The 56,278-nt window shown below is 72.0% G+C and carries 49 protein-coding genes, 2 tRNA genes and 1 pseudogene (2 of these 52 running past the window's edge); 12 read left to right on the top strand and 40 right to left on the bottom strand.

Annotated features, from left to right (window positions below; all coding sequences use genetic code 11):
* The 4 genes and pseudogenes from era to ACIQRW_RS18525 all read right to left on the bottom strand — a co-directional run.
* Positions 1-99: the 5' end (the start) of a GTPase Era gene (era, locus tag ACIQRW_RS18510; protein WP_397652449.1), read on the bottom strand. It extends 876 nt beyond the left edge of the window; the window shows 99 of its 975 coding nt (coding positions 1-99); the start codon lies at positions 97-99; its stop codon lies off the left edge, out of view.
* A gap of 165 nt (positions 100-264) precedes the next feature.
* Positions 265-609, bottom strand: a pseudogene (locus ACIQRW_RS18515) (beta-xylosidase); the annotation flags it as partial.
* Between the two features lie 231 nt (positions 610-840).
* Entirely contained in the window at positions 841-1,194 is a 354-nt protein-coding gene (locus ACIQRW_RS18520; RefSeq protein ID WP_361322160.1) for a cytidine deaminase, read from the bottom strand.
* 76 nt (positions 1,195-1,270) lie between these two features.
* Positions 1,271-2,164, bottom strand: a complete 894-nt coding sequence (locus tag ACIQRW_RS18525) for a helix-turn-helix transcriptional regulator (RefSeq protein ID WP_403761219.1) — start codon at positions 2,162-2,164, stop codon at positions 1,271-1,273.
* 101 nt (positions 2,165-2,265) lie between these two features.
* On the opposite strand from ACIQRW_RS18525, the gene ACIQRW_RS18530 reads away from it, so the two are divergent.
* Positions 2,266-3,702 (top strand): MFS transporter, encoded by a 1,437-nt coding sequence (locus ACIQRW_RS18530; protein WP_403761222.1) that lies wholly within the window; start codon positions 2,266-2,268, stop codon positions 3,700-3,702.
* A gap of 63 nt (positions 3,703-3,765) precedes the next feature.
* On the opposite strand, the gene ACIQRW_RS18535 is transcribed toward ACIQRW_RS18530, so the two are convergent.
* The 5 genes from ACIQRW_RS18535 to ACIQRW_RS18555 form a co-directional block, all read right to left on the bottom strand.
* The gene (locus tag ACIQRW_RS18535; RefSeq protein ID WP_403761225.1) at positions 3,766-4,119 is read right to left on the bottom strand and encodes an MmcQ/YjbR family DNA-binding protein; all 354 of its coding nucleotides are present in this window, start codon (positions 4,117-4,119) and stop codon (positions 3,766-3,768) included.
* Positions 4,116-5,414: a hemolysin family protein gene (locus ACIQRW_RS18540; RefSeq protein ID WP_403761228.1), complete on the bottom strand. Its 1,299-nt coding sequence runs from the start codon at positions 5,412-5,414 to the stop codon at positions 4,116-4,118. Before ACIQRW_RS18540 ends, ACIQRW_RS18535 begins: the two co-directional genes overlap by 4 nt.
* Positions 5,411-5,908, bottom strand: coding sequence for an rRNA maturation RNase YbeY (gene ybeY, locus ACIQRW_RS18545; protein ID WP_265601704.1), 498 nt, complete (start codon positions 5,906-5,908; stop codon positions 5,411-5,413). The genes ACIQRW_RS18540 and ybeY overlap by 4 nt, the downstream gene beginning before the upstream one ends.
* 12 nt (positions 5,909-5,920) lie before the next feature.
* A complete protein-coding gene (locus ACIQRW_RS18550) occupies positions 5,921-6,985 on the bottom strand; it encodes a PhoH family protein (RefSeq protein WP_403761231.1) in 1,065 nt (354 codons plus the stop codon).
* A 142-nt stretch (positions 6,986-7,127) separates the two neighbouring features.
* Positions 7,128-8,351, bottom strand: coding sequence for a carbohydrate kinase family protein (locus ACIQRW_RS18555; protein ID WP_403761234.1), 1,224 nt, complete (start codon positions 8,349-8,351; stop codon positions 7,128-7,130).
* Between the two features lie 413 nt (positions 8,352-8,764).
* Between ACIQRW_RS18555 and ACIQRW_RS18560 the strand changes: the two genes are divergently transcribed.
* A complete protein-coding gene (locus ACIQRW_RS18560; RefSeq protein WP_403761237.1) occupies positions 8,765-10,126 on the top strand; it encodes an MFS transporter in 1,362 nt (453 codons plus the stop codon).
* Here ACIQRW_RS18560 and ACIQRW_RS18565 read toward each other — a convergent pair.
* The 7 genes from ACIQRW_RS18565 to hrcA all read right to left on the bottom strand — a co-directional run bounded on the left by ACIQRW_RS18565 (position 10,090) and on the right by hrcA (position 16,580).
* Positions 10,090-11,082 (bottom strand): adenosine deaminase, encoded by a 993-nt coding sequence (locus ACIQRW_RS18565; RefSeq protein ID WP_403761240.1) that lies wholly within the window; start codon positions 11,080-11,082, stop codon positions 10,090-10,092. The two genes, ACIQRW_RS18560 and ACIQRW_RS18565, sit on opposite strands and share 37 nt — an antisense overlap.
* Before the next feature lie 30 nt (positions 11,083-11,112).
* Positions 11,113-12,027, bottom strand: a complete 915-nt coding sequence (locus ACIQRW_RS18570; protein WP_403761243.1) for a ribonuclease Z — start codon at positions 12,025-12,027, stop codon at positions 11,113-11,115.
* A gap of 15 nt (positions 12,028-12,042) precedes the next feature.
* On the bottom strand, positions 12,043-12,402 hold the full coding sequence (locus ACIQRW_RS18575; RefSeq protein WP_403761245.1) for a histidine triad nucleotide-binding protein: 360 nt from the start codon (positions 12,400-12,402) through the stop codon (positions 12,043-12,045).
* A gap of 68 nt (positions 12,403-12,470) precedes the next feature.
* Entirely contained in the window at positions 12,471-13,217 is a 747-nt protein-coding gene (locus ACIQRW_RS18580) for a 16S rRNA (uracil(1498)-N(3))-methyltransferase (protein ID WP_403761247.1), read from the bottom strand.
* Positions 13,214-14,287 carry a nitronate monooxygenase gene (locus tag ACIQRW_RS18585; protein ID WP_403761250.1) on the bottom strand — a complete coding sequence of 358 codons (1,074 nt, stop codon included), beginning with the start codon at positions 14,285-14,287 and terminating at the stop codon, positions 13,214-13,216. The genes ACIQRW_RS18580 and ACIQRW_RS18585 overlap by 4 nt, the downstream gene beginning before the upstream one ends.
* Before the next feature lie 133 nt (positions 14,288-14,420).
* The gene (dnaJ, locus tag ACIQRW_RS18590) at positions 14,421-15,563 is read right to left on the bottom strand and encodes a molecular chaperone DnaJ (RefSeq protein ID WP_403761253.1); all 1,143 of its coding nucleotides are present in this window, start codon (positions 15,561-15,563) and stop codon (positions 14,421-14,423) included.
* Entirely contained in the window at positions 15,564-16,580 is a 1,017-nt protein-coding gene (gene hrcA / locus ACIQRW_RS18595) for a heat-inducible transcriptional repressor HrcA (RefSeq protein WP_018961217.1), read from the bottom strand. It abuts the gene before it with no gap.
* 164 nt (positions 16,581-16,744) lie between these two features.
* On the opposite strand from hrcA, the gene ACIQRW_RS18600 reads away from it, so the two are divergent.
* From ACIQRW_RS18600 to ACIQRW_RS18610, 3 genes are all read left to right on the top strand, one after another.
* Entirely contained in the window at positions 16,745-17,488 is a 744-nt protein-coding gene (locus tag ACIQRW_RS18600) for an MBL fold metallo-hydrolase (RefSeq protein ID WP_403761255.1), read from the top strand.
* 119 nt (positions 17,489-17,607) lie between these two features.
* The gene (locus ACIQRW_RS18605) at positions 17,608-18,426 is read left to right on the top strand and encodes a DUF3097 domain-containing protein (protein WP_403761258.1); all 819 of its coding nucleotides are present in this window, start codon (positions 17,608-17,610) and stop codon (positions 18,424-18,426) included.
* Positions 18,427-18,597: 171 nt separating this feature from the next.
* A complete protein-coding gene (locus tag ACIQRW_RS18610) occupies positions 18,598-21,474 on the top strand; it encodes an ABC transporter substrate-binding protein (RefSeq protein ID WP_403761260.1) in 2,877 nt (958 codons plus the stop codon).
* A 15-nt stretch (positions 21,475-21,489) separates the two neighbouring features.
* Here ACIQRW_RS18610 and hemW read toward each other — a convergent pair whose 3' ends face one another.
* The 3 genes from hemW to ACIQRW_RS18625 form a co-directional block, all read right to left on the bottom strand.
* Positions 21,490-22,731, bottom strand: coding sequence for a radical SAM family heme chaperone HemW (gene hemW / locus ACIQRW_RS18615; protein WP_403761263.1), 1,242 nt, complete (start codon positions 22,729-22,731; stop codon positions 21,490-21,492).
* Between the two features lie 152 nt (positions 22,732-22,883).
* Positions 22,884-24,941, bottom strand: a complete 2,058-nt coding sequence (locus ACIQRW_RS18620) for a SpoIIE family protein phosphatase (RefSeq protein ID WP_403761265.1) — start codon at positions 24,939-24,941, stop codon at positions 22,884-22,886.
* A 178-nt stretch (positions 24,942-25,119) separates the two neighbouring features.
* Positions 25,120-25,620 carry a DedA family protein gene (locus ACIQRW_RS18625; RefSeq protein WP_403761268.1) on the bottom strand — a complete coding sequence of 167 codons (501 nt, stop codon included), beginning with the start codon at positions 25,618-25,620 and terminating at the stop codon, positions 25,120-25,122.
* 335 nt (positions 25,621-25,955) lie between these two features.
* On the opposite strand from ACIQRW_RS18625, the gene ACIQRW_RS18630 reads away from it, so the two are divergent.
* The gene (locus ACIQRW_RS18630; protein ID WP_403761271.1) at positions 25,956-27,152 is read left to right on the top strand and encodes an MFS transporter; all 1,197 of its coding nucleotides are present in this window, start codon (positions 25,956-25,958) and stop codon (positions 27,150-27,152) included.
* 276 nt (positions 27,153-27,428) lie between these two features.
* On the opposite strand, the gene ACIQRW_RS18635 is transcribed toward ACIQRW_RS18630, so the two are convergent.
* Together ACIQRW_RS18635 and lepA are read right to left on the bottom strand one after the other, a co-directional pair.
* Positions 27,429-29,318 (bottom strand): AMP-dependent synthetase/ligase, encoded by a 1,890-nt coding sequence (locus ACIQRW_RS18635; RefSeq protein ID WP_403761274.1) that lies wholly within the window; start codon positions 29,316-29,318, stop codon positions 27,429-27,431.
* Between the two features lie 272 nt (positions 29,319-29,590).
* Positions 29,591-31,465, bottom strand: coding sequence for a translation elongation factor 4 (gene lepA, locus ACIQRW_RS18640; RefSeq protein WP_026291097.1), 1,875 nt, complete (start codon positions 31,463-31,465; stop codon positions 29,591-29,593).
* A 216-nt stretch (positions 31,466-31,681) separates the two neighbouring features.
* On the opposite strand from lepA, the gene rpsT reads away from it, so the two are divergent.
* A complete protein-coding gene (gene rpsT, locus ACIQRW_RS18645; RefSeq protein ID WP_097866786.1) occupies positions 31,682-31,948 on the top strand; it encodes a 30S ribosomal protein S20 in 267 nt (88 codons plus the stop codon).
* A 616-nt stretch (positions 31,949-32,564) separates the two neighbouring features.
* On the opposite strand, the gene holA is transcribed toward rpsT, so the two are convergent.
* The gene (holA, locus tag ACIQRW_RS18650) at positions 32,565-33,551 is read right to left on the bottom strand and encodes a DNA polymerase III subunit delta (RefSeq protein ID WP_032791255.1); all 987 of its coding nucleotides are present in this window, start codon (positions 33,549-33,551) and stop codon (positions 32,565-32,567) included.
* A 104-nt stretch (positions 33,552-33,655) separates the two neighbouring features.
* Between holA and ACIQRW_RS18655 the strand changes: the two genes are divergently transcribed.
* Complete coding sequence (locus tag ACIQRW_RS18655) at positions 33,656-33,901, top strand: hypothetical protein (RefSeq protein WP_032791316.1); 246 nt, start codon at positions 33,656-33,658, stop codon at positions 33,899-33,901.
* Between the two features lie 39 nt (positions 33,902-33,940).
* Here ACIQRW_RS18655 and ACIQRW_RS18660 read toward each other — a convergent pair whose 3' ends face one another.
* Both ACIQRW_RS18660 and ACIQRW_RS18665 read right to left on the bottom strand, forming a co-directional pair.
* Positions 33,941-34,822: a YceI family protein gene (locus tag ACIQRW_RS18660; protein ID WP_403761696.1), complete on the bottom strand. Its 882-nt coding sequence runs from the start codon at positions 34,820-34,822 to the stop codon at positions 33,941-33,943.
* A gap of 346 nt (positions 34,823-35,168) precedes the next feature.
* On the bottom strand, positions 35,169-36,032 hold the full coding sequence (locus ACIQRW_RS18665; RefSeq protein ID WP_403761279.1) for an arylamine N-acetyltransferase: 864 nt from the start codon (positions 36,030-36,032) through the stop codon (positions 35,169-35,171).
* A 121-nt stretch (positions 36,033-36,153) separates the two neighbouring features.
* On the opposite strand from ACIQRW_RS18665, the gene ACIQRW_RS18670 reads away from it, so the two are divergent.
* On the top strand, positions 36,154-36,612 hold the full coding sequence (locus ACIQRW_RS18670) for a pyridoxamine 5'-phosphate oxidase family protein (protein ID WP_403761282.1): 459 nt from the start codon (positions 36,154-36,156) through the stop codon (positions 36,610-36,612).
* A gap of 11 nt (positions 36,613-36,623) precedes the next feature.
* On the opposite strand, the gene ACIQRW_RS18675 is transcribed toward ACIQRW_RS18670, so the two are convergent.
* The 5 genes from ACIQRW_RS18675 to leuS form a co-directional block, all read right to left on the bottom strand.
* On the bottom strand, positions 36,624-39,209 hold the full coding sequence (locus ACIQRW_RS18675; RefSeq protein ID WP_403761285.1) for a ComEC/Rec2 family competence protein: 2,586 nt from the start codon (positions 39,207-39,209) through the stop codon (positions 36,624-36,626).
* A complete protein-coding gene (locus tag ACIQRW_RS18680) occupies positions 39,206-39,901 on the bottom strand; it encodes a helix-hairpin-helix domain-containing protein (protein ID WP_403761698.1) in 696 nt (231 codons plus the stop codon). The genes ACIQRW_RS18675 and ACIQRW_RS18680 overlap by 4 nt, the downstream gene beginning before the upstream one ends.
* Before the next feature lie 705 nt (positions 39,902-40,606).
* Complete coding sequence (locus ACIQRW_RS18685) at positions 40,607-41,452, bottom strand: DegV family protein (protein ID WP_403761288.1); 846 nt, start codon at positions 41,450-41,452, stop codon at positions 40,607-40,609.
* 122 nt (positions 41,453-41,574) lie between these two features.
* The gene (locus ACIQRW_RS18690; protein WP_403761291.1) at positions 41,575-42,360 is read right to left on the bottom strand and encodes a hypothetical protein; all 786 of its coding nucleotides are present in this window, start codon (positions 42,358-42,360) and stop codon (positions 41,575-41,577) included.
* Positions 42,361-42,495: 135 nt separating this feature from the next.
* On the bottom strand, positions 42,496-45,369 hold the full coding sequence (gene leuS / locus ACIQRW_RS18695) for a leucine--tRNA ligase (protein ID WP_403761294.1): 2,874 nt from the start codon (positions 45,367-45,369) through the stop codon (positions 42,496-42,498).
* Positions 45,370-45,938: 569 nt separating this feature from the next.
* On the opposite strand from leuS, the gene ACIQRW_RS18700 reads away from it, so the two are divergent.
* Positions 45,939-47,219, top strand: coding sequence for a hypothetical protein (locus tag ACIQRW_RS18700; protein WP_403761701.1), 1,281 nt, complete (start codon positions 45,939-45,941; stop codon positions 47,217-47,219).
* Positions 47,216-48,793, top strand: coding sequence for an NADH-ubiquinone oxidoreductase-F iron-sulfur binding region domain-containing protein (locus tag ACIQRW_RS18705; protein ID WP_403761297.1), 1,578 nt, complete (start codon positions 47,216-47,218; stop codon positions 48,791-48,793). The genes ACIQRW_RS18700 and ACIQRW_RS18705 overlap by 4 nt, the downstream gene beginning before the upstream one ends.
* 91 nt (positions 48,794-48,884) lie before the next feature.
* Here ACIQRW_RS18705 and ACIQRW_RS18710 read toward each other — a convergent pair.
* From ACIQRW_RS18710 to ACIQRW_RS18755, 10 genes are all read right to left on the bottom strand, one after another.
* Positions 48,885-48,957, bottom strand: a tRNA-Ala gene (locus ACIQRW_RS18710).
* A 132-nt stretch (positions 48,958-49,089) separates the two neighbouring features.
* Positions 49,090-49,323, bottom strand: a complete 234-nt coding sequence (locus ACIQRW_RS18715; protein WP_003969224.1) for a hypothetical protein — start codon at positions 49,321-49,323, stop codon at positions 49,090-49,092.
* A gap of 3 nt (positions 49,324-49,326) precedes the next feature.
* The gene (locus ACIQRW_RS18720; RefSeq protein WP_403761300.1) at positions 49,327-49,515 is read right to left on the bottom strand and encodes a hypothetical protein; all 189 of its coding nucleotides are present in this window, start codon (positions 49,513-49,515) and stop codon (positions 49,327-49,329) included.
* Positions 49,516-49,647: 132 nt separating this feature from the next.
* Positions 49,648-49,720 (bottom strand) — tRNA-Ala (locus ACIQRW_RS18725).
* Positions 49,721-49,859: 139 nt separating this feature from the next.
* On the bottom strand, positions 49,860-50,513 hold the full coding sequence (locus ACIQRW_RS18730; protein ID WP_403761704.1) for a histidine phosphatase family protein: 654 nt from the start codon (positions 50,511-50,513) through the stop codon (positions 49,860-49,862).
* On the bottom strand, positions 50,510-50,941 hold the full coding sequence (gene rsfS / locus ACIQRW_RS18735) for a ribosome silencing factor (RefSeq protein WP_006124372.1): 432 nt from the start codon (positions 50,939-50,941) through the stop codon (positions 50,510-50,512). The genes ACIQRW_RS18730 and rsfS overlap by 4 nt, the downstream gene beginning before the upstream one ends.
* Positions 50,942-51,175: 234 nt before the next feature.
* Positions 51,176-52,990: a LytR C-terminal domain-containing protein gene (locus ACIQRW_RS18740; RefSeq protein ID WP_403761303.1), complete on the bottom strand. Its 1,815-nt coding sequence runs from the start codon at positions 52,988-52,990 to the stop codon at positions 51,176-51,178.
* A 19-nt stretch (positions 52,991-53,009) separates the two neighbouring features.
* Complete coding sequence (gene nadD, locus ACIQRW_RS18745; protein ID WP_026291102.1) at positions 53,010-53,627, bottom strand: nicotinate-nucleotide adenylyltransferase; 618 nt, start codon at positions 53,625-53,627, stop codon at positions 53,010-53,012.
* A 38-nt stretch (positions 53,628-53,665) separates the two neighbouring features.
* Entirely contained in the window at positions 53,666-53,827 is a 162-nt protein-coding gene (locus ACIQRW_RS18750) for a hypothetical protein (protein WP_018961242.1), read from the bottom strand.
* Between the two features lie 84 nt (positions 53,828-53,911).
* The gene (locus tag ACIQRW_RS18755) at positions 53,912-54,064 is read right to left on the bottom strand and encodes a hypothetical protein (RefSeq protein WP_018961243.1); all 153 of its coding nucleotides are present in this window, start codon (positions 54,062-54,064) and stop codon (positions 53,912-53,914) included.
* A 111-nt stretch (positions 54,065-54,175) separates the two neighbouring features.
* Between ACIQRW_RS18755 and ACIQRW_RS18760 the strand changes: the two genes are divergently transcribed.
* Positions 54,176-55,324: a M48 family metallopeptidase gene (locus ACIQRW_RS18760; protein WP_403761308.1), complete on the top strand. Its 1,149-nt coding sequence runs from the start codon at positions 54,176-54,178 to the stop codon at positions 55,322-55,324.
* Here ACIQRW_RS18760 and ACIQRW_RS18765 read toward each other — a convergent pair.
* Positions 55,239-56,278, bottom strand: partial view of a hypothetical protein gene (locus tag ACIQRW_RS18765; protein ID WP_403761310.1) — the 3' portion only. 106 nt of this gene lie beyond the right edge of the window; only the last 1,040 of its 1,146 coding nucleotides appear in the window; the start codon falls outside the window, past its right edge; its stop codon occupies positions 55,239-55,241. The genes ACIQRW_RS18760 and ACIQRW_RS18765 overlap by 86 nt on opposite strands.

Genomic DNA, 56,278 nt, shown 5'->3' on the forward strand with positions numbered 1-56,278 from the left:
GCGGCCCACGAAGCAGGCGAAGCCTGCCCGGTGGGGGGAGGTGGTCTCCGCTTGCGCGGCAGCGGATTCTTGGTTCGGTCGAGCGCTCATGGCGACCATTCTCCCCGATCCCGGCGGCGTCGGAGCACAGTGGGCCGCGCGAGACCGGTCACGGCCGCCTCAGTCCGTACGGGTACGGCGTCGGCGGGCCCGTGCCCACAGGGTCCCTCCGGCGGCGACGAGCACGGCGAGCACTCCGGCGAGGAGCCACGGCACGGCCAGGAAGGTGACCTTCCCGGTCGGCGTCATGATGTCGGCGGGCAAGGCCAGGTCGACCGGGTTGCTGGCGGCGGGCACGACCACGGTGTAGGTCACGGCGACGGTGTCGCCGACCTGCGGGGTCGCGTTGTCGACGGTGATCTGCGCGGTCGTGGTGCCGTCGATGGGCGGGATGCCCGCGATGGGCGGCGGGATGCAGTGGGTGGGGAAGTCCACCGCGACGGAGGCCGTCGCGGCGGCCTGCGCCGGGCCCCCGAGCAGCCCTCCCCCGGTGACGACGAGTGCGGTGATGCCCAGGGCGGCGGCCCAGCGGCGCCGCGGTTCGGTGGATCTTCGCATGGTCGGTCGCATGAATTCGGTGCCCTCCTGCGGAAAGCGGTACGGCGGCTCTTCCGTACCGGCAGGGGGCCCTTGATGACCCGGGCGAAAAAGAAGTCAATGCAGACGAAACGCGGTGACTGATGGGCCATCAGATGACGGCATGATCGGCGACCGGGCGGGCTTCCCTCCTCGGCCGGCGGGCCGGGCGGGCCCGCCCGGCCCGCCGTCGCACACGGGACCGGCCGCCGTCACACGGCCGGATCAGCCCGCCGTGACGCGGACCCGCAGCGTGCCGTCCGGGCCCGCGAGCAGCACCGGGGTGTCCGGTCCGCCGAGGTCCCGCACCGCGGCCCGGTCGTCGTCGGAGGGCGTCTCGGCGGCGGAGACGACCGCGGCCGCCTCCAGCGAGGTGGCGCCGCTGGCCACCGCCATGGCGACGGCGGTCTGCAGGGCGCTGAGCTTCAGCGAATCCAGCGCCACCGTGCCCGCGACATACGTACGTCCCGTCTCGTCGCGTACGGCCGCGCCCTCGGGCACCCCGTTGCGGGCACGGGCGCTGCGCGCCAGGGTGACGATCTTGCGGTCCTCGGCGTCGAGCTCCGTGGTGTCGGTCATGGCACGAGCATACGAAGCGGGCGGAGCCCCGCGCAGGTCACCCCGGCACCGGGAGCGTCCGGCCGACCGGGACCGGTCACCCCGGCACCGGGTACAACGAGCCGCGCCGCCCCTCGGGCGAGGCGAGCCACTGGAGCCTGGCCTCACAGCCGGTGCCGGGCAGCGGGGTGTGCAGCACGATCGCCAGGTCCGGCCGGGCGGGCACCCGCAACTGGGTGGCCTCCAGGGACAGGCGGCCGACCACCGGGTGCTCGACCTCCTTGCGGTTCTGTCCCGCGGGGGCGATGTCGCGCCGCTCGTACAGCTCGGCGAAGAGGGGGCTGGCCGCCTTCGCCTCCTCGATGACGGCCCGGAAACCGTCGTCCTCGGGCGCCTCCGAGCAGGCCGCCCGGAACTGCGCCACCACCTGGGGGGCCAGCGCGTCCCAACTCGCCCCGGTACGGGTGCGGTAGACGGGGTCGGTGAAGAAGGCGACGAGGCAGTTCTGCCGGATGCCCGGGCGCATGCCGAGCACCGAGGCGGCGGCCTCGTTGTACAGAACGGTGTTCCAGTACCGGTCCATGATGTGGGCCGGATAGGGCATCCAGGCGTCGATGAGCCTGGTCAGCCCCTCGCACATGTCGGCGTCGGCCGGATCGACCTCGGGCGGGGGCGGGTTCAGCCCGGCCAGCGCGTACAGATGGCGGCGCTCCGCGCTGCTCAGGCGCAGCACCCGGGCTACGGAGTCCAGCACCTGCGGGGAGACGGTGATGTCGCGGCCCTGCTCCAGCCACTGGTACCAGGAGACGCCCACCCCGGCGAGGACGGCGACCTCCTCCCGGCGCAGCCCCGGGGTGCGGCGGCGGGCGCCGCCCGGCAGCCCGGCCTCGCCCGGGGTGACGCGGGCCCGGCGGCTCCTGAGGAACGCGCGTAGTTCGGCGAGGCGGTGGGCTTTCGTGTCGTCCGTCGCCTGCTGGGCCGCTGTGGCCACGTACTCCCCCTGGTGTCCGTGCGAGCGCCTGCCTGGTGGTGCGGGCAACAGGATAAGTTCCCGCTCCCCACGGTTATTCCGGCCGCCGCAGGGTGGGACGCATGGCGATCGAATCCCCCTCCCCCTCTGCTGCTGCTCCTGTTTCCCCTGCTCCCCCGCTGTCCCCCGCGCCCCCCGAGGCCGGTCCGCCCCGGCTCTCCGGCCGGGCCCGGCTGGTCCTGTTCGTGCTGTGCGCCGCCCAGTTCATGGTGGCCCTGGACTTCTCCGTGCTGAACGTGGCGCTGCCGGTGCTCGGCAAGGACCTCGGGCTGAGCACCACGGGCCTCCAGTGGGCGGTCACCGCGTTCGCGCTGCCGTCGGGGGGCTTCCTGCTGCTCTTCGGGAGGATCGCCGATCTGTACGGGCGGCGCCGGCTGTTCCTCATCGGGCTCACCGTCTTCGGCGCCTCGTCCCTGCTGGCGACGCTGGCCTGGGACCCGGCCTCCTTCCTCGCCGGGCGGGCGCTCCAGGGGCTGGGGGCGGCGGTCATCGTGCCGACCGGGATGTCCCTGCTGACGACCACGTTCCCCGAGGGGCCGCTGCGCGACCGGGCGCTCGGGATCAGCGGGACGCTCATGTCGCTCGGCTTCACGGTGGGCATGGTCGCGGGCGGTGTCCTGACCGAGACGCTGGGCTGGCGCTCCACGATGGGCCTGCTGGCGGTGGCCTCGGTCGTGGTGCTGGTGCCGGCCCCGAGGGTGCTGGAGGAGTCGCGCACGACGGACCGGCCCCGGCTGGACGTGCCGGGCGCGGTGAGCGTCACCGGCGGTCTGCTGGCGCTGATCTACGCGCTGTCGACGGCGGCGGAGCGCGGCTTCGGCGGCGTGGACGTGCTGGTCACGCTGGTCCTCGGCGTCGTTCTGCTCTCCGCGTTCGTCGTGGTGGAGTCCCGCTCGGCGGCCCCGCTGGTGTCGCTGCCGATGCTGCGGCGGCGGACGGTGGCGTTCGGCAACCTGGGTGGCCTGGTGACCTTCTCGATGATGAGCACCGTCGTCTTCGTCCTGACCCTGTACCTCCAGGAGGTCCTGGACCTCTCCCCCTTCGCCACCGGTCTGGTCTTCGGGGTGCAGGGCGTGATGTCCGTGGTCGCGGGCATGTACGCGCCGAAGCTGATCGGCCGGATCGGCGCCCGCCGGACCCTGGCGCTGTCCCTGATCGGCCAGGGGCTGTTCATCGGCGCGCTGCTGGGCCTGGGCGCGGAGTCGGGGGTGTGGCTGGCGACCGCCGCGGTATCGCTCTCCAGCATGTTCCACCTGGGCGCGATCATCGCGTACGGGCTGACCGTGACGTCCGGCGTCCTCAACGAGGAGCAGGGCCTGGCGACCGGTCTGGTCACCACGACCCAGCAGGTGGGCCTCACGGTCGGTATCCCGCTGCTGGGGGTGCTGGCCACGACACAGGACACCCTGTTCGACGGCGTACGGACGGTGGTGGCGGTCGCGGGGGCGGTCCTGCTGGCGGCGGGCGCGGCGGTGGCGGCGGGGCTGCGGCGGAGCTGACCTTACGGGAACGGGCCCGCCCCCCACGGAGGGAGCGGGCCCGTTCCCGTATACGCGCTTTCTCTACGGCCGGTCCAGGCGCAGCCGTTCCGCCTTCGGGAGCCCGGCGACCACCAGGTCGTAGGAGTCCTCGACCAGCTCGCGCAGCAGCCGGTCCGGGACGCCGGAGACGGTGACCGTGCTCCAGTGGCGCTTGTTCATGTGCCAGCCGGGCACGATCGCGGGGTGCGTCTCGCGCAGCCGGATCGCCTCGTCGGGATCGCACTTGAGGTTGATGGTGAGCGGCCGCCCGTCCAGCGCGGTGAGGGCGAACATCTTGCCGAGCACCTTGAAGACGGAGTTCTCCGGGCCGAACGGGAACTCCTCCACGCTCGCGTTGAACTCCAGGCAGAAGGCCCGCAGCCGCTCCGGCGTCATTCCGCTTCCTTCTCCTCGGTCTCCTGGTGCTCCGGCTCCACGAGCACCGTGACGATCTTGTTCCGGCGGCCCGCGGGGGATTCCGCGGTGAGCCGGAGCCTGCGGCCGTCGGGCAGCTCGACGGCCGCGGACGCGCCGGCGATCGGGACCCGGCCGAGCGCCTTGGCGAGCAGGCCGCCGACGGTCTCCACGTCCTCGTCGTCGTACTCGTCGAGGCCGAAGAGGTCGCCGAGGTCCCCGATGTCGAGCCGGGCGGTGACCCGGTAGCAGCCGTTCCCCAGCTCTTGGACGGGCGGCAGCTCCCGGTCGTACTCGTCGGTGATCTCGCCGACGATCTCCTCCAGGATGTCCTCGATGGTGACGATGCCCGCGGTGCCGCCGTACTCGTCGATGACGACCGCGACATGGCTGCGGTCCTGCTGCATCTCGCGCAGCAGGTCCCCGGCGTTCTTGGTGTCGGGGACGAAGGCGGCGGGGCGCATCGCGGTGGAGACGGGGTCGGCCTCGGACTCGCGGTTGATGTGCGTCTTGCGGACCAGGTCCTTCAGATAGACGATCCCGACGACGTCGTCCTCGTTCTCGCCGGTGACCGGGATCCGGGAGAAGCCGGAGCGCAGGGCGAGGGTGAGGGCCTGTCGGATCGTCTTGTAGCGCTCGATGGAGACGAGGTCGGTGCGCGGCACCATGACCTCGCGGACCAGGGTGTCGCCCAGCTCGAAGACCGAGTGCACCATGCGGCGCTCGTCGTCCTCGATGAGCGACTCCGCCTCGGCGAGGTCGACCATGGCGCGCAGCTCGGCCTCGCTGGCGAACGGGCCCTTGCGGAACCCCTTGCCGGGGGTCAGCGCGTTGCCGACGAGGATCAGCAGCTGCGGGATCGGCCCCATGATCCTGGCCAGCGGCAACAGGACGTACGCGGATGCCGTGGCCGTGTTCAGCGGGTGCTGGCGGCCGATGGTGCGCGGAGAGACGCCGATGGCGACGTAGCTGACGAGCACCATCACGCCCATCGCGACGGCCAGCGCCTCCCAGGTCTCGGGCAGCTCCTGGAGGCAGGCGTAGGTGACGAGCACCCCGGCCGACATCTCACAGGCGACCCGCACCAGCAGGGCGACGTTGAGATAGCGGGTGGGGTCGGCCGCGATCTGCGCCAGCTTCGCGCTGCCGCGCCGGCCGGACCGGACCGCCTCGTCCGCCCGGAAGCTGGAGGTGCGGGCGATACCGGCCTCCGCGCAGGCGGCCAGCCAGCCGACGACGACCAGCAGCACGGCCCCGGTGATCAGGGGCGCGCTCACGAGACGGTGGGGGCGGGGGACGCGCCGGTGAGCCCGTGCTCCCCGCGCCAGCCGTCCACGATGGCGGCCTGGAGACCGAACATCTCGGCCTTCTCGTCCGGCTCCTCGTGGTCGTACCCCAGCAGGTGCAGCACTCCGTGGACGGTCAGGAGCTGGAGCTCCTCGTCCATGGAGTGCTGCGTCGGGGCCTCTTCGCCCTGCTTCTTCGCGACCTCCGGGCAGAGCACGATGTCACCGAGGAGCCCCTGCGGGGGCTCCTCGTCGTCCTTGGCCGGCGGACGCAGCTCGTCCATCGGGAAGGACATGACATCGGTCGGACCGGCGAGGTCCATCCACTGGATGTGCAGTTGCTCCATGGCGTCGGTGTCCACCACGATCACCGAGAGCTCGGACAGCGGGTGGATCCGCATCCGGGCCAGTGCGTAGCGGGCGATGTCGAGGATCGCCTGCTCGTCGACCTCGGTTCCGGACTCGTTGTTGACGTCGATCGACATGGTGCGCTGCGACTACTTCCCTTTACGGCGGTCGCGTCGGCCGTCTTCGCGGCCTTCCGCCTGACCGTCCTGCTGACCGTTTCGGCTGTCGTACTTCTCGTACGCGTCGACGATACGGCCGACGAGCTTGTGCCGGACGACATCCTGGGAGGTGAGCCGGGAGAAGTGCACGTCGTCCAGGCCCTCCAGGATGTCCTGGACCTGCCGCAGCCCGCTCTTGGTGCCGCTCGGCAGGTCGACCTGGGTGACGTCACCGGTGATGACGATCTTGGAGTCGAAGCCGAGGCGGGTGAGGAACATCTTCATCTGCTCGGCGCTGGTGTTCTGCGCCTCGTCCAGGATGATAAAAGCATCATTCAGGGTCCTGCCCCGCATATAAGCCAGCGGCGCGACCTCGATCGTGCCCGCCGCCATCAGCCGCGGGATCGAGTCGGGGTCGAGCATGTCGTGCAGGGCGTCGTAGAGCGGGCGCAGATACGGGTCGATCTTGTCGAACAGGGTGCCCGGCAGGAAGCCGAGCCGCTCCCCCGCCTCGACCGCGGGCCGGGTCAGGATGATCCGGCTGACCTGCTTCGACTGGAGGGCCTGGACGGCCTTGGCCATGGCGAGGTAGGTCTTGCCCGTACCGGCGGGACCGATGCCGAACACGATCGTGTGCTGGTCGATCGCGTCGACGTACCGCTTCTGGTTGAGCGTCTTGGGGCGGATGGTGCGGCCGCGGTTGGAGAGGATGTTCTGTGTGAGCACCTCGGCGGGCGTCTCACCCTGGGGGTCCCCCTGCCCGGTGCCGGCCGCCCTGAGCATGGCGATCGACCGTTCCACTGCGTCCTCCGTCATCGGCGCTCCGGTGCGGAGCACAAGCATCATCTCGTCGAACAGGCGTTGGATGAGAGCGACGTCGGCGGCCTCGCCCGTGGCACTGATCTCGTTGCCCCGGACATGGATGTCGGCCGCCGGGAAAGCCTCTTCGATCACGCGCAACAGCGAGTCACCCGATCCCAGGAGCATCACCATGGGGTGTGCGGCCGGGATCCTGATCTGGGCACGCGCCTGCGGCTGTGTGGGTGTCTGAGTCATGGGCCGGCCCTCGGGCCTGCGCATACCTCCCGTTGCAGGGTTCTCGCTGCTCGACAACCTCTGGATTACCAAGCCTACGACCTGGCGGTGACAACGCAGAGTGCTTTTACCGCCCGTGTGTGCGACACGGGTCGGCGGCCGCTCACTGGCGGAAGCCGATCGTGGGCACCGCGCGCCGCAGCGGCCAGGCGCGGGCCGTGGTGGGCAGGAGGTCGTCAAGGAAGGCGTAACGCTCCAGGGCGGCGGGGTCCTGGCTCGCGCAGGTGCGGATCAGCTGCCACCAGGCGGCGACCTCGGCCCAGCCGGGGGCGGAGAGCGAGCCGCCGAACTCCTGGACCGAGAGGGCGGCGGTGAGCCCGGCGAAGGCGAGCCGGTCGGCGAGCGGCCAGTCGGCGAGGGTGCCGGTCACGAAGCCGGCGACGAAGACGTCCCCGGCGCCGGTGGGGTCGAGCGCCTCCACCTCGATGGCGGGCACGGCCGCGGCGGCGCCGGTGCGCCCGTCCACGGCGTACGCGCCCTCGGCGCCCAGCGTGACCACGGCGAGCGGCACCCGTTCGGCGAGCGCGTGGGCGGCGGCGCGCGGGCAGTCGGTGCGGGTGTAGCGCATCGCCTCCTCGGCGTTGGGCAGGAACGCCTCGCAGTGCGCCAGGTCGGGCAGGGCGTCCAGGTCCCAGCGGCCGGTCTCGTCCCAGCCGACGTCGGCGAAGATCAGCGCGCCGTTCCGGGCGGCGGTGGCCACCCAGGGCTCGCTCCGACCCGGGGCGAGCGAGGCGATGGCGGCACGGGCGCGCGGCGGGCAGCGCGGGAAGGGCGGGGCGGGGGCGGGAGTGCCGGTGGGGGCAGGAGTGCCCGTGGGGGCAGGAGTCCCGGTGGGGGCAGGAGTCCCGGTGGGGGCGCCGGCTCCGGTGGACGTGACAGCTCCGGTGGACGTGACAGCTCCGGTGGACGTTCCGGTCGGAGCGGGTGCCTCGTGGCCGTGCGAGACCATCGTGCGCTCGCCCTCGTACGCCATGGAGACGGTGACCGGGGAGTGCCAGCCGGGGACGGTGTGCGACATCGACAGGTCGATCCCCTCACCCTGTTCGAGGGCGTCCCAGCAGTACTCCCCGTAGTGGTCGTCGCCGAAAGCGGCGGCGAGGGAGGTGCGCAGGCCGAGGCGGGCGAGGGCGGTGGCCATGTTGGCGACACCGCCGGGGCTGGAGCCCATCCCCCGCGCCCAGGACTCGGTGCCGCGCACGGGGGCGCTGTCCAGGCCGGTGAAGATGATGTCGAGGAAGACCGGGCCCGTCAGGAAGACGTCGCAGGCGGGGTCCCGGGGGGCGCGCAGCGCCTGTAGCGGGTCGATGCCCGGAGTGTCTGTGCTCACCGTGCGCTCCCGGTGTCGTGCGGCGGATCTCGGCCGGATCCCGGACCGTGTGAGGTGCGGCCAGTCTGCCCGATACGCCCGGGCGAACGCAGTGTCCGTGGCCATGTGTTCGCAGCACGTCTGACCTGCATAAACATGCGCTAATACCCGGGGTTTTCCTGCATAAACGCATAAGTGGCCCAGATCACAGCGAGGCGGCTTTCGGGGGGCCGGAAGCGCTTGATACAAATTGCCCCGCGAGCACCTTCGGGGACCTTCTCCGACGAGAGCCGCGAATCCCAGCATTCCGCTGCACATCCCTGTCGTACCCGCATGCCTCCGCATGCCCCCGCATGCCCCCGCTCGCTTCGCTGTGCCCCGCTCGACCCCCTCCCCTCCCCCCTGCCTGCTCAGGCATGTCTTCAGGAACGCCCATGTCCTCGCGCCCTGGTGCCGCGTGGCCCCTGGTGGCCGTGTTCACCGCCGGTTACCTCGCCTCCTACCTGCTCCCCACCATCGTCGGCCGGCTCAGCGCCCAACTGGGCCTGAGCCCCGCCCAGGCCGGCCTGGTCGGCAGCGCTCTGCTGCTCAGCTCGGCCGGCGCCGGCTTCTCCCTGGCGGGCCGGGTCGAGCGGTACGGGGCACGCACCCCCGCCCGCCTCGGACTGGTGCTCGCCGCCATCGGTTACGGGGGCGCCGCACTCGCCGCGTCCGTACCGCTGGTGGTGCTCGGCGTGGTCGTCGGCGGCTTCGGCTCCGGCACGGCGACAGCGGTCGCCGCGGCCGGGATCGCCGCCCGGCGCGACCCGCACCGGACGTCCTCGCTCGGGCTGCTCACCGTGTCCGCCACCGCGGGCGTCCTCTATCTGACGATCCCCCACCTGGGCGGCGGCCACCGGCTTCCGTTCGCCGCGATCGCCCTGGTCGCCCTGCTCGTCTGGCCCGCGACCGCCCGGCTCGGCGGTGCGACGACGGCGGAGGAGTCGGCCGCCCCGGTCACCGGCAGACTCCCGCACCGCCGCTCCGGGCTCGTCCTGGCGGGCGGCATGCTCGTCTGGTCGATGGCGCAGAACGCGCTGTGGGGTGTGAGCAGCCGCATCGGCGTGGTCCAGGTGGGGCTGTCCGAGGTCACCGTCGGCGCGGTGTTCGCCGCCGCGCTCGGCGCGGGGCTGCTCGGTGTGACGGGCGCGGGGATCCTCGGCGCGCGGCTCGGCCGGGCGGTGCCGATCGGGCTGGGGACCCTGGTCATCGCGGCGAGCATCGTGCTCAGCTCATCGGCCCGGGATCTCGGATCGTTCGCGACCGGCGAGATCGTGTGGAACACCTTCTACCCGGTGGTCCTCTCCTACCTCATCGGCCTTGCCGCCTCCCTGGACGCGCGCGGCCGCTGGGCGGTGCTGGCGGGCTCCGCCTCCTCCGTGGGGGTGGCCTGCGGTCCGCTGCTGGGCAGCGTGCTCTCCGCGGAGGCCGGCTATCCGGCGATGGGGCTGATCCTGGGGGCGGCCACCCTGCTGGTCGCCGCCCCGGTGACCGCCGTGGCGCTGCACACCGGCGGCCGCCCGCTGGTGCCCGGTTCGGTGCGTCGTCGCGGTGGCGCCCCGGCCGCCCTGCTCGCCGCCACCACCGGAAGCCTGCCCGGCGCGGTGCCGAAGCTCGGCTCACCCGAGCAGGCCGTCACGGAGCTGCGGGTGCCTGCCCTGCGGCGCAGGCGGCTGGTGCGCAGCGCGATCCGGACGGCCGGTCCGGACGGCGGTTCCGGTCAGTCGAACGCGTACGCCTCGACCTCGGACAGGTAGCGCGCCCTGCGCTCCTCGTCATGGTCGAGGAAGGCCGCCTCGAAGGAGTTGCGGGCCAGGGTGCGCAGCTGCTCCGGCTCCAGGGCGAGCGCGTCGCGGACGGCGTCGAAGTTGTCCCCGGCGTACCCGCCGAAGTAGGCGGGGTCGTCGGAGTTCACCGTGCAGTGGAGTCCGGCGGCCAGCATCGCCGGCAGCGGGTGGTCCGCGAGCGTGTCGACCGTGCGCAGCGTCACGTTCGACAGCGGGCAGAGCGTGAGCGGCACCCGGTCGGCGACCAGCCGCTCCACCAGCTCCGGGTCCTCCAGGCAGCGCAGTCCGTGGTCGATGCGTTCGACGCCGAGGACGTCCAGGGCCTCCCTGATGTACTCCGGCGGGCCCTCCTCGCCCGCGTGGGCCACCTTGCGCAGACCGAGGGCGGTGGCCGCCTCGTAGACCTCGCGGAACTTGGCGGGCGGGTGGCCGACCTCGGCGGAGTCCAGGCCGATCGCGCTGATCCGGTGCAGATACGGCTTCGCCGCGTCCAGGGTGCCGAGGGCCGATTCGGCGGACAGGTCGCGCAGGAAGCACATGATCAGCTGGGTGGAGACGCCGTGCTTCTCCTCGCTGCGCTCCAGCGCCCGGCCGATCCCCTCGATGACGGTGCCGATCGGGACGCCCCGGGCGGTGTGGGCCTGCGGGTCGAAGAAGATCTCGGCGTGCCGGACGCCCTGGGCGGCGGCGCGGGCGAGGTAGGCGTCGACGAGTTCGGCGAAGTCGTCCTCGGTGCGCAGGACGGCCATCAGCGCGTAGTACAGGTCGAGGAAGGACTGGAGGTCCTCGAACCGGTAGGCGGCGCGCAGTTCGTCGGTGGTGGCGTAGGGCAGGGCCACTCCGTTGCGCTCCGCGAGGGCGAAGGCCAGCTCGGGTTCGAGGGTTCCTTCGATGTGGAGGTGGAGTTCTGCCTTGGGGAGGTGCACGGTGTCTCGCAAACAGGGGGTGGGAGCGGATCAGGGGTGGTGGCGGGTGGGGACCGGGACCCGGATCAGGTCCTGGGCGACGGTGAGTTCGCCGTCGAACCCGGCGGCGCGGGCCTGGGTCTCGAAGAGCTCCGGGTCGCCGTAGCGCTGGGAGAAGTGGGTGAGCACGAGGTGGCGGACGCCCGACTCCTTCGCGACCCGGGCGGCCTGCCCGGCGGTCAGGTGCCCGTGGTCGACGGCCAGCTTCTCGTCCTCGTCGAGGAAGGTCGACTCGATGACGAGCATGTCGCAGCCCTCGGCGAGCGCGTACACCCCGTCGCAGAGCCGGGTGTCCATGACGAACGCGAACCGCTGCCCGCGCCGTTCCTCGGAGACCTGCTCCAGCGTGACGCCGCCGAGGACGCCGTCGCGCTGGAGGCGGCCCACGTCCGGTCCGGCGACGCCGTGATCCTTCAGCAGGGCGGGCAGCATGCGCCGGGTGTCGGGCTCGGTGAGGCGGTAGCCGTACGACTCGACGGGGTGCGAGAGCTTCGCGCTGTCCAGGGTGTACGCGGGGGTGGTGGCGAGGACTCCGCCGGTCCCGGCGACCGGTGCCTGGTTCAGCTCGACGGTCTCGCGGTAGGCGGTGGCATACCGCAGCCGGTCGAAGAAGTGCTGCCCGCTCGCCGGGTAGTGCGCGGTCACCGGGTGCGGCACCTGGTCGAGGTTGATCCGCTGGATCACCCCGGCGAGTCCGAGGGAGTGGTCGCCGTGGAAGTGGGTGACGCAGATCCGGTCGATGTCGTGCGCGGCGACCCCGGCCCGCAGCATCTGGCGCTGGGTGCCCTCGCCGGGGTCGAAGAGGATGCCCTCGCCGTCCCAGCGCAGCAGATAGCCGTTGTGGTTGCGGTGCCGGGTCGGGACCTGGCTGGCGGTGCCGAGCACCACCAGCTCGCGTACGGACATGGTCGGGGGCTTTCGTTATCCGGGGGGCCACTGGAGGCCGCGGCCGCCCAGGACGTGTGCGTGGGCGTGGAAGACGGTCTGGCCCGCGCCGGAGCCCGTGTTGAGGATGATCCGGTAGCCGCTGCCGTCGACCTTCTCCTCGGCGGCGACCTCCCCGGCCTCGCGCAGGACGTCCGCGGCGATGAGCGGTTCGGCGGCGGCGAGGGAGGCGCCGTCCGGGTAGTGGACCTTCGGGATGACCAGGACGTGGGTCGGGGCCTGCGGGTTGATGTCGCGGAAGGCGACGGTGGTCTCGCTCTCGCGGACGATGGTCGCCGGGATGTCTCCTGAGACGATCTTGCAGAACAGGCAGTCGGACTGCGGCTCTCCCGCCATGACGCCGGGCCTCCTCGTTCGCTGGTGATCGGTACAGGGGCATGCTATCCCCGGCCCCCGGGCCGGGTTCAGCCCCAGCGCCCCGTACGCCCCAGCAGCAGCGCGGTCGCGGCCGTTCCGGCGGTGGAGGTGCGCAGCACGCTGCGGCCGAGCCGGTAGGGGCGGGCGCCCGCCTCGGCGAAGGCGGCCAGCTCCTGCGGGGAGACGCCGCCTTCCGGTCCGACGACGAGCACGAGTCTGCCGGCGACGGGGAGTTCGGCGGTGGCGAGGGGGGTGCTGTCGTGGTCGCGGTCCTCGTGGAGGACCCCGGCGAAGTCGGCGGCGGCGAGCAGGACGGCGACCTGCTTGGTCGTCATGGCCTCGGCCACCTCGGGGAAGCGCACCCGGCGGGACTGCTTGCCCGCTTCCCGTGCCGTGCTGCGCCACTTCGACAGGGCTTTGGCTCCCCGGTCGCCCTTCCACTGGGTGATGCAGCGGGCCGCCTGCCAGGGCACGATCGCGTCGACGCCGGTCTCGGTCATCGTCTCGACCGCCAGCTCGCCCCGGTCGCCCTTGGGGAGCGCCTGGACGACGGTGATCCGCGGGGCGGGCGCGGGCTCCTCGTGGATGCTGTCGAGGCCGGTGACCGTGAGCCGGTCCTTGCCCTCGGCGGCACGCACGACGCCCTCCGCCCAGTGGCCGAGCCCGTCGGTGAGGACGATGTCCTCGCCGGGCTGAAGCCGCTTCACGGAGACGGCGTGCCGTCCTTCGGGTCCCTCCAGGACGAACTCCGGCCCGGCGGGCATCCGTTCGACGACGAAGACCGGTGCGGTCACCGGGGGCTCCTCATGCTCAGGGCCGACCGGGCGGCCTCCAGTTCGGCGGCGAGCAGCTCGATGAGCTCGCCCGCGGGCAGTTCCCGGGCCATCCGGTGGCCCTGTCCGGCCCACAGGGCCATGCCCTGGGCGTCCCCGGCCTTGGCGGCGGCCTGGCGCAGCCCGCTGGTGACGTAGTGGACCTGGGGGTAGGCGGCGGGGGCGTAGGGGCCGTGTTCGCGGACGAAGCGGTTGACCAGGCCGCGGGCGGGCCGCCCGGAGAAGGCACGGGTCAGCTCGGTGCGGACGAACAGCGGGTTGGTCAGGGCCTGCTTGTGCAGCAGGTGCGCCCCGGACTCGGGGCAGACCAGGAAGGCGGTGCCGAGCTGGGCGGCGTCCGCGCCCGCCGCGAGGACGGCGGCGATCTGCGCGCCGCGCATCAGGCCGCCGGTGGCGACGATCGGGATCTGCACGGTCTCGCGGACCTGGGTGATGAGGGAGAGCAGCCCGGTGCCGGTCTGGTCGAGCTGCGGGTCGTCGCGGTGGGTGGACTGGTGGCCGCCCGCCTCGACGCCCTGGACGCAGACGGTGTCGGCGCCCGCCCACTGGGCGCTCTGGGCCTCCTCGGCCGAGGTGACCGTGACGATGGTGTGCGTCCCGGCCCTGGCGAAGGCGTCCAGGGTGTCGCGGGTGGGGCAGCCGAAGGTGAAGGAGACGACCGGGACCGGGTCCTCCAGCAGGATCGCGACCTTCGCCTCGTAGCCGTCGTCGCCGCTGCTGTCCGGGTCGCCGAGCGGGGTCTCGTACCAGGCGGCCTCACCGGCGAGCTGGTGGCGGTAGACCTCGACGGCGCTGGGGTCGGCGAGCGCGGGCTGCGGCATGAAGAGGTTGACGCCGAACGGCCCGCCGGTGAGCCGGCGCAGCTGTTTGATCTCGTTGTACATCCCGTCCGCCGTTTTGTACCCGGCGGCCAGGAATCCGAGCCCGCCGGCTTCGGCGACGGCCCCGGCGAGCTGGGGTCCGGACGCGCCGCCCGCCATGGGGGCCTGCACGATCGGATACCGGCAGAGATCGGTCAACTCGGAGGACATGACCGCATCGTGCCACGTCCCGCCCAACGGGGCCGAATCAGCCAGCCGACGCCGTGACCGGTTCTACCGCCGTACGCCGCACCGCCCGCCGGTTCGGAACCGGCGGGCGGTGCGGTGAAAGGCGGAAAGCGGTTCAGCGGCCGTTGAACGCGTCCTTCAGCCGGGAGAAGAGCCCTTGCTGACCTGGCTGAAACTGGCCAAGGGGCCGCTCCTCGCCGCGCAGCTTGGACAGCTCCCGCAGCAGCCGCTCCTGTTCCGCGTCGAGCTTGGACGGGGTCATCACCTCGACGTGCACGATCAGGTCGCCCCGGCCGCCACCGCGCAGATGCGTGATGCCACGCCCGTGCAGGGGCACGGACTGGCCGGACTGGGTGCCGGGCCTGATGTCGATGTCCTCCAGGCCGTCCAGGGTCTCCAGCGGACACTTGGTGCCGAGGGCCGCGGCCGTCATGGGGACGGTGACCGTGCAGTGCAGATCGTCGCCGCGCCGCTGGAACACGGCGTGCGGCAGCTCGTGGATCTCCACGTACAGATCGCCGGGCGGGCCGCCGCCGGGGCCGACCTCGCCCTCGCCGGCCAACTGGATACGGGTGCCGTTGTCGACGCCCGCGGGGATCTTCACGGTCAGGGTGCGCCGCGAGCGGATGCGGCCGTCGCCGGCGCACTCCGGGCACGGGGTGGGCACGACCGTGCCGAAACCCTGGCACTGCGGGCAGGGCCGCGAGGTCATGACCTGGCCCAGGAAGGACCGGGTGACCTGCGAGACCTCGCCGCGGCCGCGACACATGTCACAGGTCTGGGCGGACGTGCCGGGGGCCGCGCCCTCGCCGCTGCAGGTGGTGCAGACGACGGCCGTGTCGACCTGGATGTCCTTGGTGGTGCCGAAGGCCGCCTCGTTGAGGTCGATCTCCAGCCGGATCATGGCGTCCTGGCCCCGGCGGGTCCGCGAACGGGGCCCGCGTTGCGCGGCGTTGCCGAAGAACGCGTCCATGATGTCGGAGAAGTTGCCGAAGCCGCCGGCTCCGAAACCGCCCGCGCCGCCACCGCCGCCGCCACTGGCGGAGAGGGGGTCGCCACCGAGGTCGTAGACCTGCTTCTTCTGCGGGTCCGAGAGCACCTCGTAAGCGGCGTTGATCTCCTTGAACCGCTCCTGGGTCTTCGGGTCCGGGTTGACATCCGGGTGCAGCTCGCGGGCGAGCCGACGGAATGCCTTCTTGATCTCGTCCTGAGATGCGTCGCGGCGCACGCCGAGTACGGCGTAGTAGTCCGTGGCCACTTACGACTCCGCCAGGATCTGTCCGACGTAACGTGCCACTGCGCGTACCGCTCCCATCGTTCCGGGGTAGTCCATGCGGGTCGGTCCGACCACGCCGAGTTTGGCGACTGCCTCGTCGCCCGAACCGTAGCCGACCGCGACGACGGATGTGGAGTTGAGCCCCTCGTGGGCGTTCTCGTGCCCGATCCGTACGGTCATGCCGGAGTCCGTGGCCTCACCGAGCAGCTTCAGCAGGACGACCTGTTCCTCCAGTGCTTCCAGCACCGGCCGGATCATCACCGGGAAGTCGTGTCCGAAGCGGGTGAGGTTGGAGGTGCCGCCGATCATCAGCCGCTCCTCCGTCTCCTCGACCAGTGTTTCGAGGAGGGTGGAAAGGACCGTGGAAACCGTCCCGCGGTCCTCGCTGTCGAAGGATTCCGGCAGCTCCTGCACCAGCTGCGGGACATCCGCGAAGCGGCGTCCGACGACCCGGCTGTTGAGCCGGGCCCGCAGATCCGCGAGCGATGCCTCGCCGAACGGCGCAGGGCAGTCGATCATACGCTGTTCGACCCGGCCGGTGTCCGTGATCAGGACGAGCATCAGCCGGGCGGGGGCGAGCGCCAGCAGTTCCACGTGCCGCACCGTCGAGCGGGTCAGCGAGGGGTACTGCACGACGGCGACCTGCCGGGTCAGCTGCGCGAGCAGCCGCACCGTCCGGCCGACCACGTCGTCGAGGTCGACCGCGCCGTCGAGGAAGTTCTGGATGGCCCGGCGCTCGGGCGAGGACAGCGGCTTGACGCCCGCGAGCTTGTCGACGAAGAGGCGGTACCCCTTGTCGGTCGGGATGCGTCCCGCGCTCGTGTGCGGCTGGGCGATGAAGCCCTCGTCCTCCAGCACCGCCATGTCGTTGCGGACGGTGGCCGGGGAGACCCCCAGCCGGTGCCGCTCGGTCAGCGCCTTGGAGCCGACGGGCTCCTCGGTGCCGACATAGTCCTGGACGATGGCGCGCAGCACTTCGAGTCTGCGTTCGCTGAGCATCGCGCACACCTCCAGCTGTGTCTCTCGGTGTCTGTCTGGCACTCGGTGCGTTCGAGTGCCAGCAATCCCCGCGGTCAGTGTACGGGGGTGGGGTGGGGCGGGGGCAAGGGCGACCGGCCACGCCTCCACGAGACCGCGCAGGTCGTTGCCGCTAGCGTCGTCGTATGGATGTCGCTTGGGAAGACTTCGGCTGGGAGCGGTTGGGCAACGGTATCGGCAGGCGGCGCCTCCCCGGGTGGGACGCCACCGCCGCGCTGGTCGCCGGGGCGGACGGCGCATTGCTGTACGACACCGGCGCCACGCTGCGCGAGGGCGTCGAGCTGCGGCGGCAGGCTGAGGCGCTGCTCGGGCGGAGGGTGACGCATATCGCACTGAGCCATCCGCACTTCGATCATGTGCTGGGCACCGCCGCGTTCGCCGGGGCCCAGGTGTACGGGGCGGTGGGCGTCGCGGCGCTGCTGCGCGGCGGGGCGGAGGGCCTGTGCGCCTCGGCGGTGCGCCACGGGGTGCCGGAGGGCGAGGCGGCCCGGTCGGCGGACACGCTGGTGGTCCCGCACCACGAGGTGTGCGGCGACTGGACGATCGACCTGGGCGGCGGCCGTCAGGTGCTGCTGGCGAACGTGGGCCCCGGGCACAGCGGCCATGACCTCGCGGCGCTGGTGCCGGGCACGGACGGCGGGCCTCCGGTGGTGTTCTGCGGTGATCTGGTCGAGGAGTCGGGCGAGCCGCAGGCGGGCCGGGACGCGATCACCTCGCGGTGGCCGGCCGCGCTGGACCGGCTGCTGGCGCTGGGCGGTGAGGGCGCGCTGTACGTGCCGGGGCACGGGGCGGTGGTGGACGCGGCGTTCGTGCGGGCGCAGCGGGCGTCGCTGGCGGAGCGGTTCGAGGTGGACCTCGCCGAGGGGTGACCAGCGGGACGCCCCGCTGGCCACATAGGAACGTTCCGGTGTGGTCACCGAGGGGCGTCCCGCCGGTCATGGCCGGGTCTCCGACGCCTGTCGGCGGTTCGGGCGAATATCGTCGTGCCATGCGCAGCTACCAGCCGGACCTGACCCCGCCGTGGAAGCGGTCCGCCCCCGTGCCCGAGGTGCCCGCCGAGCCCGATCTGGTCGTGGAGGAGGTCTCCACCGGCTTCTGCGGGGCGGTGATCCGCTGCGAGAAGACGGCCCAGGGGCCGACGGTGACCCTGGAGGACCGATTCGGCAAGCACCGGGTGTTCCCGATGGAGCCGCGCGGCTTCCTGCTGGAGGGCAAGGTCGTCACGCTGGTGCGCCCGGGACCCGGCGGTCCCGTGCGTCCCCTCCGTACGGCCTCCGGTTCGGTGGCGGTGCCCGGGGCACGGGCCCGGGTGGCGCGGGCCGGGCGGATCTATGTGGAGGGCCGGCACGACGCGGAGCTGGTGGAGCGGGTGTGGGGTGACGACCTGCGCATCGAGGGCGTGGTCGTGGAGTATCTGGAGGGGGTGGACGACCTGCCGGCGATCGTCGGGGAGTTCGCGCCGGGGCCGGACGCCCGGCTGGGGGTGCTGGTGGACCATCTGGTGCCCGGCTCCAAGGAGTCCCGGATCGCCGAGCGGGTGACCGGGGACCACGTGCTGGTGGTGGGGCACCCGTACATCGACGTGTGGGAGGCGGTGAAGCCGTCCTCGGTGGGGATCGACGCCTGGCCGGTGGTGCCGAGGGGGCAGGACTGGAAGACGGGCGTGTGCCGGGCGCTGGGGTGGCCCCAGAACACCGGGGCGGCCTGGCAGCACATCCTGTCCAAGGTCCGCAGCTACAAGGACCTTGAACCCCAACTGCTGGGCCGGGTGGAGGAATTGATCGACTTCGTCACCCTTCCGGACTGATGTCCTGGGCCTGATACCGGCCTGATACCGGCCCGTTGCGGGACTGTCGAAGAGGATCTCGTACCGATCCCTATGAATGCCTGCGTCCCACACGCACCATCGGTTATTGAGGTGGAGAAACGGGCAGGCGGTTCACGGGCCGAAGGGCTCACGGGGGAAGGGCGGGGACCGATGGCGCGCGAGGTCTGGCGGGACAGTGCGGACAACGAGGCGGCTTCGGCCGTCTTCCACCTGATACAGCAGCTGATCGACCGGTACCGGGTCAACCGGCCGGTGATGCCGCTCGTGGTGGTCCAGGCGGCGGACGCCGGGGCCGGGCCGGAGATCGACGCGCGGGTGGAGCAGCTCGTGCATCAGGTGCACCGGGCCAACGAGTTGCGCCGGGTGCCGGTGCGGCTGCTGGACGGCGAGGGGGCGACCCCGTACGAGGCGGCGCTCGACATGGTGCGCACGCTCTCCGAGAAACCGTGGGAGACCCGCGAGAACACCCAGTACAAGACCTTCGCCTTTCCCCGCTCCCGGCTGCTCGGTGCGATCGAGCAGGCCACCGCGACGGTGGTCGAGCAGTCCGACGGGAACACCTCCGAGGTGCGCGAGGAACGGATCCTGGAGCAGCTGAGCCGGCTGCGCTGGCGGTCCGGCCGGCCGCGCGGAGGCACCCGGTGGACCTCGCTGCGGCAGTCGGTGCGGCCCGAGACGTTCGTCGGCGCGCTCTTCATCGCCCTGCTCAGCGTGTTGCTCGGGGAGATCGACTGGCTGCTGACGGCCCTGGTGGCGGCCGTCGCGCTGGTCGGGCTCGCCGTGGTGGGCCTGGCGAGCCGGGCGGCGCCGCCGCTGCTGTGGCTGCGCCGGGCCAGCCGGTGGTTCGCCACCACCTCGTCCCTGGCCGCGTCGAGCACCGGCTATCCGTCGGACGGCTGGTCGTGGCTGTCGCCGAGCGGTTCGTGGCGGGTGATCCGGGCGCGGGCGGCGGCGGTCGCGGAGCGGGTGGCGGACGCGGGGGCGGGCGACGAGTACGCGCGCCAGTTCCATCTGGAGCTGCGGGTGCAGGCGCTGCTGGAGGATCTGCGGCACAACTACCGCCCGCACTCCCTGGACTGGCGGCGCAGCAAGCGCACGGTCCCGCCGGTGGTGTTCCTGCCCCGGGCGACCCAGGACAACGGCGGCATTCTGCTGATCAACGCGATCAACAGCGTACGGTCGCGGCGCAGCGAGGTGGATCCGCTGCTGCTGCTCGCCTCGCTCCAAGCCCCCGAGATCATGCGCCACACCCCGCCGCTGCCCCCGGAGCGGCCGGGTCCCGGTGCGCCGTCCGGTTCGTCCGGGGCGCGGGCCCGCTACGAGCGCTGGGTCGACGATCTGAGTCTGGGGCAGTCGCCGGTGGCGGCGGCGACCCTGGCGTGGGTGCTGCTGCTGCCGCTGTCCACCGAGAAGCTGACCCACGAGCACGCGCACGCGCAGCTCGTGACCCACCGGGTGCGGCGGACCTGGGCGTGGTGGGTGATGTCGCGGGCGAGCGTCGCCGTGCTCGTCGTGGGCAGTCTGCTGGGGGCGTTCCTGTGGGCCGGGAACTGGCGCGACACGTACTGCCACGGGCCGCTGACCGACCGCAACACGGACGCCATCTGGGACGGCGAGGGGGACCACCGGGAGTGCGTCGGGGTGGCGACCGCCCCCGAGGTGCTCTTCGCGCGGGGCAACGACCTGGAGCTGAACGGGGCCGGGAAGGGCATCACCTTCGAGCGGATCGAGCAGGCGATCCGGGACGAGAACGACGACATCGAGCCGGGCGACGCGTACGTGACGGTCGTCTACGCCGGTCCGCTCACCGCCACGGGCAAGGACCGGGAGGAGACCCGCAAGGGCCTGGAGGAGCTGACCGGCGTCTATCTCCAGCAGCGGGCGGTGAACAAGACGGTGCGCCGCTCGGTGAAGCTGCGGGTGCTGACCGCGAACGGCGGCGAGGACATGCTGCGGCAGCTCACCGCCGTGCGGAAGATCATCGAGGTGGCCCGGCGGGATCCGACGGTGGTCGGGGTGGTCGGTCTCGGCCGCAACACCGACGAGAGCGACAACGCGACGAAGCTGCTGCGCGAGGCCGGGCTGCCGGTGGTGAACACGACGAACTCCAGCAGCGACCTGCCCCGGGAGTTCCCCAACTACTTCGGCCTCGCGGCGACGGACGAGGAGCAGACGCATGTGCTGGGGCTGGTCGCCCGGCAGATCGCGAAGGACCTCGACCGCCCGCACGCGCTCGTGCTGTCGCGCGAGGACCGCAACGGGGACCTGGACCGGTACACCGCCGAGCAGCGGGACGCCGGCCGTCAGATGCTGGCGGACGCGGGCTTCGATCTGGGCAAGGACGTGCCGTACGACCTGGCGGGCGGGGCGAGCCTGAACGCCCCGCTGACGACCATCTGCCGGGCCGAGCGGGTCCCCGACGCGCTGTACTTCGCGGGGCGGGTCGAGGACGTACCGACGCTGATGCGGGGCCTGTCGGAGACCACCGGCTGCTCGGACCGGCGGATGACGGTGTTCACGGGGGACGACCTGACGAAGGGGACGTTCGACGACAGCACGTCGATCGCGGCCAACGTCACGCTCTACCACAGCTCGCTCGCCCCGCTGGACCGGGGAAAGAACCTCGGTTTCTACGGGGACGCGTACCGCACGCTGCGGGCGCTGCACCCCGAGGGGGAGATCACCGCGCTGGCGTCGGGGGGTCCGGCGTACGAGGACGGCCTGTTCGCCAGCGGGCAGACCGTCATCTCCTACAGCGCGACGGCGGCCCTGTACGACGCGGCGGCCCGCGGCGACCAGCGCCGGAGCGCGGCGGAGACCTGGGCGACACTGCACACGGTGGACCTGAACAACATGCCGACGGGGACGATCTCGTTCAGCCGGACAAGGTCCTCGGTCTCCGACAACGTGCACGGCCTCAACATCGTCAAGGTGGTCCGCCCCGGGCCGAGCGCCGAGCGGACCCTGGTCTGCGGCAAGCCGGCCGGGGTCGCGCCCCCGCTGACGGCGAAGGACTGCCGGCCGTGAGGCGCCCCGGCCGGGTCAGTCGACGAGGTCGCGGACGACGGCGTCGGCCAGGAGCCGCCCGCGCAGGGTGAGGACCGCGCGGCCCCTCCCGTACGGCTCCGGGTCCAGCAGCCCGTCGGTCAGGGCGCGGCGGGAGGCGGCGAGGCCGTCGGGTTTCAGGAGGGAGAGCGGGCAGCCCTCGCGCAGCCGGAGCTCCAGCAGGATGCGCTCGACCCGGCGGTCCTCCTGGCCGAGGATCTCGCGGCCCGCGCCGGGTGAGCGGCCCTCGGAGAGCGCCTGCGCGTACGCGCCGGGGTGCTTCACGTTCCACCAGCGGACCCCGCCGACGTGGCTGTGGGCGCCGGGGCCCGCGCCCCACCAGTCGGCGCCGCGCCAGTACAGCTCGTTGTGCAGGCAGCGGCCCGCCTCGGTGGTGGCCCAGTTGGAGACCTCGTACCAGTCGAAGCCGGCGGCGGCGAAGGCCTCGTCCGCGATGAGGTAGCGGTCGGCGTGCGCGTCGTCGTCGGTCATCGGGATCTCGCCGCGCCGGATGCGGCGGGCGAGCTGGGTGCCCTCCTCGACGATCAGGGCGTACGCGGAGACGTGGTCGGGTCCCGCGCCGATCGCGGCGTCCAGGGTGGCCCGCCAGTCGTCGTCGGACTCGCCGGGGGTGCCGTAGATCAGGTCGAGGTTGACGTGGTCGAAGCCCGCCGCCCGGGCCTCGGCGACACAGGCCTCGGGGCGGCCGGGGGTGTGCGTGCGGTCCAGGATCTTCAGGACGTGCTGCTTGGCGCTCTGCATGCCGAAGGAGACCCGGTTGAAGCCGCCCTCGCGGAGCGCGGCGAGGTAGGCCGGGTCGACGGACTCCGGATTGGCCTCGGTGGTGATCTCCGCGTCGTCCGCGAGCCCGAACTCCTCCCTGATCGCCGCCAGCATGCGCACGAGGTCGGCGGCGGGCAGCAGGGTGGGCGTGCCGCCGCCGACGAAGACCGTGCGCACGGGGCGGGGGTCGTCGCCGAGGACCTTGCGGGCCTGGCGGACCTCCTCGATCAGGTGGGCGGCGTAGTTGTCGCGGGAGGCCAGCGCCCCGCCGGAGCCGCGCAGCTCGGTTGCGGTGTAGGTGTTGAAGTCGCAGTAGCCGCAGCGGGTGGCGCAGTAGGGGACGTGCAGGTAGAAGCCGAGCGGGCGGTCGGCTGCGCCTTCCAGGGCGTGGCGGGGCAGCGCCCCGTCGTCGGGCACGGGCTCACCATCGGGCAGTACGGAAGGCATACCGACCATTGTCGCTCGCCGCGGGAGTTCCCCGGACCGGGTGGCTTCCCGGACCTGGTGGCTTCCCGGACCGGGTGGCTTCCCGGACCGGGTGGCTTCTCGCCCGCCGGCCCGTTCAGTCCGCGTGCAGGTCAGTCAGTCGAGGTCAGTCCGCGTGCGTGTCAGTCCGCGTGCAGGACCAGCAGGGCCACGTCGTCGTCCGGGGGCTGCTCGGCGAACTCGTGGACGGCCCGCCGGATGCGCTCGGCCGTCGCCTCGGCGGGCAGCCCGGCGCACCCGGCCAGCACCCGGGCCAGCCCGTCCCCGTCGTCGAACATCAGCGGGCCCGACCGGCGCTCGGTCACTCCGTCCGTGACGCAGAGCAGGGTGTCCCCGGGCGCGAGGTCGAAGCCCTGGCTCTCGTACGCCACGTCCTCGACGACCCCGAGCAGCACCTGGGGCTCGGCGGCCGGGCGTACGGAGCCGTCGGGACGCAGCAGCAGCGGCAGGGGGTGCCCGGCGCTGGCCACCGTGCAGCGGACCCCGCCGTCGGGGAGCGGCACGACCTCCCCGTACAGCAGGGAGAGGAACCGGGACTGGGTGCCGTCGTGGAGCTGCTGGCCCCCGGCGGCGGCGACCATCAGGGCGGCGGCCTCGGCTGCCTCCATGGCGTCGTCGAGGAGCAGCCGGTTCAGCCGGTCCAGGACCTCCCCGACGCCGAAGCCCTCCCGCGAGAGCAGTCGCAGCCAGGGGCGGGCCAGGCCGGTGACGACGGCGGCCTCGGGGCCGCTGCCCTGGACGTCGCCGAGGACGAAGCACCAGCGGTCGCCGGGGCACGGGAAGATGTCGTAGAAGTCACCGCCGACCACACCGTCGTCGCTGGGTTCGTAGACGAGGGCGCTGGTGACGCCGGGGATCTCGGCGACCTTGCTGGGGAGCAGGCCGCGCTGGAGGATCCGGCTGATGGTGGCCTGGCGGGTGTAGGCGCGGGCCGCGCCGACGGCGAGGCCGAGGCGGCGGACGAAGTCCTCGATCAGCGAGGCGACGGCCTCCGGCACCTGGGCGACACCCTCGCGGCCGACGAGGACGGTGCCGAGCGCCCGGCCGCCCGCGGTGATGCGGAAGGCGAGCGCGGCCCCGTCCCGGCCGCCGGGGTGCGGGGGCGGCGCGGGAGCGGCCTGCCGGTTCTCCCGGCCCTCCTCCCGGCCCTCCTCCCGGCCCTCCTCCCGGCCCTCCCCGTCCTCCTCCCGGTCCCCGTCCTCCTCCCGGTCCTCCTCGACGGGGTGGGCGGGCCAGGGCACGGGGACGGAGACGGGGCCGGAGCCGACGCCGGCCGGAAGGCGGAGGGGCTCCCGCTCCAGGACGGCGCGCAGGGGCTCCGTGCCGGTCTCGTCGCTGTGCCAGACGCGGGCGAGCCGGGGTTCGGCGGCCGGTCCCCCGCCCTCGGCCTCCAGCCAGATCGCGCACCAGTCCGCCAGCCGGGGCACCAGGAGCTGGCCCGCTATGGCGGCCACCAGGTCCTCGTCGAGCTGCCCGGCGAGCAGGTCGGAGGCCTCGGCGAGGAAGGCCGGGGCGCCCCGGCTGTCCCAGACCGCGTCGTCGCGCTCGGCGCGCCTGGCGGCGGGGGCGAGGATCTCGGCGGCGCGCAGGCCGCGTCGGAGGGCCTCCCCGTCGGGCGGGGCGAGCGGGGCGCTCCAGTCGTCGACGGGGAGGCGGGCCCAGACGGTCTTGAGGCCGGTGCGGTAGGTGATGCCCCAGGAGTCGGCGAGGGTGGCGACGAGCTGGAGTCCACGGCCGTACTCGGCGGGATCGGGCAGCTCCCCGGGACGCACCCCGGCCGGTCCGGGGTCCGCGCCGGGCTCGTCGCCGCTCACCGGGCGGGCCGGGTGGTGGTCGGTGACCTCCAGGACGAGGGCGGCGGACGGCTCCTCGCCGCCCTCCTCCTCCAGCCTGAGCACCAGGTCGACGGTGGTCCCGGCGTGCACCACGGCGTTGGTGACCAGCTCGTTGGTGACGGTCACGGCGTCGTCGGCCAGCCGGTCGCTGAAGCCCACGGCCGCGGGCACCCCAATCCCGGTCCACTCCGCGAGCGCGGCCCGCACGAACCGGCGGGCGGCGGACGGGGCGAGCGGTATCCCGGGCAGACTGGTGCGGCTGGCCAGGCGCGGGCCGTGCGCGTGCCCGGCACGGGTGGTGCCGGGACGCTGCACAGTGTCCCGCTGCAAGGGAATGGGCGCCACGGTGCGGCTCCTACGGTCCGACGACACCGACAGAGTGACAGACCGGCCGCATCCATAAGCACCGAGTTACCGAAGTGGGCAGAAAATCGAGCGGATTCGAACGCAACGCTTCGGAAAACGCGCACCGCGGGGGCCAGAGCCGGATCGAAGGGGTGGGGAAGACCTCCGCCGGCCGGATTCACGCCGCGTCGGCAGCGGTGTCAGCGGTGTCAGCGGTGTCAGCGGAGGACGGAGCCGCCTTTCGTCTGCGGTACACCACCACCCCGCACACCGCGAGCAGGAGCACCGCCACGGCGGACACCCCGAAGACCGTCCGCTCGGCGAAGAGCCTTCCCAGGACCTCCAGCACGCCGAGTCCCGCGGTCGCGTAGATCAGCGCCCAGGCCGCTCCGCCCACGAACAGCGCGGGGAGGTAACGCGGCAACGGCATGCGCATGCTGCCCGCGAGGAAGTTGACGGCGGTCTGGAACCCGACCGTCAGGAAGGAGACGGCCACCACCGGCGCGCCCCACCGCTGGATGGCGCGCTCGGCGCGCCGGAACTTCGCCGAGGAGGTCAGCCCGGCGAACCTGCCGCGCCGGGCGCCGGCTCCTGCGAGCCACCCGACGGCGAACGTCCCTCCGGCGCGGAGCAGGACGATGACGTACAGGGCCCCGGCCGCGAGCGCGATCCTATTCACAGTGCCCCACCTCGCGCGCAGGCCCGAAGCCCGCGTTCTTCGTCATCCGTGTGAGCGGTCCCGCCCCGCCGGGCGCACGACGCGCGCGAGTCCGGTCGCCGTCTCTCACCTGCGCCCTGCCCGTGTCCGTTCGGTCCGCCGGGTCTTCACCTGCGGTGCCGGAACCCGGCCCCGCACACCCCGGGCCCCCACCAAGAAAGGCCAGCCTAACCGAACGCACACCCTGCGGCGCGGGGCGGTGGACGCCGTCCGCCGGGTGAAATACTTACCACTCGGTCGGGATTTATCGTCAGCATGAGTGTACGTTCGTACGCTCCGGGGTTAGGGTCCTCCGCATGACCGTCGACATCGAGGCACGTCCTCCCCGCTCCGGGCGGAACGCGCGGACCGCTGTAGCCGTCCTGTTCTTCACCAACGGAGCCGTGTTCGCCAACCTGCTGCCGAGGTATCCGCAGATCAAGGACGATCTGGCGATCGGCAACGGCGCCTACGGACTGGCGGTCGCCGCGTTCCCGGCGGGCGCCATCGCGGCCGGCCTCGCGGCAGGGGTGCTCATCCGCCGCGTGGGCTCGGCGCAGGTCGCGGCCGTCGGCACCCTGCTGACGGCGATGGGGATCCTGGCCGCCGGCCTCGCCCCGTCGCCTGCGCTGTTCGCGGGCGCCTTGTTCCTGGCCGGAGCCATGGACGCACTGACGGATGTCGCGCAGAACGCGCACGGTCTACGGGTGCAGCGGCTCTACGGACGCTCCATCCTGAACTCGTTCCACGCGATCTGGTCCATCGGCGCCGTCACCGGAGGGCTGATGGCCGCCGGAGCGATGTCGCTGGGCCTGTCGCTCGGCGTCCACCTCACGATCTCGGCGATCGTCCTCGCTCTCGCCGCCATGACCGCATGGCGCTTCTGCCTGCCCGGCCCGGACAACGAACCGGAGGAGGCCGGTCCGGAACGGCGGAGCGCCGAGGGAGCGGTCAGCGCCTCGCGCGTCGGGTACGTGCTGGCGGCACTCGTTCTGATCGCCACGGCCGGCACGCTCGTCGAGGACGCGGGAAACTCCTGGGCCGCCCTCTACCTGACGGACTCCCTGCACACCTCCGCGGCGCTCGCCGCCTGGGGCTTCATCGCCCTGGTGGGCGCCCAGTTCATCGGGCGCATCATCGGGGACCGCCTCGTCGACCGTTTCGGTCAGCGTGCCGTGGCCCGGACCGGCGGTCTGATCACCGCGGTCGGCATGGGGTTCGCCCTGGCGGTGCCGACGCTGCCCGGCACCATTCTGGGCTTCGCCCTGGCAGGGTTCGGGGTGGCGACCCTGGTGCCCGCGGCGATGCACGAAGCCGACGCCCTGCCCGGCCTCAAACCCGGATCGGGTCTGACGATCGTCTCCTGGCTCATGCGCCTGGGCTTCCTGCTGTCCCCTCCGGTCGTCGGTTACGTCGCCGACGCGACCAGCCTGCGCACCGGCCTGCTGGTGATCCCCTGCGCCGGGCTGCTGGTGGTGGTGCTCGCCAAGGTCCTGCGAGGCCGGCGCGAGTGAACCCGGCACGGACCTACGAGGCCGACGCGAGTGACGTCGGCGCGGACCTGCGAGGCCGACGCGAGTGACGTCGGCGCGGCTGACCTCGACCACCGCGGCGAACGACCGGCGCTGCACGCCCGGCGACGTCCGCGATGCGCCACTCCCGGCCGGGCGGGACGACCAGAACGGGGCGGCCGGACACCTGGGTGTCCTGCCGCCCCGCCGGTGCCCGTCCGGGGCCGAGCCCCCGGACGGCCGCCATGAGGGGCCCGCGCCTCGCGCCGGCCGCGTAACTCAGGCCTCGCGCGAGCCCGCGTACATCTCGTCGATGAGCCCCCGGTACTCCCGCTCGACGACCGGGCGCTTCAGCTTGAGGCTGGGGGTCAGCTCGCCGTGCTCGACGTCCAGGTCGCGCGGCAGGAGGCGGAACTTCTTGATGGTCTGCCAGCGCTGGAGGCCTTCGTTGAGGCGCTTGACGTACCCGTCGATCAGCTCCACGGTCTGCGGGGCGGCGACGACCTCCGCGTACGACTTGCCCTCCATGCCGTTCTCGGCGGCCCAGCCGAGGAGGGTGGGGCCGTCGAGCGCGATGAGCGCGGTGCAGAAGTTACGGTCCGCGCCGTGCACCAGGATGTTGGAGACGAACGGGCAGACCGCCTTGAACTGGCCCTCGACCTCCGCCGGGGCGACGTACTTGCCGCCGGACGTCTTGATCAGGTCCTTCTTTCGGTCGGTGATGCGCAGATAGCCGTCGACCGACAGCTCGCCGATGTCCCCGGTGTGGATCCAGCCGTCCGACTCCAGGACCTCTTCGGTCTTGTCGGGCAGGTTGTGGTAGCCCTCCATGACACCGGGGCCGCGCAGCAGGATCTCGCCGTCGTCGGCGATGCGCACCTCGGTGCCGGGGAGCGGCTTGCCGACGGTACCGGTGCGGTAGGCCTCGCCCGGGTTGACGAAGGAGGCGGCGCTGGTCTCGGTGAGGCCGTAGCCCTCCAGGATGTGGACGCCGGCGCCCGCGAAGAAGTAGCCGATGTCCGGGGCGAGGGCGGCGGAACCGGAGACGCAGGCGCGCAGCCGGCCTCCGAAGGCCTCCCGGATCTTGGAGAAGACGAGGGCGTCGGCGACCTTGTGCTTGGCGCCGAGCGCGAAGGGGACGGACGCCTTGCCGGTGCGGCGGAAGTTGTCCTGCGAGACCTTGGCGTACTCGCGGGCGACACCGGCGGCCCACTGGAAGATCTTGTACTTGGCTCCGCCGCCCGCGCGGGCCTTGGAGGCGACCCCGTTGTAGACCTTCTCGAAGATCCGGGGCACGGCGGCCATGTACGTCGGCTGGACGACCGGCAGGTTCTCGATGATCTTGTCGATACGGCCGTCGACGGCGGTGACGTGGCCGACCTCGATCTGCCCCGAGGTGAGGACCTTGCCGAAGACGTGGGCCAGCGGCAGCCAGAGGTACTGCACGTCGTCGGCGTTGATCAACCCGGTCGAGACGGTGGCCTTGGCCATGTACGACCAGTTGTCGTGCGGCAGCCGTACGCCCTTGGGGCGGCCGGTGGTGCCCGAGGTGTAGATGAGGGTGGCGAGTTGGTCGGCGGTGATCGCGGCGACCCGCTCGGTGACCGCGTCCGGGGTCTTGGCGAGGAGCTCGGCGCCCTGGGCCTCCAGCTCGGCGAGGGTGATGATCCAGCCCTCGGGGTCGTCATCGGCGGGCTCGACGCCGGCCGGGTCGATGACCACGACATGGGCGAGGTTCGGCAGGTCCGCGCGGGTCTCCCGGGCCTTGGCCAGCTGCTCGGCGTTCTCCGCGATGAGGATCCGGCTCTCGGAGTCGGCCAGGATGAAGGCGGACTCCTCGGCGTTCGTGGACGGGTAGATGGTGGTCGTCGCGGCGCCCGCGCACATCACCCCGAGGTCGATGAGGATCCATTCCACCCGGGTGGCCGAGGAGAGGGCGACCCGCTCCTCCGGCCGCACGCCGAGGGCGATCAGCCCGGCGGCGATCGCGTAGACCCGCTCCGAGGCCTGGCCCCAGCTCAGCGACTTCCAGTCGTCGGGACCCGTGCCCGAGGCCGACGGCACCGGATAGCGGTACGCCTCCCCGTCCGGGGTCGCCGCCACGCGGTCGATGAAGAGGGCCGCCACGGAGGGCGGCCGGTTATCGATCAAGGTCTGTGTGTCGCTCACGACGTCCTCCGGGCCTGCGGCATTGCTACGACCGGCTTCTTTGATACGGCGACTGGCTGCTGTGGTCCTACTGCCTACCGCCTACTGCTCTCGTGCTGCTGCGCAACCTGCTTGTTCGGTCTTGTTTAACTGACCAGTAACCATCGAGTCGTGATCAGAGTAGAGCGCGCGTGTCCGCCACGTAAGAGGCAACGGACGCCAGCTTTCATAACGAAAGGACCCCCACGCCGGTACTGGCGCATGGGGGTCCTGGAGAGCGGAGCGAGAGCGGACTACTTCTTGCCCTTGCTCTCACCCGCGGACTCGTCGGTCGACAGGACGGAGATGAAGGCGTCCTGCGGAACCTCCACGTTGCCGACCATCTTCATCCGCTTCTTGCCCTCCTTCTGCTTCTCCAGCAGCTTCCGCTTACGGGAGATGTCACCGCCGTAGCACTTGGCGAGGACGTCCTTGCGGATGGCGCGGACGGTCTCCCGGGCGATGACCCGGGCGCCGATGGCCGCCTGGATCGGCACCTCGAAGTTCTGCCGGGGGATGAGCTTCTGCAGCTTGGCGACGAGCCGTACGCCGTACGCGTACGCCTTGTCCTTGTGGGTGACCGCGGAGAACGCGTCCACCTTGTCGCCGTGCAGCAGGATGTCGACCTTGACGAGCTGGGCCGACTGCTCGCCGGTGGGCTCGTAGTCGAGGGAGGCGTAACCCCGGGTCTTGGACTTCAGCTGGTCGAAGAAGTCGAAGACGATCTCGGCCAAGGGCAGCGTGTAGCGGATCTCGACCCGGTCCTCGGAGAGGTAGTCCATGCCGAGCAGGGTGCCGCGCCGGTTCTGGCACAGCTCCATGATCGCGCCGATGAACTCGCTCGGGGCCAGCACCGTGGCGCGGACGACCGGCTCGTGCACCTTGTCGATCTTGCCCTCGGGGAACTCGCTCGGGTTGGTGACGACGTGCTCGGTGCCGTCCTCCATCTCGACGCGGTAGACCACGTTGGGGGCCGTGGCGATCAGATCGAGGCCGAACTCGCGCTCCAGCCGCTCACGGACCACGTCCAGGTGGAGCAGGCCGAGGAAGCCGACGCGGAAACCGAAGCCGAGCGCGGCGGAGGTCTCCGGCTCGTAGACCAGGGCGGCGTCGTTGAGCTGGAGCTTGTCCAGCGCCTCGCGCAGGTCCGGGTAGTCCGAGCCGTCCAGCGGGTACAGCCCGGAGAACACCATCGGCTTGGGCTCCTTGTAGCCGCCCAGCGCCTCGGTCGCCCCGTTGTGCAGCGAGGTGATCGTGTCACCGACCTTGGACTGCCGGACGTCCTTCACACCGGTGATGATGTAGCCGACCTCGCCCACACCGATGCCGTCGGCCGGGGTCATCTCGGGGGACGACACCCCGATCTCCAGCAGCTCGTGGGTGGCGCCGGTCGACATCATCCGGATGCGCTCGCGCTTGTTGAGCTGGCCGTCGATGACACGGACGTAGGTGACGACACCGCGGTACGCGTCGTAGACCGAGTCGAAGATCATCGCGCGGGCGGGGGCGTCCGCGACGCCGACCGGGGCCGGCACGTCCCGCACGACCCGGTCGAGCAGCGCGTCCACGCCGACGCCGGTCTTCGCGGAGACCTTGAGCACGTCCTCGGGCTGGCAGCCGATGAGGTTGGCCAGCTCCTCGGAGAACTTCTCCGGCTGCGCGGCGGGGAGGTCGATCTTGTTGAGCACCGGGACGATGGTGAGGTCGTTCTCCATCGCGAGATAGAGGTTGGCCAGCGTCTGGGCCTCGATGCCCTGCGCGGCGTCGACCAGCAGGACCGTGCCCTCGCAGGCCGCGAGCGAACGGGAGACCTCGTAGGTGAAGTCCACGTGGCCCGGGGTGTCGATCATGTTGAGGACATGGGTGGTGCCCGTGTCCTCACCCGTGTTGGGGGCCCAGGGCAGCCGGACCGCCTGGGACTTGATGGTGATGCCGCGCTCGCGCTCGATGTCCATCCGGTCGAGGTACTGAGCACGCATCTGCCGCTGGTCGACCACTCCGGTCAGCTGAAGCATCCGGTCGGCGAGGGTCGACTTGCCGTGGTCGATGTGCGCGATGATGCAGAAATTGCGGATCAGCGCCGGGTCGGTACGGCTCGGCTCGGGCACGTTGGAAGGAGTCGCGGGCACGCAGGGTCCTGATTCTTGAGACGCCGAACGCCGTGTCTCGGGTCGATGTCGGGTCGGTCGGATCGATACGTAGGCTCCATCGTCCCACGCCTGCGGGACAGCGACCGGTTTGGGCCGGTCGGAGGGTGACTGCTACCGTGGACAGCTGTGCCTCGTGGCTCTCACGAGCGGCGCGGCTCACCTGGAAGATCCAACGAACCTGAAAAGGCTCTATTCGTGGCGAACATCAAGTCCCAGATCAAGCGGAACAAGACCAACGAGAAGGCGCGCCTGCGCAACAAGGCCGTCAAGTCGTCGCTCAAGACCGCGATCCGCAAGGCCCGCGAGGCCGCCGTTGCCGGTGACGTCGAGAAGGCCACCACGGCCGTCCGCGACGCTTCCCGTCAGCTCGACAAGGCTGTCTCGAAGGGTGTCATCCACAAGAACGCCGCCGCCAACAAGAAGTCGGCGCTGGCGTCCAAGGTTGCCTCCCTGCAGGCCTGAGCTTCTTCCCGAAGCTCACTGATGTGACCGCCGGAACGGACCAGACGGGCCCTCTCTCCCGCCCCTGACCGGCACCCCGCGCCGCACACCGAACCTGCGTTCGCCACGCGGGTGCGGCGCACCCAGAGTGTTACCCGGAAGCCCCGGTCCCCGATCTCCCCAGATCGAGGACCGGGGCTTCCGCGCGTACAGTCACACCCGGCCTACGATGCCGAGGCAACCCCAGCCCGGTCCGGGGCCCACCCAGCCCGTCCGGAGGCCCACCCAGCCCGTCCGGGGGCACACCCAGCCCGTCCGGGACACACCCAGCCCATCCGGAGGCACACCCAACCCATCCGGGGGCACACCCAAGGCGCCCGGAGGCCCGCCCAGCCCGTCCGGGGGCACACCCAGCCCGTCCGGCGCTTGAGGACGGAACCGGCGCTCACACGAGGCCCCGCACGCTCCCAGCACGATGCCGAGGCACACCCAGCCCGTCCGGGGGCACACCCAAGGCGCCCGGAGGCCCGCCCAGCCCGTCCGGGGGCACACCCAGCCCGTCCGGCGCTTGAGGACGGAACCGGTCACCACAGGGCCCCGCACCCGGCGGCGAACCGCCCACCCCACCCCGAAAGGCCTACCGCCCCGCCCGCGCGGCCCGGGCGACCACGACGACGGCCTTCTCCAGGGCGTACTCGGGGTCGTCCCCCCCGCCCTTCACCCCCGCGTCCGCCGCCGCCACCGCCCGCAGGGCCACCGCGACCCCGTCGGGCGTCCATCCCCGCATCTGCTGCCGCACCCGGTCGATCTTCCACGGCGGCATACCCAGCTCCCGGGCCAGATCGGCCGGCCGGCCACCCCGGGCCGAGGACAGCTTCCCGATCGCCCGCACCCCCTGCGCCAACGCACTGGTGATCAGGACGGGCGGGACCCCGGTCGACAACGACCACCGCAGTGCCTCCAGCGCCTCCGCCGCGCGCCCCTCGACCGCCCGGTCGGCGACGGTGAACGACGAGGCTTCCGCCCGCCCGGTGTAATAACGCCCGACGACCGCCTCGTCGATCGTGCCCTCGACGTCCGCGATCAGCTGGGACACCGCACTCGCCAGCTCCCGCAGATCGCTGCCGATGGAGTCGACCAGCGCCTGGCAGGCCTCCGGCGTCGCGGACCGGCCGTGCGCCCGGAACTCCGACCGTACGAAGGAGAGCCGCTCGGCGGGCTTGGTGGTCTTCGGGCAGGCGACTTCCCGCGCCCCGGCCTTGCGCGCCGCGTCCAGCAGCCCCTTGCCCTTGGCGCCGCCCGCGTGCAGCAGGACGAGCGTGATCTCCTCGACCGGCGCGCCGAGATACGCCTTGACGTCCTTGATCGTGTCGGCCGAGAGGTCCTGCGCGTTGCGCACGATCACGACCTTGCGCTCGGCGAAGAGCGAGGGGCTGGTGAGCTCGGCGAGCGTGCCGGGCTGCAACTGGTCGGACGCCAGATCACGTACGTCCGTGTCGGCGTCGGCAGCACGGGCGGCCGCCACCACCTGCTGCACCGCACGGTCCAGGAGGAGGTCCTCCTGGCCCACGGCGAGGGTGAGGGGCGCGAGCGGATCGTCGGTGGAATTCTTCCTGGTGGCCATCGCGATCCAGCATCCCACGCCCCACTGACAGCCCGGACAGCCCCGGCTGTCGGTGCCCGGGGCCGGGGCGCGGGGCACCGACGCCCGTACCGGAGAATGACCGGGTGAGCGATGTGAGACATGTACTGGTGCTGCCCGACCGCGACGCCGCGGAGGAGGTGGCCGGGGAGCTGGCGGACCGCTTCGGGGTCGCCGAGGAGCCTCAGCTCGTACGGGACGCGCTGGCCGGCGAGGACGACGCCGAGGACGCCCAGTGGCTGGTGGTCGTGGAGGACGCGGCCGGGCGCCTGGACCCGGCCGCGCTCGACGCGTTCGCGGAGGAGTACGAAGGCTGGCTGGAGAAGCCGTGACGCCCGGCCGCATCGGCCGTCGGGAACGGTCCGGCCCGCTCAGCCCTTGGGAACGATCTGAATGTCCAGGTCGATCACGATGCTCGGCCCCACCACGGCGATCCCGCGTGCCAGCATGGTCTGCCAAGTAAGGGTGAAGTCCTCACGGTGCAGTTCGGTGGTGGCCCGGCAGGCGGCGCGCGTCTCGCCCTCCAGGCCGTTGCCGATACCGAGGTACTGGGTGTCCAGCGTCACGGTACGGCTGACGCCGTGCAGGGTCAGCGCCCCGGTGACGCCCCACCGGCTGCCGCCCCGGTGGACGAAGCGCTCGCTGTAGAACTCCAGCGTCGGGTAGCGGCCGACGTCGAGGAAGTCGCCGGAGCGCAGGTGGTCGTCGCGCATCTGCACATTGGTGTCGATCGAGGCCGCGTCGATGATCACGTGCATGGCGGAGTCCTCCATGCGGTCGGCGATCCGGACCGCCCCGGCGAAGGTGTTGAACCTGCCGTGGATGCGCGCCAGCCCGATGTGCCGGGCGGTGAAACCGATCTGCGAGTGGTTCGGCTCGATGTCCCAGTCGCCGGGGTCGGGCAGCTGCGGCGGCTGCGCCACCTGGAGGGTCACATTTCCCAGAGTGGCGTGCGCGCCCTCGGCCACCGTCACCGCTCCGTGGAACGGGGTGAAGCCCTCGGCCGTGATCGCCAGCCGGTAGTCGCCCGCCGGGACCGTGGCGAGAACACTGCCGAAGGGGTCCGTCTCGCCGCCGATCACCTTGCGGCCCGCGCTGTCGGTCACGACGAACTCGGCCTGCTGAACCGGTTCGTTGACCGGGTCCAGCACCCGACAGTTGAGCACGCCCGCGGTACGGGGCACCTGGAATCCGGCGAGGGCCCCACCGCGCCCACCCGCCGGGCCTCTGTTTCCCAGCCAACGGCCGAACATCTCTACGTACCCCCAGGGGCGCTGCACGCTTCGGGCCCCTGACAGGTGGACGTCTTTGTCGGATCAGCGGCCCGCCGACGAGCATGCATTCGATCACTATTGCGGCGTTCGAGGCAAACGGAGGACCTCGGAGGGTCTTGTACGGAGCTGCTACAAGGTGTAATGAGGTGTACCGACGTATGGCGAGGTGCGATGGGCTGCGACGAGCTGTACGCAGGTGTTGCCGAAGGTCCGAATGGCGAGTTCCGCCTGTGTGGATCAGTCGCCCGCTGCGTTCGTCCTCGGCATTTTCCGCAGCGCTCGTCCGTGGCGTTCGTCCGCGGCGTTCGTCCGTGGCGTTCGCGTGTCACCGGCCCGCGTCGGGCCCCGGCGCCGCGACCGCCTCCCGGAGCTGGGGAACCCGGGAGAGCCGCACCCCGAAGTGGTCCCGGTAGGCGGCGAGCACCTCCTCGTCCGTGGCCAGTTCCGTACGGTGCTGATCCCCGCCGACCGTGGTGACCAGGGTCCGTCCGCTCAGCGTCACCCGCCCGGTCTCCGTGTACCGGGAGCACACAAGCGACCGGGTGAAGTGCGAGTCCGGCGAGGTGCGGTGGTACCACGCCCCGCCCCGGAACTCCGGCAGCGTCCGCGGCCTCAGGTCGAGCCGGAACTGCCGTGAGCCCCCGCGCAGCAGATCCAGATCCCCCTGCGGCGCCTGACGGAGCCGGAACACGCCCCGGGGGTCCTCCTGATCCGCCCGGTCGTCGAGCGCCAGCGGCCACAGCGCGTTGTCGCCGAACCCGACATCCGCCAGCCAGGGCCCCGTACCGTCCTCGGTCTCCACCCGCAGCGCCATGTGGTCGTACGGAATGCCCAGGCGGCCGCCGTCGCCGAAGACCCGGGCCTGGAGCAGGGTCACCCGGAAGCCGAGGGCACGCAGCAACGCCCCGAACGCGCCGTTCAGTTCGTAGCAGAAGCCTCCGCGACCGCCGGTCACCTTGTCCATGAGCGCCCGTTCCTCCAGCACGATGTCCTCGCCCAGATGGACCGAGAGGTTCTCGAAGGGCACGGCGAGCAGGTGCCGGTGCTGCAGGTCGCGCAGCGCTTCGATGTCGGCCCGCGCCGGACGGTCCGCGCCGATCCGGGTGAGATAGGCGTCGACGGCGGCGGCGGTGCCGTCGTCGGGTCCCGGGACGGAGGCGCCGGACGTCGTGGGTGTCTGCGTGGTCATGGGCCCAGTCTGCGCCCGCTCCCGCCCCACGGACCACCGGTCCCACGACGGGTCCTAGGACTCCTGACCGAGGCCCCTTGCCCGAGGCGTGGCACGGTGATCGCGCTCTAGCCTGACGGGCATGACCGAACCCGATCCCGCGCGCAGCCGGGAGCAGCGCAAACAGGACACCCTGGACCGTCTTCGACAGGACGACGACGCGTGGGTGGCGACAGCCTGCGCGGACGGCGAGCCCACTCTGGTCCCGCTGTCGTTCCTCTGGGACGACGACACCGGCACCCTGGTCATGGCCACCCGGCGGACCAATCCCACCGCCGTCAACGTGACTCCCGACGGCCCGATCCGCGTCACCCTCGGCCACACCCGCGACGTGGTGCTGATCGAGGGCGGGGCGGGGATCCTGGAGGGGGCCGACCTTCCCCCCGCGACAAGGGAAGCCTTCGCCGCGAAGCTCCGATGGGACCCGCGCACCCCCGTCTGGGTGTTTCTGCACATCACCCCCCACACCGTGCGCGCCTGGCGCGAGGTCAACGAACTCGCCGACCGCGACCTGATGCTCGCCGGAACGTGGCTGGTCTGACCCGAGCGCTGTCATGACCGGCCCACCGCCCGCAGCTCCTTCCCGGCGCCCGTCACCGCGATCGGGCCGTCGGTGTCGGTGCGCAGGACCCGGGCCCCGGCCGCCCTGAGGGCGCCCACCGTGCGGGCCGAGGGGTGTCCGTACGGGTTGTCCGCGCCGCAGGAGATGAGCGCCAGCCTCGGCCGTACGCCGTGGAGCAGCCCGGTGTCCTGGAACGCCGAGCCGTGGTGGGCCACCTTGAGGACGTCCACCGGACCCGAAGCCTCCCGGCCACGCAGCAACTCCCGCTGGGCCGGGGGTTCGAGGTCCCCGAGGAGCAGCAGCGTCAGCCCGCCGGCCGCCCGTACGCGCAGCGTGACGCTGGAGTCGTTCGGCTCCCGCACCGGCGCCCCCGCTCCCCCGGGCCCTGGGCGCGGCCAGAGGACCCGCCAGTCGACCGGGCCCGCCCGGCGGTGCTCACCCGCCACGGCCCGCATCGTCGGGACCCGCGCCGCAGCCGCTGTCCGCCGTACGAACGCGGCCTGTTCCGGCGGCTCTTGGAGGCTCGTCGTCTGGATCGCGCCCACCGCCCTGCCCCGGAGCACGCCCGGCAGCCCACGCACATGGTCGGCGTGGAAGTGGGTGAGGACCACGAGGGGAACGCGGGTCACCGCGAGGTCGCGCAGACACCGGTCGACCGCACGGGGGTCGGGTCCGGCGTCGACGACCACCCCTGTGCCCTCCCCCGCCATGAGCACCATCGCGTCGCCCTGCCCCACGTCGCAGAGCGCGAACGCCCAGTCGGGCGGCGGCCACCCGGTCATGATCCGGGTCAGCGGAACCGGCCTCAGCACCGCCAGCACGAGGAGCAGCCCGGTGGCCGCGCAGATCCACGGGCGCCGGGCCAGCCTCGGAGCCAGGAGCACGGCCAGCACGGTGAGGGCGGCCAGCAGCGCCGCGCCGGACCACCCTCCGGGCCACTGGGCCTCCGCCCCGGGGAGCCCCGCCCCCGTGCGGGCGACCGTGGCGATCCACCCGACCGGCCAGCCGGCGATCCCGGCCAGCAGTTCGGCAACCGGCGGGGAGACCGGGGCGACGGCGAGGGCCGCGAACCCGAGCACGGTCGCCGGGGCCACCGCGAACTCCGCCAGCAGATTGCACGGGACCGCCACCAGGCTGACCCGTGAGGCCAGGACCACCACCACGGGTGCGCACACGGCCTGCGCGGCGGCCGCCGCGGCCAGCACCTCGGCGAGCCTGCCCGGCACCCGCCGCGCCCGCAGGGCGACGCTCCACCGTGGCGCGAGGGTCAGCAGGGCACCGGTGGCGAGCACCGACAGCAGGAAGCCGTAGCTCCGGGCGAGCCAGGGATCGTAGAGGACCAGGAGGACGACAGCCGCCGCCAGGGCGGGAATCAGGGACCTCCGGCGGCCCGTTCCGATCGCGAGGAGCGTGATGAGACCGCAGGCTGCCGCGCGGAGCACGCTCGGTTCCGGACGGCACACGACGATGAAGGCCAGGGTCAGCCCACCGCCGATCAACGCGGTCCCTCGCAGGGAGAGCCCCAACACCGGTGCCAGGCCGCGCCGTTCCGCGCTCAGCGCCGACCCGGGTGGCCCGACGAGGAGGAAGAGCAGAATCGAGAGATTGGCCCCGGAAACGCTCAAGAGGTGCGTCAGATCAGTCGCCTTGAAGGCGTCGTGGAGTTCGGGCGGGACCCTGGAGGTGTCACCGACCACCAGCCCCGGCAACAGCGCACGGGCGTCCGGGGACAGATCGTCCGTCGCCTCCCGCAATCCGGCGCGCAGATCCCCGGCCGTGCGCTGGAGCCACGTCGGCGGGCCGGTGATCCGAGGCGCCCCCTCGTCGTCCACCCGGAGGACCGCCGCCAGACGTTCGCCCTCATGGGCGGGGGGCGAGAGCCTGCCGCCGAGCCGGAGCCGGGTGGACGGCAGCAACTTCTGCCAGTCCGCCCGGTGGTCACCCGCCGCGACCATGAGCAGCACCGGTGTCCGGACCCGGGTGCCCGAGCCGTCCGGCGTCCGCACCTCCATGACCTCGGCGTCGATCAGGAGCAGGGGCGGGGCGCTGTGGTTGCCCCGGACCGCCGGGCGGGTCGTCCGGGGATCCGAGGTCACCCGTACGTCGGCGTCGATCCGCGCGTACTCCTCTGCCAGCCCGGGGACGGGACCACGCCGCACATCGGCCCCGTGGAGCCCGGCCACGGCCGCGCCCGCCGCCGCGCACAGCAGGACGGCTCCCCCGGCGGCGACGGCCCGGGACCGTCCGGCGGGCCGCCCCTCCCGCGAGGTGCGCGAGGCCACCACCAGCAGAACGACCGCCGGAACCAGACAGGCGGCGGCCACGGTGGCCACCCACCGCCCCGGCAGCCCCAGCGTCGACGCCGCAGCCGCCCAGACCGCCAGGGCGGGCGGAACGAGCCGCAGGTCCGCGGGCCCGTCCGCTCGCGACCCGGCCCCACCCGGCGCACCCGGAGCACCCGAATCCCCCGACGCACCCGAATCACTCGGCGTTCCCGGCACACGCGGCGCACACTCCGAACTGCCCGTGGCATCGCGCGTTCCCCGGACGTAGAGCCGGGCCTCCCGGCTGCTCATGGCCGTACGAGCGGCTGGAGTTCGGCGAAGCGGCGGTCGCCGATCCCGTTGACCTGCCGGAGCTCGTCGACGGACCGGAATCCGTTGTTCTCCGTGCGGTAGTCGATCATGTGCTGGGCCAGCACGGGCCCGACCCCTGGCAGCGTTTCCAGCTGCTCCGCGGTCGCCGTGTTCAGGCTCAGCGGTGCCGAGGGCCCGGGTCCGCCCGGCGCGCCGCCCGGCCCGTCGGCCCCGGCGCGCCCGCCACCGGTCGTCCCGGGGACCGGCGGTCCGGGCGGTAGACCCACGACGACCTGCTCACCGTCCAGCAGGACCCGCGCCCGATTGAGCCCCGTCACATCCGTGCCCGCGCGCACACCGCCCGCCGCGTCGAGCGCGTCCGCCACCCGCGAGCCCGCAGGAAGCCGACGGACCCCGGGCCGACGCACCTTGCCGCTCACATCGACGACGATCTGCCCGCTCCCGCTCCCGCCCGCATCCGCGTCCGGTGGTGACCCTGCGGTCGGACGGGGGACCTGATCGGGGCCCCCGGGCCGTAACGGGTCCGGTGGCAACGCCGGCGCCGCCGCTTCGTCCGCGACCGGCTCCGGCGCGCGCACGGCCTGGGGGCGTACGGACCAGAAGTGGAACGCCGCGACCCCCACGGCGGCGAGCAGCACCAGCCCGAGTACCACCGGCGTGCGCGGCGCCATCCCGCACCGGAGCCGCACCCACAACGGCAGCCGTTCCCGGACGGCCGACACGAGACGGCCCGCCCTGGACGTACCCCCGGACACCGCCCCCGGGGCCTCGGACACGGGTACGGGTACGGTCTCCGCCTCACGTACCGATACGGGCGCGGGCTCCGCTTCACACACCGATACGGGCGCCGGATCCGCCTCACGTGCCCGGGACGCGGGCGCGGTACCACGCCCGGGCCCGGGGACACCTGCCATCAGCGCGTCCGCCCGACGACGCGCGGCCGCCGCGGCACGAGCGGAACGCCCCCGCGCGGACAGCCGCCCACCGTGGCGTGCACCGGAACGCGTGCCGGGGCCCACGCCCGCCCGGCCGCTCGGGCGCGTGCCGGAACCGCGCCGCACCCGTGCGGGCGTCCTCGCCGGCAGCAGGTCGGGCGGCGGAGGCGAAGGCGCAGGTGGGAACGTGGGCGATGCATCGGATGACAGGGCAGAGGCGGAAAGAGCATCGGGAGCCGACGCCCGAGAAGATCGAAGGGCCATGCCTCACGACGTTAGGCACATCCGCCCGAACCCGCTGAGCACCACCGATTCCTGTGGAAAGACCGGCGGTTGTGGACAACTCGACCACTCCACGGGGTGAAATCCCGCTCACCGCGAGGAGATCATCGCGAGAGATCACCGCGAAGAGATCACCGCGGGTAGTTCACCGCAGAGAGATCACCGCAGAGAGATCACCGCGCCGAGCAGCCCCGGCCCCGTGTGCGCCCCGATCACCGCGCCGACCTCGCTGACGTGGAGGTCGACCAGACCGGGAACGCGCTCGCGCAGCCGCTCGGCCAGCCGCTCCGCGCGCTCCGGGGCGGCGAGGTGGTGGACGGCGATGTCCACCGGGGCCGCCCCCGCCCGTTCGGCGACGATCTCCTCCAGGCGGGCAATGGCCTTGGACGTCGTCCGCACCTTCTCCAGCATCTCGATCCGTCCCGCGTCGAGCTCCAGGATCGGTTTCACCGCCAGCGCGGATCCCAGCAGGGCCTGCGCCGTACCGATGCGTCCGCCCCGGCGCAGATAGTCGAGCGTGTCGACATAGAAATACGCCGAGGTGCCTGCGGCCCGCTTCTCCGCGGCCGACACCGCCTCGTCCAGGCCGCCGCCCGCCTCGGCGGTCTCCGCAGCCGCCAGAGCGCAGAATCCCAGGGCCATGGCGACCATGCCGGTGTCCACCACACGTACCGGAACGGGGGCGTCCGCCGCCGCGAGCAGCGCGGCGTCGTACGTGCCCGAGAACTCCGACGACAGGTGCAGCGACACCACCGCGTCCGCGCCGCCCTCGGCCGCCGTCCGGTAGGCCGCGGCGAAGACCTCGGGGCTGGGGCGGGACGTGGTCACGGAGTGGCGTTTCTGCAGAGCCAGGGCGAGCGAGCGGGCCGAGATCTCCGTGCCCTCCTCCAGCGCCCGGTCGCCCAGGACGACGGTCAGCGGCACTGCGGTGATGCCGTGCCGTTCCATCGTCGGGCGCGGCAGGTAGGCCGTGGAATCGGTGACGATAGCGACATGGCGGGACATGAGCCGGAGGTTACCTGGCGTGGTGGGAGTACGGCAGCCCGGCCCCGGCCCTCTGATCATTCATGGCCGCTTCGGAGCGTATCCGGCCGGGTCGTGGATACGCCGGAGCCGTCGCGTGTGCGTCAGTTCGTCGTTTCCGGCCGGGTGGACTTCTGCCAGGGATAGGTCGTGCGCAGCCGCGGGTCCGGGGCGGTGATCGCCTGCGGGCTCTCCTCGCGGGCCGGTCCGGACCACGCCTGGTCGGCCGTGCTGCTGTTCCCGGCCGAGGGGTCCGCCGAGGCGGCCGGCTCGGGCCAGTCCGTCCCGGGGCCCTGGCCCGGTGTCGAGGCGGGTGCCCCCGCGCCGGATGCCTGCGACGGCTCCTCGACGGTCCAGTGCCGCAGCGCGCCGGCCTCGATGTCGATCTGCGCGTTCAGCGCGTCCAGGTCGTCGTCGGCGAACTGGCGCGCCCGGTCCCGTGCCGCCCAGCGCAGCGACTCCGCCGAGTGCGTGATCCGCTGCGTGCGTTCCCTCAGCTTGGGCAGCAGGCCCGCGACCGTCGCCCGGTCCGGCTCACGCTCCAGCCGCTTCAGCTCGTCGTCCAGCTCTAGGCCGTGCTCGCTCAGCCTCCGGAACAGTGCCACCGACTCGGCCAGGGACGCGTCCTCGGCGGCACCGGCGTGCAGGGCGTCCTGCGTGGCGCGCATCGAGGTGCGCAGGGCGAGCCGGAGCTGCGCCAGCTCGCCGGCGACACCCGTCTGCCCGAAGCTCTTGGCCCGGAGCGTGGTGTCCTCCACGGTGCGCCGGGCCTGCGTGATCGTTCGGTCCACGCCTCGCTTGGCCGCGCCGACGGCCTTCACGGTCGCGTAGACGCCCAGCGCGACGAACGCGACCAAGAGCAACGCCAGGATCGTGATCGCGGCTTCCATGAATGCCCCTCGATATCTCGATGCGGCCGCCGATACCGGTCGCCTCCTCCACCGTAAACGGAACGGGCAGGCCGAGGGTTCCTTCGGAACCCCCAACCTGCCCGTAGGGGATGGCCCTCACCGTTCGGAGGGACGTCACGCGGGGACGATGTTCACCAGCTTCGGCGCGCGCACGATCACCTTGCGGATCCCGGCCCCGCCCAGCGCCGCCACGACCGCCTCGTCGGCCAGGGCCAGCGCCTCCAGCTCCTCGTCCGTGATGGCGGGCGAGATCTCCAGGCGGGCCCGGACCTTGCCCTTGATCTGGACGACGCAGGTGACGGTCTCGTCCACGACGTACGCCGGGTCCGCAACCGGGAAGTCCTGGTGCACGACCGACCCGGTGTGGCCCAGCCGCCGCCACAGCTCCTCCGCGATGTGCGGGGCCAGCGGGGCGATCAGCAGGACCAGCCGCTCGGCGACGGAGCGCGACAGCGGGCCGCCGGCCTTCGTCAGGTGGTTGTTCAGCTCGGTGACCTTGGCGATGGCGGTGTTGAACCGCATCCCCGCCATGTCCTGGCCGACCCCGTCGATGGCCTTGTGCAGGGCGCGCAGCGTGTCCTCGCCGGGCTCCGTGTCGACGACGGTGATCTCACCCGTCTCCTCGTCGACCACATTGCGCCACAGACGCTGCAGCAGCCGGTACTGGCCGACCACGGCCCGGGTGTCCCAGGGGCGCGACACGTCCAGGGGGCCCATCGCCATCTCGTACAGGCGCAGGGTGTCCGCACCGTACTCGGCGCAGATCTCGTCCGGCGTGACCGCGTTCTTCAGGGACTTGCCCATCTTGCCCAGGACGCGGCTGACCTTCTCGCCCTCGAAGTAGAACGCGCCGTCGCGCTCCTCCACCTCGGCGGCGGGGACGGCGATGCCCCGGCTGTCGCGGTAGACGAAGGCCTGGATCATGCCCTGGTTGTACAGCTTGTGGAACGGCTCGGCGGAGGAGATGTGGCCCAGGTCGTGCAGCACCTTGGACCAGAAGCGCGCGTACAGCAGGTGCAGCACGGCGTGCTCGGCGCCGCCGACGTACAGGTCGACACCGCCGGTGGGCTGACCCTCGCGCGGGCCCATCCAGTACTGCTCGATCGCCGGGTCGACCAGCTGCCGGTCGTTGTTCGGGTCCAGGTAGCGCAGCTCGTACCAGCAGGAACCGGCCCAGTTGGGCATGGTGTTGGTCTCGCGGCGGTACTTCCGGGGACCGGCGCCGTCGCCCAGGTCCAGCGTGACGTTGACCCAGTCGGCGTTGCGCGACAGCGGGGTCTCGGGCTGGGCGGTCGCGTCCTCCGGGTCGAAGGTGCGCGGCGAGTAGTCCTCGACCTCGGGCAGCTCCAGCGGCAGCATCGACTCGGGCAGCGGGTGGGCGATGCCGTCCTCGTCGTACACGATCGGGAACGGCTCGCCCCAGTAGCGCTGCCGGCTGAACAGCCAGTCGCGCAGCCGGAAGTTGACGGTGCCCTCGCCGACGCCGTGCTCCTTCAGCCAGTCGGTGATCCTCGCCTTGGCCTCGACGACGCCCAGGCCGTCCAGCGAGATCTCATCGTTCGCGGAGTTGACCAGCTTCGCGTCGTACGAGCCGAAGGCGTCGTCCCACGTGGAGGGGTCGGTTCCGCGGTCGTCGGAGGGCTGGACGACGCAGCGCATCGGCAGCTCGAAGGCGCGCGCGAAGGCGAAGTCGCGCGCGTCGTGCGCCGGTACGGCCATGATCGCGCCGGTGCCGTAGCCCATCAGGACGTAGTCGGCGATGAAGACGGGGACCTTCTCGCCGCTGACCGGGTTGGTCGCGTACGCGCCGGTGAAGACACCGGTCTTGTCCTTGGCCTCGGCCTGCCGCTCGACGTCGGACTTGGCGGCGGCCTGCTTGCGGTACGCGGTGACGGCCTCGGCCGGGCTCGCGTGGCCGCCGGTCCACACCGGGTGGGTGCCCTCGGGCCAGGCGGCCGGGATGATCCGCTCGACCATGTCGTGCTCGGGCGCCAGCACCATGTACGTCGCGCCGAACAGGGTGTCCTGGCGGGTGGTGAAGACGGTGATGCCGCCGGCGGTGTCCACCGGGAACTCGACCCGGGCGCCCTCGGAGCGGCCGATCCAGTTGCGCTGCTGCAGCTTGATGGCCTCGGGCCAGTCCAGCCCGTCCAGGTCGTTCAGCAGCCGGTCGGCGTAGGAGGTGATGCGCATGTTCCACTGGCGCAGCTTGGCCTTGAAGACGGGGAAGTTGCCGCGCTCGGAGCGGCCGTCGGCGGTGACCTCCTCGTTGGCCAGGACGGTGCCCAGCCCGGGCGACCAGTTGACCGGGGCGTCGGAGGCGTACGCCAGGCGGTACTCGCTCAGCAGGTCGGCCCGCTCGGTGGCGCTCAGCGCGCTCCACTCACGGCCGTCGGGGGTCGCGCGCGCGCCGCTCTCGAACTGCTCGACCAGCTCGGCGATCGGGCGGGCCCGGTCGGCCTCGGAGTCGTACCAGGAGTTGAAGATCTGCAGGAAGATCCACTGCGTCCACTTGTAGTACTCGGACTCGATCGTCGCGAAGGAGCGGCGGTTGTCGTGGCCCAGGCCCAGCCGGCGCAGCTGGGCCTTCATGTTCACCATGTTGGCCTCGGTGGAGACCCGGGGGTGGGTGCCCGTCTGGACGGCGTACTGCTCGGCCGGCAGGCCGAAGGCGTCGAAGCCCAGGGTGTGCAGCACGTTGTGGCCGCTCATCCGCTGGTGGCGGGCGTAGACATCGGTGGCGATGTAGCCCAGCGGGTGTCCGACGTGCAGCCCCGCGCCCGAGGGGTACGGGAACATGTCCATGATGAACTTCTTCGGCTTGGCGGCCAGCTCCGGGTCGCCCGCCAGGTCACCGGTGGGGTTCGGCGCCTCGTACGTCCCCTCGGCGTCCCAGAAGTCCTGCCAGCGTGCCTCGATGTCGGCGGCCATGGCCGCCGTGTAGCGGTGCGGCGCGGCCGTCTCGGCTGCGGAATTCGTCTCGCTCATGATCCTCAAAGCTCCATCGATCGTCATCTGCCGGGAAACGAAAAATCCCCTCGCACAGGAGGGGACGCCGCGCTGACTCCGACCAGGCGTTCTCACCGGTCGGGACTGTTCAGCGCGGCTCGCTAAGCAGAAGGCGTACGGCACGCATGGCGTCAGGGTACCGCACGGGCCCGGAGGGGAGCGGGGAGTAACCAGGGGGCGGACAGCGCACGCGCGAACCGGAACCCCGCCGACCAGCCGTCGCTCTCCGTAGCCGAAATGCGGCGCTTCGGTGAGCGCACGGTGCGGGTGCGGCGACCCTCCCGTGTGCGTTCCATGGACTTCTGGAGCGGTTTCCGGGGCGGCTCCTGGGGCGGCCGCCCGGCGAAGGGAACGCCCGGGAAGCGGGGTTACTCCGCGTACCGACCTCTTTCGGGGCAACCGAGCAAAGCCCGTACTGGTTGGTATGGGGCGTCCTAGCATGCGGCAACGGGACCGCTTTGCCGAACTATTCGGAGTCGCCCCCCATGAACCCTCATCGCATGAACCCTCATCGCAAGATCCGCGTATCCACCGGCATGAGCCCCGGAATGAGTCGGCCGGTACAGGGCGGCCTGACAGTCGCCGCATTGGTTTTCGTCCCCCTGCTCGCCGTCGCGGGGAGCGACGGACTGCGCGCCACCCTCGATTTCACCACCGGCGTCCTGTCGCTGGTGTCGCTCAGCGCCGCCGTCGCCTGGGGCCTGCTGGCCACCGACCGGCTGTTCCTCTCCACTCGTCAGCGCATCGTCTGCCAGGGCGTCCACCGGGTCACCGCGGTGGCCGCGCTCGGCTTCCTGCTGCTGCACGGAACCGTGAAGGTGGCCCTCGGCCATGTGTCCCTGATCGGCGCCCTCATACCCTTCGGCCTCGGCGTCACCGGCACGGCCGGGCTGATCGGGTTCGGCTCGCTGGCCGGGCTGCTGATGGTCCTCGCCGCCGCGACCGGCGCCCTGCGCAGCGCCTTCGCGCAGCCCTCCCCCACGGCCGCCCGGCTCGGGCAGTCGCTGGGGTCCCCGCGGGACACGGGCGGCATCGCGGGCCGCTGGCGCTCCCTGCACGCGCTGGCGTATCCGGCCTGGTGCGCCGCGCTGATCCACGGCCTGTACGCGGGGCGTGCGCCCGCCACCTGGGTGGTGGTGATGTACGGCCTCTGCCTCACCGGTGTCGCCTGCGCGCTGTGCCTGCGGCTGTTGCCGCGCCCGACGAAGCGGCGGATCGCCGACCGGATCGCCGTGCTGCTGGGCCAGGGGCCCCCGGGCGCCCCCGATCCGGTCCTGCGGGAGTCCTCCGCCTCCGCCGGGGGGCCCTGGTCCGACCCGGCCGCCTGGAGCGAGCCGGACCGCGACCCAAGGGGCACGCCGGTGCGCCCGCGCACCCTCTCCGCACCGATACCCCCGGCGGCGCCCCCGCCCCCGGCCATCCCCGGCTCGTCGCACGAGGCGCCGACGGAAACGCTGTACGGACCCCGGTCCCCCTTGCACGAGCCCCCGCCCCGCCCGTACGAGCCTCCGTCCCACCTGTACGAGCCTCCGCCCCGCAGCGCCGACCGCATCGCCTTCGGCCCTCAGGACGACCTGCCGGGCCAAGGGCGACAGAAGGCCGGGCCGGGACCGGGACCCGGTCCGGGCCTGGCGGCCGGATACCGCGCCGTCTCGCTCGGCGGCGGCCCGTCGCTCCCGCCGGAGAGCCGCTGGCCCTCGCCGTCCCCCGCGCCGCCCGCGCGGGCACACCACAGTCCGCCCGCGCCCCGTGCCGAACCGGCGGCCGGGCCGTTCACCGCGCCCCCGGCCGGCGAACCCTGGCACGCACCCGCAGGAGACCGACCGTGAACGTCCCCCTCCCCGATGTTCCCGAGGTCCGCGTCGTCGGGCTGCCCCAACTGACCACCGGATTCGACCTGGTGGAGCGGATCGACCTCGACATGCACCTCAAGGTGCACGGGCCGCTGGAGCCGATGACCGGTGAACGGCTGGCCGAACTGGCCGAAACGATCTCCCTGTGCGGAAGGGGAGGCGCCGGTTTCCCGTTCGGCAGGAAGCTGCGGGCCGTGGCGAAGGCGTCCATCCGGCGCGGCGTACGGCCCGTCGTGGTGATCAACGGCAGCGAGGGCGAACCCGCCTGCCGCAAGGACACCGTCCTGCTCAACCGCGCCCCGCACCTGATCCTGGACGGCGCACTGCTGGCCGCGGAGGCGCTCGGCGCGCGTACGTTGGTCGTCGCCGTGACCCGTAACTCCACGGAGGTCTCCGTACGGGCGGCCCTCGCCGAGCGCGGCCTCTCCGACCGGCGCGGCAGCCCGTTGCGCGCCCGGGTGGTCCGCACCCCGGAGCGTATGGTCTCGGGCGAGGCGTCCTCGGTGATCCGGGCGGCGAACGGCGGGCCCGCCCTGCCGCCGGGCCGGCGCGAGCGGGCGGCGGAGACCGGGGTGGGCGGCGCCCCGACGCTGCTGTCGAACGCGGAGACGTACGCCCAGCTCGCCGTCGCCGCCCGGATCGGGCCCCGTCGCTACGGGCACACCGGGCTGCCGAGCGAGCCGGGCACCGTCCTGCTCACCGTCTCCGGCGCCGTGGCCCGGCCCATGGTCATCGAGGTGCCGACCGGCGTACCGCTGCGGTACGTCCTGCAACTGGCCGGAGCCCCGCCGCTCCCCCAGGGCGTGCTGACCGGCGGCTACCACGGCAACTGGATCGACGCGGTCGCCTCGCACAACGCCGTGGTCTCCCGTGAGTCCCTGGCCACCGTGGGGGGCGCGCTCGGCGCGGGCGCCATCCTGCCGATCGGGCCGGACACCTGCCCGCTGGGCGAGTCCCTCCGGATCGCCAACTGGCTGGCCGCCGAGACCGCCGGGCAGTGCGGTCCGTGCAAGCTGGGGCTTCCCGCCGCCGCGGGCGGGCTCTCCGACGTGCTGAACGGCGGCGGGCCCGCCGCCCTGGAGGCCCTGCGCGAGGTCACCCAGGCCGTGAAGGGGCGCGGGGCGTGCAAACACCCGGACGGCTCCGCCCGGTTTCTGCTCTCGACCCTGTCGGCGTTCACGGACGACCTCGCCGCACACGTCCTGGACGGGGGCTGCGGCCGCGAGACGGCCGGGGTGCTGCCGCTGCCCGCACCCGGCTACCAGGACCTGGAGGAGTCGATTCCGAGTGGCGAGAAGCTGGCGGTCGACTGGACGCTCTGCCAGGGCCACGCCCTGTGTGCCGACATCGTCCCCGAGCTCATCCGGCTGGGGCCCGACGGCTTTCCGGCGCTGGCGGACGCCGCCGTACCGATGCATCTGCGCGGGCGTGCCCAGCGGGCCGTACGGCGCTGTCCCGCCCTGGCTCTCCGTATCGAGCAACCGCCGGCCGAGCAGCGCCCCGCCCTGCCTGCCACGGGCCGGCGAGCGCTGGGCAGTGGACGCGGCTGATCAAGACCGAAGCCGATCCGGACAGACGTGATCCGGACAGAAGAAGCGGGCCACCCGATCCGGGTGGCCCGCTTCTTCACTGTCGATCTTGTGGAGCTAAGGAGAATTGAACTCCTGACCTCCTGCATGCCATGCAGGCGCTCTACCAACTGAGCTATAGCCCCTCGCGGTGTGCCGCCCGGTTTCCCTTGGCGACATCGAGAACATTACACGGTCCCCCCGGTGCTTCACCAAATCGTTTCCGGTCCGCACCGATACGCCCGAATCATCCCGAACAGTGGATCGTCAGCCGCAGGTCAGGCGGTCGCGAAGGAGTAGAAGCGCTTGAGGGTGCAGTGCTCCTCCAGGAGCCGCCCGTAGATCGGCTCCCCCTCCAGCTCCCGGTAGGTCTCGATGGGGTCGCCTTTTATGATCAGCGCCCGCGCGCATTCCTCGCACCAGTACTGGTACTCCGCGTTGACCGGGTCCATGTCCCTGACGATGGGCGTACCGCTGCCGCACCAGTCGCACTTACGCCTGTGTGCACCCATCAGTCAGCTCCAGCTGTGGCCGCAGGCCGTGCACACGTAGGAGACCCCTCCGTTGTCGCCCAGAACCTGGGCCACATGGGACGAACCGCAGGACGGACAGCCGAGGCGGGATCGATCTTCGAACGGTACGGGGCCGGGAGACGGGGCGGCGACAAGAGGCTGGTCGGGGACGTGTTCGCGACTCGCAGGCATCGCGCTCCCTCCCGATCGGTACGTCGCCCCCTCCGGCGTTCCGATTCTGCCATGACCCCGCAAGGGGGTCAGCCCGCTCGGTGCTCCCTATACAGAAGATCCCGCCCCCTGATGGGGACGGGATCCTGATTGTGGAGCTAAGGAGAATTGAACTCCTGACCTCCTGCATGCCATGCAGGCGCTCTACCAACTGAGCTATAGCCCCGCTGTTCGCTGTTGTTTCCCTGCGTTTCCGCGCTGCGAACAAGAAGAACTTTAGCCTGCGACCGGCCGGAAAGTGAAATCCGGCCCGGGCCGCCCGAGGACGGCCCGCGAACGGCCTCTCAACTGCCTCCCGACGGCGTCTAGTCGTCGTCGCCGAGAACCGGCTCCGGGAGCGTGCCGGCGTTGTGTTCCAGCAGACGCCAGCCGCGCGCCCCCTCGCCGAGGACGGACCAGCAGCAGTTGGACAGCCCGCCGAGCCCTTCCCAGTGGTGCGCCTCCAGGCCCAGCAGCCGGCCGATCGTCGTCCTGATCGTGCCGCCGTGGCTGACCACGACGAGCGTGCCGTTCTCCGGAAGCTTCTCGGCGTGCTCCAGAACGACCGGGGCCGCCCGGTCGGCGACCTCGGTCTCCAGCTCGCCGCCGCCGCGACGCACGGGCTCTCCGCGCTTCCACGCCGCGTACTGATCACCGAAGCGCTCGACGATCTCCTGGTGGGTCAGCCCCTGCCAGGCACCGGCGTACGTCTCACGGAGTGCGGCGTCGTGGGCGACGGAGAGACCGCTGACGGCGGAGAGCTCGGCAGCCGTGGCCGCCGCCCGTCGCAGGTCGGAGGCGACGATGGCGTCCGGCTTCAGCGAGGCGAGCAGCCGGGCGGCGCGGCGGGCCTGACCGACGCCGGCCTCGGTGAGCTCGATGTCCGTGGAGCCCTGGAAACGGCGCTCCAGGTTCCACGCCGTCTGGCCGTGCCGCCAGAGGACGATCCTGCGGCCCGTGCCGCTGCCGCCGCCGTTCAGCTCTGGTCACCTTCCGTGCCGCCGTTGAGCTGTGCGTGCTCCTCGGCCTTGCCACGGGTCTTGACCGCGTCCTCGGGGAGGGCGATCTCCGGGCAGTCCTTCCACAGGCGCTCCAGCGCGTAGAAGACGCGCTCCTCGCTGTGCTGGACGTGGATGACGATGTCGACGTAGTCGAGGAGGATCCAGCGGGCGTCGCGGTCGCCCTCGCGGCGCACCGGCTTGGCGCCGAGCTCCTTCTGGAGCCGCTCCTCGATCTCGTCGACGATCGACTTGACCTGGCGGTCATTGGGGGCCGAGGCCAGCAGGAAGGCGTCGGTGATCGACAGCACATCGCTGACGTCGTAGGCGATGATGTCGTGCGCGAGCCGGTCGGCGGCCGCCTGAGCGGCGGCGTTGATGAGCTCGATGGAGCGGTCCGTGGCGGTCACATGCAGGCTTTCGTCGGCGGTCGGATGCAACCTCTAGGGTCTCACGGACCGCCGACAGAGCCTTACTGCGTTTCTCGGCCGGGGTTCACTGGGCTTCTCGGCTCGGGTTCGCTGCGTTTCTCGGCCCGGCTGCGCTGCGTTTCTCGGCCGGGGTTCACCGCGTTTTTCTCGGTCGTGGTCCGGACGCGGGATACCGGCCGGCGCCGGGAGCGCCGGCCGGTGGTCCCGGGCGGGCTACGGGACCTCGTAGTCCTGTCCGAGGACCGCGGACACGTCGGCGTTGGCGGCCGGCTCGCCCTTCTTCACGTCACCCGCGGAGAGGCCCAGGGTCTTGGCCACCTCGACGGCCTTCTCCTTGTCCTCGGCGGACCGGTAGAGCACGACGGACGACGCCTCGGTCCCTGCCTTGCCGCTGTCCACGAAGGCGTAACCGCCGTTGACCAGTTGGACCCGGGCGGCTTCCGCGGCCTTCTCGTTCCCGGTGGCGTTGCGGACGGCGACCCGGAGCGGAGCTCCCGCCTCCGGGGCCTTCACCGTGCCGCCGAGGATCTCCTTGACGACGTCTCGGGTGTCCGCCTCGGTGAGCGTGCCGTCCTCCTGGACCGGCAGCAGGGCCGTCTTGTAGTCGCCGACCTTGGCACGCGAGGCCAGCTTGGCGAGCGAGGCCCCGAGGTCCTTCTCGGGCAGCGACGGGTCCAGCACCTGGAGCAGCGTCTCGATGGTGACGGTCGCGGCCTTGGGATCCTCGGAGATCTTGCGCAGCGTGGCCCGCATGACCTCGCCGAACCGCGTCAACTGCTTGGCCTCGGGCTCCCCCGGCGCACGGTACGTGGCGTACGCGACGGCCATCGCGCCGCTGAGCGTCTGGCCCTCGCCCTTGTTCACCAGGGGCGATTCGCCCTTCTTCGCGCCCGGCACATCGGTGTCGGTGTCGACCTCGATGTTGCCGACCAGCTCGACGAGGTTCTCCAGGTACGGGGTGTCCAGCCGCCAGGTGCCGGTGATCCGGGTGCCCAGGAGGGTGTCGATCGCCTCCCGGGTGCCGGTCCTGCCGTCGTCCTCGACGGACTTGCCGAGTGTGGTGGTGGTTCCGTCGTCGGAGGCGACGGCGAGGGAGTTCGGCAGCAGGACGGTGGTGCCCTGCTCGGTGGTGGCGTTGTCGACGAGCAGCGCCGTCGAGGTGCCGCCCTTCTTCGTGTCGTGCAGGTGCACCACCATCATGTCGCGCTGCTGGGCGCCGGCGGCCACGGCCTTCTTCTCGTCCGACCCGGACAGGCCCGGGATCATGTCGGCGGACCAGAGGTAGCCGGCCCCGCCGACGACGACGAGAACGGCGACGACTATCAGGGCGACCATCCGGTTGCGGCCCTTGCGCCGTGCCTCCTCGCGCCGCTCGCTGCGGCTCTCGGTGAACTTCAGCCAGTCGATGACGTCTTCGGAGTCCTCGTCGGGCTCCTCGATGAACGAGAACTGCTCGGTGCGGTAGTCGGGGGTGGGCTTGCGCTGCCCCGGAAGCGCGGGCTCCGCGTCCGGCTCCGCTCCGTCTTCCGCCGACTGCCGTGACTGCTGTGACTGCTGCGGATGCTGAGCGGGAGGCTGCTGCGGGGCCTGTTCCGGCGCGGGGGCCGCGCCCTGCTGCGGGATGCTCCAGTGCTGGCCGGTGTCGACCGCGGCGGGCTGCTGCCCGGTGGCGTACCCGTAGTCGGTGTAGGAGCCGTAGCCGTACCCCTGGTCCGTGCCCTGGCCCTGCTGCGTCCGGGGCGGCTGAGGCGCCTGTCCCGGATGCGGGGCGGCGTAGGGGTCGTAACTCTGGGGCTGCTGCTGGGGGTTGCCGTACGCGTCGTAGCCGTAGTCGGCGTCCTGGGTCCGGTGCCCCTGACCCGGCTGTGCGGCGTAGGGGTCGTAACCCTGGCCCTGCTGGTCGTACTGCCCCTGCTGGTCGTACTGCTGCTGCCCCTGCTGCTGGTAGACCGGCTGCCCGTACGCGTCGTAGCCGATGATCTGCGGCTCTTGGTAGTACGGGTCGTACGGGTTCTGTCGGTCGTTCACCGGTGCCCCTCTCCGTGGCTCATTCGCCGCGGTACAGCTGGCGCTTGTCGATGTAGCGGACCACGCCGTCCGGCACCAGGTACCAGACCGGCTCCCCCTGCGCGACCCTCTCACGGCAGTCAGTGGACGAGATCGCCAGCGCGGGCACCTCCACGAGGGAGACACCGCCCTCGGGCAGCCCGTCGTCCGTGAGCACGTGACCCGGGCGGGTCACACCGATGAAGTGGGAGAGCGAGAACAGCTCCTCCGCGTCGCGCCAGGTGAGGATCTGGGACAACGCGTCGGCGCCGGTGATGAAGAAGAGGTCCGCGTCGCCGTGTACCTCGCGCAGATCCCGCAGCGTATCGATGGTGTACGTCGGTCCGCCACGGTCGATGTCGCTCCGGCTGACGGAGAACTGCGGGTTGGACGCGGTGGCGATGACCGTCATCAGATAGCGGTCCTCGGCCGGGGAGACCTTCTTGTGGCTCTTCTGCCACGGCTGCCCGGTCGGGACGAAGACGACCTCGTCGAGATGGAACTGGGCGGCCACTTCACTGGCCGCCACCAGGTGTCCATGGTGGATCGGGTCGAATGTCCCGCCCATCACGCCGATGCGGCGTTTGCCGGGGCCGGTAGGCACTTCCTGCTCTCCCATGCGTGCAGAGCCTACTGGCACAGCTGTACGCCCCTGTCTCAGCGGTCGCGGTTGAAGCGGGTGGTGACCCACAGCAGGAACATCAGCGCGAGGAACGCCCCGGCGCCGACGAAGTAGGGGTTGAGGCTTTCGTGGTTGCCGCCCTCGCCGCCTTCGGAGGCGAGAGTGACCAGCTGGTGTGCGGTGCTCGTGAGGCTCATCTTCGGCAGGACCTATCGATCGTGAATCGGAAGGAAGACGTCGGTCACATCGTAAGCGGGACCCCCGGGCACGCTCACGGCGACTCAGTCGTTGTTGTCGTCGTTGCGGTATCCGCGCAGCAGGAACCACGCGAGCAGCACCGCTCCGAGGATCGAGACGAGCAACACGATCCGGAGGGTGTCACCCGGTCCCTGCTCCTCGGACGCGGCGGCGAGCAGTACGGCGGTGTGCGACATTTCGGGCGCTCCTCAAAGTTATCCACAGCCCCCCGCACACCGTAGCGCCAGCGCATACGCTGGCTTTTGTCCGGGGGACGAGCAACGTCTCGTACGAACAGGGGGCCATCCATGACCGACAACAGTCACGAGAACGTGCCGAGCAGGCAGCGCCGGCGATTCCCCGGGATCTCCTCCCGGGCCTACGAGCACCCCGCCGACCGCTCGGCCCTGGTGGCCCTGCGCAAGCTGACCGGGTTCGACACCGTGTTCAAGGCGCTCAGCGGGCTGCTCCCGGAGCGCAGCCTGCGGCTGCTTTTCCTCTCCGACTCCGTCCGGGTGAGCGAGGCGCAGTTCGCCCACCTCAACGACATGCTGCGGGACGCGTGTTACATCCTGGACCTGGAGAAGGTCCCGCCGATGTACGTGAAGCAGGACCCGCAGCCCAACGCCATGTGCATCGGGCTGGACGAGCCGATCATCGTGGTCACCACCGGCCTGGTCGAGCTGCTCGACGAGGAGGAGATGCGGGCGGTGGTGGGCCACGAGGTGGGCCACGCGCTCTCCGGTCACTCGGTGTACCGGACGATACTGCTCTTCCTGACCAACCTCGCCGTGAAGGTCGCCTGGATCCCGCTGGGCAATGTGGCGATCATGGCGATAGTGATGGCGCTGCGCGAGTGGTTCCGCAAGTCGGAGCTGTCCGCGGACCGGGCCGGGCTGCTGGTCGGCCAGGACATCACGGCCTCCATGCGCGGTCTGATGAAGATCGCGGGCGGCAATCACCTGCACGAGATGAACGTGGACGCCTTCCTCGCCCAGGCCGACGAGTACGAGAAGGGCGGCGACCTCCGGGACTCCGTCCTCAAGATCCTCAATGTGCTGCCCCGCACGCACCCGTTCACCACCGTGCGGGCCGCCGAGCTGAAGAAGTGGTCGGAGACCCGCGACTTCCAGCGGATCATGGACGGCCACTACCCGCGACGCGACGAGGACAAGGACACTTCGGTGACCGACTCGTTCCGGGAGTCCGCCTCGCACTACGCGGACACGGTGCGCACCAGCAAGGACCCGCTGATGAAGCTCGTGGGCGACATCGCCGGCGGCGCGGGAGACCTGGGCGGCAAGCTGCGTGACCGGTTCACCGGAACCGGGGGCGCGAAGGGCGGGGCGCAGGGCCCGTCCGACGGTTCCGCTACGGACGGGGACGGGAGGGCCGGTCGGCCCCAGGACCCTGAGGAGGGGAGCCCGGGGACGACGTCGGGGCCGTCGGGGAGCTGACGGCCTCCAGGGTCCCGCACAGCGCCGCCGTGGGCCGGCCCGTGGCGTACGGGTCGGTGGCGGCGGGCCCGCGGGCGTCCGCCCGTTCCCCGGCGAGGAGCGGGCGGAGCATCCCGGTCGCGTCGGCCGAGCAGGACTGCGGCCCTGCCTGGACATGGGCGGTGAGCACCTCCAGGCGGTGCAGTCGCAGGTCCTCCCGGTCGAAGCGGAAGTGCAGCTCGCGCCGCACGGTGAACAGGGACGCGTCGTCGTCCCGGTGGGGCCCGTCCGCCGGGCGCAGGGCGTAGGTGAACGTGTGGTCCGAGACGACGCCGAGGACGCCCGGGGCCTCCTCCTCGTAGCTGAGGGTCCCCTCGACCCGGATCTGCGGGTCCGCGAGTTCCACCTGCTCCGGGTCGAAGCGCACCAGCCAGCCGGTGGCGGCGCGGCTCCCGTCGTCCGCCGGGCCGCTCAGGTTCTGTTCGAACTGGGCGCGCTGGTCCGGGTCGAGGAGGTGCTCGACGGGCCGGCGTACGGAGCCGGTGAGGACGTCGGGGTTCAGGGACGACTCCACCAGGTAGTCCTTGACCGTGGCGAGAGCGGCGGTGATCTGGCTGTCGGAGAAGTTCTGCGTGCGCTGCACGGTGGGGAAGTTGATGCCGTCGGCGCCCGTGCGGAATCCGGAGACCGGCTCGGCCCGGTACAGCCGCTCGGGTGATCCGCCCGGTACGGCTCCCCGGGGGGCCAGGGGGACGACGGTGGTCCGCAGGGGTTCGGCCCGCCGGGTGGCCGGCTGGGGGTACGGGCTCCGGAATCCGATGTAGACGGCCACCGCGAAGGCCAGGGCGATGAGGACGACCAGGGCTATGGCGGCCCGGGAGCCGCCGCCGCTGCGGATGACCTGCGCCTCGGGCAGCGCTCGGACGGCGCGGGCGTGCTCGCCCATCCGTTCCTGCGCCGAGTACTCCTGCATCC

It is taken from the genome of Streptomyces sp. NPDC091287 (genome assembly GCF_044768525.1).
Taxonomy (GTDB): domain Bacteria; phylum Actinomycetota; class Actinomycetes; order Streptomycetales; family Streptomycetaceae; genus Streptomyces.

What these genes read in the sequence shown, in the direction of transcription:
- ACIQRW_RS18520 (WP_361322160.1), bottom strand. Translation starts at nt 1,194, where the DNA reads ATGACCGACACCACGGAGCTCGACGCCGAGGACCGCAAGATCGTCACC.
- ACIQRW_RS18530 (WP_403761222.1), top strand. Translation starts at nt 2,266, where the DNA reads ATGGCGATCGAATCCCCCTCCCCCTCTGCTGCTGCTCCTGTTTCCCCT.
- ACIQRW_RS18535 (WP_403761225.1), bottom strand. Translation starts at nt 4,119, where the DNA reads ATGACGCCGGAGCGGCTGCGGGCCTTCTGCCTGGAGTTCAACGCGAGC.
- ybeY (WP_265601704.1), bottom strand. Translation starts at nt 5,908, where the DNA reads ATGTCGATCGACGTCAACAACGAGTCCGGAACCGAGGTCGACGAGCAG.
- ACIQRW_RS18550 (WP_403761231.1), bottom strand. Translation starts at nt 6,985, where the DNA reads ATGACTCAGACACCCACACAGCCGCAGGCGCGTGCCCAGATCAGGATC.
- ACIQRW_RS18560 (WP_403761237.1), top strand. Translation starts at nt 8,765, where the DNA reads ATGTCCTCGCGCCCTGGTGCCGCGTGGCCCCTGGTGGCCGTGTTCACC.
- ACIQRW_RS18570 (WP_403761243.1), bottom strand. Translation starts at nt 12,027, where the DNA reads ATGTCCGTACGCGAGCTGGTGGTGCTCGGCACCGCCAGCCAGGTCCCG.
- ACIQRW_RS18575 (WP_403761245.1), bottom strand. Translation starts at nt 12,402, where the DNA reads ATGGCGGGAGAGCCGCAGTCCGACTGCCTGTTCTGCAAGATCGTCTCA.
- ACIQRW_RS18585 (WP_403761250.1), bottom strand. Translation starts at nt 14,287, where the DNA reads ATGTCCTCCGAGTTGACCGATCTCTGCCGGTATCCGATCGTGCAGGCC.
- hrcA (WP_018961217.1), bottom strand. Translation starts at nt 16,580, where the DNA reads ATGCTCAGCGAACGCAGACTCGAAGTGCTGCGCGCCATCGTCCAGGAC.
- ACIQRW_RS18600 (WP_403761255.1), top strand. Translation starts at nt 16,745, where the DNA reads ATGGATGTCGCTTGGGAAGACTTCGGCTGGGAGCGGTTGGGCAACGGT.
- ACIQRW_RS18605 (WP_403761258.1), top strand. Translation starts at nt 17,608, where the DNA reads ATGCGCAGCTACCAGCCGGACCTGACCCCGCCGTGGAAGCGGTCCGCC.
- ACIQRW_RS18610 (WP_403761260.1), top strand. Translation starts at nt 18,598, where the DNA reads ATGGCGCGCGAGGTCTGGCGGGACAGTGCGGACAACGAGGCGGCTTCG.
- hemW (WP_403761263.1), bottom strand. Translation starts at nt 22,731, where the DNA reads ATGGTCGGTATGCCTTCCGTACTGCCCGATGGTGAGCCCGTGCCCGAC.
- ACIQRW_RS18630 (WP_403761271.1), top strand. Translation starts at nt 25,956, where the DNA reads ATGACCGTCGACATCGAGGCACGTCCTCCCCGCTCCGGGCGGAACGCG.
- holA (WP_032791255.1), bottom strand. Translation starts at nt 33,551, where the DNA reads ATGGCCACCAGGAAGAATTCCACCGACGATCCGCTCGCGCCCCTCACC.
- ACIQRW_RS18660 (WP_403761696.1), bottom strand. Translation starts at nt 34,822, where the DNA reads ATGTTCGGCCGTTGGCTGGGAAACAGAGGCCCGGCGGGTGGGCGCGGT.
- ACIQRW_RS18665 (WP_403761279.1), bottom strand. Translation starts at nt 36,032, where the DNA reads ATGACCACGCAGACACCCACGACGTCCGGCGCCTCCGTCCCGGGACCC.
- ACIQRW_RS18670 (WP_403761282.1), top strand. Translation starts at nt 36,154, where the DNA reads ATGACCGAACCCGATCCCGCGCGCAGCCGGGAGCAGCGCAAACAGGAC.
- ACIQRW_RS18675 (WP_403761285.1), bottom strand. Translation starts at nt 39,209, where the DNA reads ATGAGCAGCCGGGAGGCCCGGCTCTACGTCCGGGGAACGCGCGATGCC.
- ACIQRW_RS18680 (WP_403761698.1), bottom strand. Translation starts at nt 39,901, where the DNA reads ATGGCGCCGCGCACGCCGGTGGTACTCGGGCTGGTGCTGCTCGCCGCC.
- ACIQRW_RS18685 (WP_403761288.1), bottom strand. Translation starts at nt 41,452, where the DNA reads ATGTCCCGCCATGTCGCTATCGTCACCGATTCCACGGCCTACCTGCCG.
- ACIQRW_RS18690 (WP_403761291.1), bottom strand. Translation starts at nt 42,360, where the DNA reads ATGGAAGCCGCGATCACGATCCTGGCGTTGCTCTTGGTCGCGTTCGTC.
- leuS (WP_403761294.1), bottom strand. Translation starts at nt 45,369, where the DNA reads ATGAGCGAGACGAATTCCGCAGCCGAGACGGCCGCGCCGCACCGCTAC.
- ACIQRW_RS18700 (WP_403761701.1), top strand. Translation starts at nt 45,939, where the DNA reads ATGAGTCGGCCGGTACAGGGCGGCCTGACAGTCGCCGCATTGGTTTTC.
- ACIQRW_RS18715 (WP_003969224.1), bottom strand. Translation starts at nt 49,323, where the DNA reads ATGGGTGCACACAGGCGTAAGTGCGACTGGTGCGGCAGCGGTACGCCC.
- ACIQRW_RS18720 (WP_403761300.1), bottom strand. Translation starts at nt 49,515, where the DNA reads ATGCCTGCGAGTCGCGAACACGTCCCCGACCAGCCTCTTGTCGCCGCC.
- nadD (WP_026291102.1), bottom strand. Translation starts at nt 53,627, where the DNA reads ATGGGAGAGCAGGAAGTGCCTACCGGCCCCGGCAAACGCCGCATCGGC.
- ACIQRW_RS18750 (WP_018961242.1), bottom strand. Translation starts at nt 53,827, where the DNA reads ATGAGCCTCACGAGCACCGCACACCAGCTGGTCACTCTCGCCTCCGAA.
- ACIQRW_RS18755 (WP_018961243.1), bottom strand. Translation starts at nt 54,064, where the DNA reads ATGTCGCACACCGCCGTACTGCTCGCCGCCGCGTCCGAGGAGCAGGGA.
- ACIQRW_RS18760 (WP_403761308.1), top strand. Translation starts at nt 54,176, where the DNA reads ATGACCGACAACAGTCACGAGAACGTGCCGAGCAGGCAGCGCCGGCGA.